General features: G+C 46.3%; 51 protein-coding genes, 1 pseudogene and 1 other annotated feature (2 of these 53 running past the window's edge). Of the genes and pseudogenes, 10 read left to right on the top strand and 42 right to left on the bottom strand.

From position 1 onward, the window contains the following. Both H509_RS0109715 and H509_RS24845 read right to left on the bottom strand, forming a co-directional pair. Positions 1–125, bottom strand: the 5' portion of a protein-coding gene (locus tag H509_RS0109715) for a hypothetical protein (RefSeq protein WP_157277604.1). It extends 103 nt beyond the left edge of the window; only the first 125 of its 228 coding nucleotides appear in the window; it begins with the start codon at positions 123–125; its stop codon lies off the left edge, out of view. Further along, positions 122–424 (bottom strand): hypothetical protein, encoded by a 303-nt coding sequence (locus H509_RS24845; protein ID WP_036696883.1) that lies wholly within the window; start codon positions 422–424, stop codon positions 122–124. The genes H509_RS0109715 and H509_RS24845 overlap by 4 nt, the downstream gene beginning before the upstream one ends. A gap of 239 nt (positions 425–663) precedes the next feature. On the opposite strand from H509_RS24845, the gene H509_RS0109705 reads away from it, so the two are divergent. The 4 genes from H509_RS0109705 (at position 664) to H509_RS0109690 (ending at position 6,668) form a co-directional block, all read left to right on the top strand. Further along, positions 664–2,178, top strand: coding sequence for a glycine betaine uptake BCCT transporter (locus H509_RS0109705; RefSeq protein WP_028544911.1), 1,515 nt, complete (start codon positions 664–666; stop codon positions 2,176–2,178). Between the two features lie 437 nt (positions 2,179–2,615). Next, the gene (locus tag H509_RS0109700) at positions 2,616–4,175 is read left to right on the top strand and encodes a M4 family metallopeptidase (RefSeq protein WP_028544910.1); all 1,560 of its coding nucleotides are present in this window, start codon (positions 2,616–2,618) and stop codon (positions 4,173–4,175) included. 281 nt (positions 4,176–4,456) lie between these two features. Continuing rightward, complete coding sequence (locus H509_RS0109695; protein ID WP_028544909.1) at positions 4,457–5,362, top strand: polysaccharide deacetylase family protein; 906 nt, start codon at positions 4,457–4,459, stop codon at positions 5,360–5,362. Between the two features lie 40 nt (positions 5,363–5,402). Further along, positions 5,403–6,668, top strand: a complete 1,266-nt coding sequence (locus H509_RS0109690; RefSeq protein WP_245596019.1) for an MFS transporter — start codon at positions 5,403–5,405, stop codon at positions 6,666–6,668. A gap of 123 nt (positions 6,669–6,791) precedes the next feature. On the opposite strand, the gene dnaJ is transcribed toward H509_RS0109690, so the two are convergent. The 13 genes from dnaJ to gpr form a co-directional block, all read right to left on the bottom strand. After that, positions 6,792–7,916, bottom strand: a complete 1,125-nt coding sequence (dnaJ, locus tag H509_RS0109685; RefSeq protein ID WP_028544907.1) for a molecular chaperone DnaJ — start codon at positions 7,914–7,916, stop codon at positions 6,792–6,794. Positions 7,917–8,042: 126 nt separating this feature from the next. Next, positions 8,043–9,869 carry a molecular chaperone DnaK gene (dnaK, locus tag H509_RS0109680; protein WP_028544906.1) on the bottom strand — a complete coding sequence of 609 codons (1,827 nt, stop codon included), beginning with the start codon at positions 9,867–9,869 and terminating at the stop codon, positions 8,043–8,045. 115 nt (positions 9,870–9,984) lie between these two features. After that, positions 9,985–10,524, bottom strand: a complete 540-nt coding sequence (grpE, locus tag H509_RS0109675; protein ID WP_036697146.1) for a nucleotide exchange factor GrpE — start codon at positions 10,522–10,524, stop codon at positions 9,985–9,987. A 215-nt stretch (positions 10,525–10,739) separates the two neighbouring features. Next, positions 10,740–12,299, bottom strand: a complete 1,560-nt coding sequence (locus H509_RS0109670) for a TCP-1/cpn60 chaperonin family protein (RefSeq protein ID WP_028544904.1) — start codon at positions 12,297–12,299, stop codon at positions 10,740–10,742. 62 nt (positions 12,300–12,361) lie between these two features. Beyond that, the gene (gene hrcA / locus H509_RS0109665) at positions 12,362–13,390 is read right to left on the bottom strand and encodes a heat-inducible transcriptional repressor HrcA (RefSeq protein ID WP_028544903.1); all 1,029 of its coding nucleotides are present in this window, start codon (positions 13,388–13,390) and stop codon (positions 12,362–12,364) included. 633 nt (positions 13,391–14,023) lie between these two features. Beyond that, on the bottom strand, positions 14,024–14,497 hold the full coding sequence (locus H509_RS0109660) for an N-acetyltransferase (RefSeq protein WP_245596018.1): 474 nt from the start codon (positions 14,495–14,497) through the stop codon (positions 14,024–14,026). 151 nt (positions 14,498–14,648) lie between these two features. After that, a complete protein-coding gene (gene hemW / locus H509_RS0109655; RefSeq protein ID WP_028544901.1) occupies positions 14,649–15,827 on the bottom strand; it encodes a radical SAM family heme chaperone HemW in 1,179 nt (392 codons plus the stop codon). 186 nt (positions 15,828–16,013) lie between these two features. Beyond that, positions 16,014–17,834 (bottom strand): translation elongation factor 4, encoded by a 1,821-nt coding sequence (gene lepA / locus H509_RS0109650; RefSeq protein WP_028544900.1) that lies wholly within the window; start codon positions 17,832–17,834, stop codon positions 16,014–16,016. Positions 17,835–17,947: 113 nt separating this feature from the next. Then, positions 17,948–18,397 (bottom strand): hypothetical protein, encoded by a 450-nt coding sequence (locus tag H509_RS0109645; RefSeq protein ID WP_028544899.1) that lies wholly within the window; start codon positions 18,395–18,397, stop codon positions 17,948–17,950. A gap of 35 nt (positions 18,398–18,432) precedes the next feature. Continuing rightward, positions 18,433–19,776, bottom strand: coding sequence for a stage II sporulation protein P (locus H509_RS24840; protein ID WP_084159143.1), 1,344 nt, complete (start codon positions 19,774–19,776; stop codon positions 18,433–18,435). Positions 19,777–19,929: 153 nt separating this feature from the next. Then, a complete protein-coding gene (locus H509_RS0109635; protein WP_028544898.1) occupies positions 19,930–21,660 on the bottom strand; it encodes a HAMP domain-containing sensor histidine kinase in 1,731 nt (576 codons plus the stop codon). Then, a complete protein-coding gene (locus H509_RS0109630) occupies positions 21,657–22,460 on the bottom strand; it encodes a response regulator transcription factor (RefSeq protein ID WP_028544897.1) in 804 nt (267 codons plus the stop codon). The genes H509_RS0109635 and H509_RS0109630 overlap by 4 nt, the downstream gene beginning before the upstream one ends. 488 nt (positions 22,461–22,948) lie before the next feature. Next, the gene (gpr, locus tag H509_RS0109625) at positions 22,949–23,950 is read right to left on the bottom strand and encodes a GPR endopeptidase (protein WP_028544896.1); all 1,002 of its coding nucleotides are present in this window, start codon (positions 23,948–23,950) and stop codon (positions 22,949–22,951) included. Positions 23,951–24,205: 255 nt separating this feature from the next. Between gpr and rpsT the strand changes: the two genes are divergently transcribed. Continuing rightward, positions 24,206–24,478, top strand: a complete 273-nt coding sequence (gene rpsT, locus H509_RS0109620) for a 30S ribosomal protein S20 (protein WP_028544895.1) — start codon at positions 24,206–24,208, stop codon at positions 24,476–24,478. 57 nt (positions 24,479–24,535) lie between these two features. Here rpsT and holA read toward each other — a convergent pair whose 3' ends face one another. The 7 genes from holA to H509_RS28175 form a co-directional block, all read right to left on the bottom strand. Further along, the gene (gene holA / locus H509_RS0109615) at positions 24,536–25,579 is read right to left on the bottom strand and encodes a DNA polymerase III subunit delta (protein ID WP_028544894.1); all 1,044 of its coding nucleotides are present in this window, start codon (positions 25,577–25,579) and stop codon (positions 24,536–24,538) included. Between the two features lie 296 nt (positions 25,580–25,875). Beyond that, positions 25,876–27,189: an anti-sigma factor family protein gene (locus H509_RS26735; protein ID WP_051286929.1), complete on the bottom strand. Its 1,314-nt coding sequence runs from the start codon at positions 27,187–27,189 to the stop codon at positions 25,876–25,878. After that, positions 27,186–27,734 carry an RNA polymerase sigma factor gene (locus H509_RS0109605; protein ID WP_028544893.1) on the bottom strand — a complete coding sequence of 183 codons (549 nt, stop codon included), beginning with the start codon at positions 27,732–27,734 and terminating at the stop codon, positions 27,186–27,188. The genes H509_RS26735 and H509_RS0109605 overlap by 4 nt, the downstream gene beginning before the upstream one ends. A gap of 251 nt (positions 27,735–27,985) precedes the next feature. Beyond that, positions 27,986–30,574 carry a ComEC/Rec2 family competence protein gene (locus H509_RS0109600; protein ID WP_028544892.1) on the bottom strand — a complete coding sequence of 863 codons (2,589 nt, stop codon included), beginning with the start codon at positions 30,572–30,574 and terminating at the stop codon, positions 27,986–27,988. Between the two features lie 106 nt (positions 30,575–30,680). Beyond that, positions 30,681–31,202, bottom strand: coding sequence for a deoxycytidylate deaminase (locus H509_RS0109595; RefSeq protein ID WP_028544891.1), 522 nt, complete (start codon positions 31,200–31,202; stop codon positions 30,681–30,683). A 151-nt stretch (positions 31,203–31,353) separates the two neighbouring features. Continuing rightward, positions 31,354–32,082, bottom strand: coding sequence for a ComEA family DNA-binding protein (locus tag H509_RS28335; protein WP_245596017.1), 729 nt, complete (start codon positions 32,080–32,082; stop codon positions 31,354–31,356). Between the two features lie 2 nt (positions 32,083–32,084). Continuing rightward, positions 32,085–32,252, bottom strand: a complete 168-nt coding sequence (locus tag H509_RS28175; protein ID WP_211234322.1) for a hypothetical protein — start codon at positions 32,250–32,252, stop codon at positions 32,085–32,087. A 78-nt stretch (positions 32,253–32,330) separates the two neighbouring features. Between H509_RS28175 and comER the strand changes: the two genes are divergently transcribed. Further along, entirely contained in the window at positions 32,331–33,182 is an 852-nt protein-coding gene (comER, locus tag H509_RS0109585; RefSeq protein ID WP_028544890.1) for a late competence protein ComER, read from the top strand. Here the strand turns inward: comER and leuS are convergent. From leuS to H509_RS0109485, 20 genes and pseudogenes are all read right to left on the bottom strand, one after another. After that, positions 33,163–35,604 (bottom strand): leucine--tRNA ligase, encoded by a 2,442-nt coding sequence (gene leuS / locus H509_RS0109580; protein WP_028544889.1) that lies wholly within the window; start codon positions 35,602–35,604, stop codon positions 33,163–33,165. The two genes, comER and leuS, sit on opposite strands and share 20 nt — an antisense overlap. 135 nt (positions 35,605–35,739) lie before the next feature. Further along, positions 35,740–35,970, bottom strand: a binding site (T-box leader). A gap of 129 nt (positions 35,971–36,099) precedes the next feature. Further along, positions 36,100–36,858, bottom strand: a complete 759-nt coding sequence (locus H509_RS0109575; protein ID WP_028544888.1) for a class I SAM-dependent DNA methyltransferase — start codon at positions 36,856–36,858, stop codon at positions 36,100–36,102. Between the two features lie 292 nt (positions 36,859–37,150). Then, positions 37,151–38,023, bottom strand: a pseudogene (locus H509_RS24825) (CvfB family protein); the annotation flags it as partial. Continuing rightward, positions 38,020–38,367: a ribosome silencing factor gene (rsfS, locus tag H509_RS0109565; RefSeq protein ID WP_028544887.1), complete on the bottom strand. Its 348-nt coding sequence runs from the start codon at positions 38,365–38,367 to the stop codon at positions 38,020–38,022. The pseudogene H509_RS24825 and the gene rsfS, both read right to left, overlap by 4 nt. 130 nt (positions 38,368–38,497) lie before the next feature. Further along, positions 38,498–39,079: a bis(5'-nucleosyl)-tetraphosphatase (symmetrical) YqeK gene (yqeK, locus tag H509_RS0109560; protein WP_084159141.1), complete on the bottom strand. Its 582-nt coding sequence runs from the start codon at positions 39,077–39,079 to the stop codon at positions 38,498–38,500. After that, the gene (locus H509_RS0109555; protein WP_028544885.1) at positions 39,063–39,671 is read right to left on the bottom strand and encodes a nicotinate-nucleotide adenylyltransferase; all 609 of its coding nucleotides are present in this window, start codon (positions 39,669–39,671) and stop codon (positions 39,063–39,065) included. The genes yqeK and H509_RS0109555 overlap by 17 nt, the downstream gene beginning before the upstream one ends. Positions 39,672–39,770: 99 nt before the next feature. Then, positions 39,771–40,067 (bottom strand): ribosome assembly RNA-binding protein YhbY, encoded by a 297-nt coding sequence (yhbY, locus tag H509_RS0109550; protein WP_028544884.1) that lies wholly within the window; start codon positions 40,065–40,067, stop codon positions 39,771–39,773. A 192-nt stretch (positions 40,068–40,259) separates the two neighbouring features. After that, on the bottom strand, positions 40,260–41,144 hold the full coding sequence (gene aroE, locus H509_RS0109545) for a shikimate dehydrogenase (protein WP_028544883.1): 885 nt from the start codon (positions 41,142–41,144) through the stop codon (positions 40,260–40,262). A 71-nt stretch (positions 41,145–41,215) separates the two neighbouring features. Then, positions 41,216–42,331, bottom strand: coding sequence for a ribosome biogenesis GTPase YqeH (yqeH, locus tag H509_RS0109540; RefSeq protein ID WP_157277601.1), 1,116 nt, complete (start codon positions 42,329–42,331; stop codon positions 41,216–41,218). Next, the gene (locus H509_RS0109535; protein WP_028544881.1) at positions 42,331–42,855 is read right to left on the bottom strand and encodes a YqeG family HAD IIIA-type phosphatase; all 525 of its coding nucleotides are present in this window, start codon (positions 42,853–42,855) and stop codon (positions 42,331–42,333) included. The genes yqeH and H509_RS0109535 overlap by 1 nt, the downstream gene beginning before the upstream one ends. A 125-nt stretch (positions 42,856–42,980) precedes the next feature. Continuing rightward, a complete protein-coding gene (locus H509_RS24820) occupies positions 42,981–45,209 on the bottom strand; it encodes a DUF4129 domain-containing transglutaminase family protein (protein WP_051286927.1) in 2,229 nt (742 codons plus the stop codon). Beyond that, the gene (locus H509_RS24815; RefSeq protein WP_051286925.1) at positions 45,206–46,465 is read right to left on the bottom strand and encodes a DUF58 domain-containing protein; all 1,260 of its coding nucleotides are present in this window, start codon (positions 46,463–46,465) and stop codon (positions 45,206–45,208) included. Before H509_RS24815 ends, H509_RS24820 begins: the two co-directional genes overlap by 4 nt. Positions 46,466–46,467: 2 nt before the next feature. Further along, complete coding sequence (locus H509_RS0109520; RefSeq protein WP_028544880.1) at positions 46,468–47,424, bottom strand: AAA family ATPase; 957 nt, start codon at positions 47,422–47,424, stop codon at positions 46,468–46,470. 571 nt (positions 47,425–47,995) lie between these two features. Then, entirely contained in the window at positions 47,996–48,346 is a 351-nt protein-coding gene (gene spoVAE / locus H509_RS0109515; RefSeq protein WP_028544879.1) for a stage V sporulation protein AE, read from the bottom strand. Further along, the gene (gene spoVAD / locus H509_RS0109510; RefSeq protein ID WP_028544878.1) at positions 48,343–49,359 is read right to left on the bottom strand and encodes a stage V sporulation protein AD; all 1,017 of its coding nucleotides are present in this window, start codon (positions 49,357–49,359) and stop codon (positions 48,343–48,345) included. The genes spoVAE and spoVAD overlap by 4 nt, the downstream gene beginning before the upstream one ends. A 38-nt stretch (positions 49,360–49,397) precedes the next feature. Then, on the bottom strand, positions 49,398–49,904 hold the full coding sequence (gene spoVAC, locus H509_RS0109505) for a stage V sporulation protein AC (RefSeq protein WP_028544877.1): 507 nt from the start codon (positions 49,902–49,904) through the stop codon (positions 49,398–49,400). 520 nt (positions 49,905–50,424) lie between these two features. Then, on the bottom strand, positions 50,425–51,180 hold the full coding sequence (locus H509_RS0109500) for a carbohydrate-binding family 9-like protein (RefSeq protein WP_245596016.1): 756 nt from the start codon (positions 51,178–51,180) through the stop codon (positions 50,425–50,427). 199 nt (positions 51,181–51,379) lie between these two features. Continuing rightward, complete coding sequence (locus H509_RS0109495; protein ID WP_028544875.1) at positions 51,380–52,660, bottom strand: MFS transporter; 1,281 nt, start codon at positions 52,658–52,660, stop codon at positions 51,380–51,382. 245 nt (positions 52,661–52,905) lie between these two features. Beyond that, entirely contained in the window at positions 52,906–53,841 is a 936-nt protein-coding gene (cysK, locus tag H509_RS0109490) for a cysteine synthase A (RefSeq protein ID WP_028544874.1), read from the bottom strand. A 170-nt stretch (positions 53,842–54,011) separates the two neighbouring features. After that, a complete protein-coding gene (locus tag H509_RS0109485; RefSeq protein WP_051286923.1) occupies positions 54,012–55,052 on the bottom strand; it encodes a glycosyl hydrolase family 18 protein in 1,041 nt (346 codons plus the stop codon). Positions 55,053–55,245: 193 nt separating this feature from the next. On the opposite strand from H509_RS0109485, the gene H509_RS0109480 reads away from it, so the two are divergent. The 4 genes from H509_RS0109480 to H509_RS0109470 form a co-directional block, all read left to right on the top strand. After that, positions 55,246–56,613 (top strand): helix-turn-helix domain-containing protein, encoded by a 1,368-nt coding sequence (locus H509_RS0109480; protein WP_084159139.1) that lies wholly within the window; start codon positions 55,246–55,248, stop codon positions 56,611–56,613. Then, entirely contained in the window at positions 56,613–56,747 is a 135-nt protein-coding gene (locus H509_RS28560) for a hypothetical protein (RefSeq protein ID WP_281169724.1), read from the top strand. Before H509_RS0109480 ends, H509_RS28560 begins: the two co-directional genes overlap by 1 nt. A gap of 189 nt (positions 56,748–56,936) precedes the next feature. Continuing rightward, positions 56,937–57,095 carry an aspartyl-phosphate phosphatase Spo0E family protein gene (locus tag H509_RS28750; protein ID WP_084159138.1) on the top strand — a complete coding sequence of 53 codons (159 nt, stop codon included), beginning with the start codon at positions 56,937–56,939 and terminating at the stop codon, positions 57,093–57,095. Positions 57,096–57,134: 39 nt separating this feature from the next. After that, positions 57,135–57,671, top strand: partial view of a glycosyltransferase domain-containing protein gene (locus H509_RS0109470; protein ID WP_028544871.1) — the 5' portion only. It continues 123 nt past the right edge of the window; only the first 537 of its 660 coding nucleotides appear in the window; it begins with the start codon at positions 57,135–57,137; its stop codon lies off the right edge, out of view.

Below are 57,671 nucleotides of genomic sequence, written 5' to 3'. Positions count from 1 at the left end.
CCAGCGTCACGCGCAGACTGAACTTCTTCTATCATCCGAACGGAAGGCAGTCGCAGTGACTGTAGCTTCAGCTCACACATGTGGGCTTTATCCACATGATCGAAGTGCGCTTCTACATAACTCATTGTTGGTCAGCGCGTGAATTGGCTTGTCTTGCACGTTTCGCAGCAGCAAGATCTGCTGCATCTGCTTGATCTGCCGCAAACTCAACATCTGTTGCACGACCCGCAGCCGCTCCTGCAACTCCTGCTGCACCAGCAGCACCTGCTCCATTAGCTACCTCAGCGCCAAATTCCGTGTCATGAGCAATATCTGCAGCAAATTCAGTATCATTTGCTTGGGATGCGCCGACCTTCTTGTTTACAGCCCCGGCACCAAGCAATCCTGAGCCAGCTACAGATGAGTTTTCATTTTTGAATGTCATTTACGAACACCCTCCTCGTTGTAAGTGTAATGGGTTAACTCATGTCAATTCCCTGTACAGTATTTCCGAGCATGAGGTTGCATTATGCATATTTTCACCTCCGTATTTAATTCCTTTAATATCCAATTATGAGTTTACACTTACATTTCTGTTATAAAAATGAGAAGATGGTGACTTATCTGTTTCGTGACGGGAAATAATAGTTCCTGTTCTACATTACATAAGCAAGGAGTGAGTCGATGGTATTTTTAATATCTATTGTTATTATTTTATCTTTTGTACTTTGGGGACTATTTGCTCCTCAACACCTTTCGGAGACGACGGATGTGGCGCTTTCATTTGCAACGAACCGTTTTGGTTGGTTCTATTTGATTGCTGCTCTCATTATTCTTGTATACTCGCTTTACTTGGCATTCAGTAAATTCGGACACATCCGGCTTGGTGACGATGACGACGAGCCTGAATATTCCAATTTGTCATGGTTTGCAATGCTGTTTAGTGCAGGGATGGGTATTGGACTCGTATTCTGGGGTGTTGCTGAGCCCATTAGCCACTTTATGACACCACCCTCTGGCGAACCGTTGACCGCCGATGCAGCAAGAACGGCACTCCGCTACTCCTTTTTCCATTGGGGTCTGCATCCGTGGGGCATTTATACACTCGTTTCGTTAGGTCTCGCCTACTTTACATTCCGTAAAGGATTTAAAGGGCTAATAAGCTGGACGTTTTATCCTTTGTTAGGGAATCGTGTAAATGGACCAATCGGCAAAGTGATCGATATTTTAGCCATTATCGCCACTGCATTCGGGGTAGCGACCTCACTTGGGCTAGGCGCGATGCAAATCAATGGAGGCCTACACCACGTCTTTGGCTTGCCAAGTACAATCACGATGCAGCTCATAATAATTGGAATTGTTACGGTGTTGTTTCTGCTCTCCTCCATTTCAGGATTAGACAAAGGAATCCGTCTGCTCTCGAATACAAATCTGCTAATGGCGATCGGATTGTTGATCATCACGTTTCTAATTGGGCCTACATGGTTTATTTTGGACACCTTTACAACGACGCTTGGCTCTTATTTGCAAAATATTATTCAGATGAGTCTCCGACTGACTCCATTTTCCGAAAATTCATGGATCGCCAACTGGACCCTGTTCTATTGGGCATGGTGGATCGCGTGGGCGCCTTTTGTAGGCTCGTTTATTGCCAGAGTGTCAAAAGGACGCACCATTAAAGAATTTGTGCTCGGTACGATGCTGCTGCCAAGTGGATTCAGCTTTATTTGGTTTGCGACTTTCGGCTCGACTGCGCTTCATTTGGAAATATTTCAAGGCAAGCCTATCGCTGCTGCTGTTAAGGCGGACTTAACTTCTGCGTTATTTATCACTTTGGAAAGCTTGCCTGGAGGCACGTTTCTAGCTGTGCTGGCAACAGCATTAATTGTGACCTTCTTTATTACTTCGGCTGATTCTGCCACGTTTGTTCTTGGTATGATGTCTTCTGATGGCAATCCGAATCCAACAACAGGCATAAAGCTTACTTGGGGCATATTTACCTCTCTAATCGCTTCTGTGCTGCTAATGAGCGGGGGCTTAAATGCACTCCAGACCGCGTCAATTATGACGGCGTTGCCGTTTACCATCGTGCTGCTGTGTATGATAGTGTCAATATCAAGAGCTCTTCATGACGAAGAGCGTGAGTACCGCAAAAAAGAGAAGCAGCGGCGCAAAAAGTTGGATGAACTCCTTCTATAAAATAACAGTAAGCATATATTCATTTTACGGCCTCTTTCGTGTAACTAGCGGATAGATGGCCGTTTTTTGATGTCTCGACTACAATCGTTAACCACTTGTTAATAAAATATTAAAATATGATTGACAATATTGTGAACTTAATTTATAATTTTAATTAACACAAGTAATCTTATTGGAATTTAATGATTTTATTTTTTCCCGCTGTTTACCTTTATTACACCATTGACCGCTTCGTTTTCTCCCACATTCATTTCCATTCACGATTAACACCTCCATGTTATACACATAGTTACAACCTAAGATCCCACATGTCATTTTGTTATTGAGGGGAGTGATGTCTATAGAAGGAAGACCAAGATAGAGATTATCTGTGGCATCGCATCTAGGTACAGTCATCATTTTTACGTGTATAAAATTGATGAATGGAGATGAGAAGCATGAACAAAAAACTTGCGATCTTATTTTTGGGAGCAACGTTATTAGTAGGGGCAGCTCCGGTCGGCGCACAAGGAAATCAGCCTGACAAGTCACAAGCAGATTTTAGCCAGAAAATTTTGGTTGAAGAATGGAAAGCTCCTGCTAGCGGTTCCACAGAAGAGAAAATTTGGAGTTACTTAAATGCACAGGGTGAAAGCCTCAACATTGCTGGCGAAGCGCAGGATCAACTTCGGATTACGAAGAAACTGGTCGATCCAAAGACAGGCACCCAACATTATCGACTCCAGCAATACATTAAAGGCATACCAGTATATGGCGCTGAACAAACCGTCCACTTGGACGCTAAAGGCGACATCTCCTCATACTTAGGCAGTATCGTAACGAATAACACCGAAAGCCTTGAATCACTTCCGAAGCTCAGTTCAGCCGATGCGATCTCGATTGCTAACGCCGATGCCGAGAAGAAAATTGGAAAATTAGGTGAACCTCAAAAAACACCTACTGCAACCCTCTACTACTATCCTCTTGATGGCGTAACGCACCTTGTTTACTTCACAGAAGTCAACGTACTTGAACCAAAGCCGCTGCGTACACATTATTTTATTGATGCAACGAGTGGTGACGTCGTACAAAAGTACGATCTGCTCGAAGAAGTAGCAGCTACTGGAACTGGCGTGCTTGGTGATTCCAAAACATTTGAAGCCACCTTTGCCAGTGGAGCGTATACTTTAAAGGATGCAACACGCGGAAACGGCATCCACACGTTTAGCGCCAACAACTCCAGCTCGTTGCCAGGCACGGTTGTGAAGAGCACAACGACCAACTTTACAGATCGTGCCGCTGTTGATGCACATGCCTACGCAAGTAAAGTATACGACTACTACTTTAACAAGTTTGGTCGCAACAGCTTGGATGGCAACGGCTTCCTCATCAAATCTACAGTTCACTACGGCTACAACTACAGCAATGCCTTCTGGAACGGTGTTCAAATCGTTTACGGTGATGGCAACTCCACTACTTACTATCCTTTCTCTGCTGATTTGGATGTTGTAGGTCATGAATTGACCCACGGTCTTACTGAATTTACAGCAAACCTTAATTACTATGGTGAATCAGGCGCTATCAATGAATCCATTTCCGATATTTTTGGGAATAATATTCAAAAGAAAAATTGGCTGCTCGGTGACGACCTCCACCGTCAAGGCAAGGCGATTCGCTCCTTGCAGAACCCAACACTTTACAATCAGCCCGACCATTACAGCAACCGTTATACCGGTTCATCTGACAATGGCGGTGTTCACATCAACAGCGGGATTAACAACAAAGTATTCTACCTCCTCTCTGAAGGCGGAACACACTACAACGTAAATGTAAATGCTATCGGACGCGAAGCTGCTGCTGCAATCTTCTATCATGCGCTTGTTTACTACTTAACACCAACTTCCAACTTCTCTGCCCTTCGCGCTGCCGCTATTCAATCCGCGAAAGATTTGTATGGCGCCAACTCGTTCCAAGTTGCCTCTGTTACATCTGCTTATCAAGCAGTAGGCGTTAACTAATCCCGTTATCTCCATTTAATCGGTTAATTGGGCGACAGCCCCCTTCCTCATTGTCAACCATTTAACTACCAGATAAGGCCGCGTCATCTATCCGGTGCGCGGTCTTATTCTTTGTGGTCGCAGCTCTACTTAAAGACAACTATAATTAATTCCTCGCTTGTTCATAAACAAAAATTAGTACGGGCTTGTCTGCTTTTGGGATCGGATTTGGTTGGTGCGAATATAATAGCAACTAAGTAAGCGCTTACTAAAATGTAGATCCTATCGAAGGGAGGTGGATGATGTCACATACAAACGAACGATTAGGCTTCGATCACACGAAACGCCTTCTAATCGTAAATGCAGATGACTTCGGGATGTGTCGTTCAACTAACGAAGCGATCAAGCAACTGCTGCAAGAAGAAGTGATTTCATCTGCAACGATTATGATGCCATGTGCGTGGTCTGAGGATGCTGCCCGCTGGAGTGCTGCTAACCGGCAGTTCGATGTTGGAGTACACATGACGTTAACAAGTGAATGGGATGGGTACAAATGGGGGCCCGTCTGCCGACGCATGAATACTTCTTCCTTAACGACAGCACACGGACACTTTCCCGCAAGCTGCCAAGTAGTTGAGCAGCAGGCAGAGGTGGAACAAATTAGACAAGAGTTCATCGCTCAAATTGAAGCGGCCTTGCACCAAGGAATTGATGTGTCACACCTGGATAATCATATGGGAAGTGTATATGGCCTTGCTACGGGCAGAGATTTCTTACAGGTCGTATTTGATTTATGTTCTACTTACGATCTGCCGTTCCGACTGCCAAAAACAGGTATGAATATCCCCCCTGAATTAACAGTACTTGCGAAACAGCGAGCTACGCAGGCGGAGGAACAAGGAATTGTAATCCTAGACGATCTTCTGGGGCTGCGGTATGCGCTTGAGACTGGAGAAACGTATGAGGTAGCTAAAGCATCGATGTGTGCGCTGCTTCGTGGATTGCAGCCGGGGTTATCTGAGCTTATTATACACCCTGCACATGTTTCTGACGAGCTAAAATCAATTACACCGCATTGGCAAAAACGAGGCTTTGAATTTGATTTATTTCGTGACCCCGACATCCGAGAACTGCTGCTAGAAGAGGACATTCAGCTTGTCAGATGGCTTGATGTCCGCCATGCTCAACGTAATAGGCCAATAAAGTAGTAATAAGGGATGGTGTTGTATGGCTCACTCACCACCGCACATGACAATAGCACATAAAGCAGCCTTCACTTCTGGCAATTTTGCTGCCAATCTTATGGCCCAAATGTTCTCTGCCTATATCGTGTATTATTACGTCGATATTTTAGGAGTCCGGCCAGCACATGTTGGAATTGTCATGGTTCTACATGGACTAGTCGGCGCAGTGTTGAATCCATTGTTCGGCTATACGAGCGACCGTATTCGTACACGCTGGGGAAGACGCGTTCCATATATTACTTTTGGCATGCTGCCGTTGGCTGCTGTATTTACACTGCTCTGGATTCCGTTGACGTCTGGACCCGAACTTATCTGGTATTTTTTAGTCATCGTTCTGATCTACGATGTGCTGTACGTTCTCGTTATTCTAAACTACTCCGCCCTTTTTCCCGAGATGTTTGTCTCTGTAAAAGAAAGGGCCTCTGCATCCTCATGGAAACAGATGTTTGGCATACTTGGCATGATTGCTGGCGTTGCCGTTCCGCCTCTAATCTACGTCACATACGGATGGCAGTCGATGGGCCTACTATTCGGCTTCATTTCTGCCGTATCGTTATCCTTGATCGTATGGGGCGCTCATGAAAATAAACTAGCGGCTGTGCCTGCAATGGGCTTCTGGAACGCCATCCGTTACACATGGAGTAATCGCGCCTTTTTTATCTACGTTTTAGGCGGTTTCTTAGTTCAGCTTACGTTTGCGCTGCTTCCTGCAGCCATCCCCTTTTTTACGAAGTACGTGCTTCGTGAATCGGAGCTTGCGAATACCGTTATGCTAGGAACCGTATTTATGACAGCCATTCCATTTGTATACTTTTGGGGGCGGCTGACGAATCGTTATGGCCCGCGCAAGGTTATGTTAGCGACTATTATATGTTACGCTGCATCTTTAAGTCCGCTGCTTTGGGTCACTTCTTCAGTTGCTGCTTATATCACTTCAGCAGGTATAGGAATCGGCTTAGCTGGTATTATCGTATTGTTAGAAGTGTTGTTAGCGGAAGTGATCGACGATGATGAACAGCGCACCGGGGCACGTCGGGAAGGAATGTTTTTTGGCATGAACGGTTTTATTATACGCTTTGGCATCTCTCTGCAAGCCATCATTATGAGTGTTATTCTGGAAAATAGCGGATATCAGGCACAAGCTGCAACTCAACCGGGTTCAGCTCTTGTCGGAATACGGCTAATGCTGGCTGGCATTCCCATTGCGGCATTGCTGCTAGCATTTATATGTTTCTATTTGTATCCCTTACGGACAGGGCGAACCCGTTAAGCAGTTTGTGCGAAAGCAGAATAGGATATGGTTGCATTATTCGTTTAAAGTTCAAAGTAAAAAGCCTCCCTCGACAGGTCATTGACCTGAGGTAGAGAGGCTTCATAAATATAATAGAAGATATTAATCTCCGCGGAATGCCCGCTTCATACGATCAAAAAAAGATTCCTCATGTGTGCCGCTCGGCGCTTCACCACTTACGTTAGCGAACTCACGGAGCGCTTCCTTTTGCTCGTCGTTAAGCTTCGTCGGTGTCACGATTACCACTTTTACATGTTGATCGCCATTACCATTGCCGCGCAGATGTGGGACACCTTTGCCGCGCAAACGGAATTGTGTGCCTGTCTGTGTGCCGGCAGGAATCTTCAGCTTCACTTTATCGTGCAGCGTCGGAATCTCGATCTCGTCTCCAAGTGCTGCTTGTGCAAACGTAAGCGGCACTTCACAGTAGATGTCGTCTTCTTCCCGTTGGAAAAATTCATGCTGCTTCACACGAATGATGATGTACAAATCACCACTTGGACCGCCGCGTTGACCACTTTCACCCTCACCTGACATCCGCAACTGAGCACCATCGAATGCCCCTGCTGGAATGCGTACATGTATTTTGCGCTGCTTCTTCATTGAACCTGCGCCGTGACATGTTCCACACTTCTCACGGATAATCTTGCCGCGCCCTTGACAACTCGAACAAGCTCGGCGGTTCACCATACGTCCAAATGGCGTATTTTGCACCACCTCTTCTTGCCCGCTGCCATGACATTTTGAGCATGCATCTGGCTTCGTCCCTGGCTTGGCTCCCGTACCAAAGCATGTATCACATTGCTCTGTGCGAGGAATAGTAATATCCGTCTCCTTGCCAAAAGCCGCTTCCTTAAACTCAATTGTCATTGTATATTGCAGGTCGCTGCCACGCTGAGGTGCGTTCGGGTCACGCCGATTGCCGCCCCCGCCTCCACCAAAGAACATATCAAATATATCACCAAAGCCACCGAAGTCGCCCGAGAAGCCGCCTCCGCCCTGATTCGGGTCGACGTGTCCATACTGATCATACATGGCACGTTTCTGGCCGTCGCTTAATACGTCATAAGCTTCCTTTACTTCTTTGAACTTATCTTCCGCGTCCGCGGCTTTGTTGACATCCGGGTGATATTGACGGGCGAGCTTCCGATACGCCTTCTTAATATCTTCTTCTCCTGCACCCTTGCTAACGCCAAGCACCTCGTAATAATCACGCTTATCTGCCATTATACCACCCCCACTTGCAATACTAGCCCTATTTACCATGTTATAAGCTTATACTGATGATAACAGCCTAACAAAAGGAAAGTCAAAGCCGAGACTTATCCCGGCTTTGACTCTGTATGGAGACGCTTATTTCTTGTCTTCGTCTACGACTTCATAGTCCGCGTCAACAACATTATCCTGCTTCGCCGCTCCGCCTTCTGGCGCACCTTGCTCTGCTTGTGCCGCTTGCTCGTACAACTTCACAGACAATTGCTGCACAATCTCCATCAACTCGTCTGTAGCTGCTTTGATCGTATCAGCATCGTTACCTTCAAGCGCTTGCTTCACTTTATCTTTAGCTGCGTTCGCTTTGTCGATATCCGCTTGATCTGCTTTATCGCCCAAATCTTTTAGTGTCTTCTCCGTAGTATACACTAATTGGTCAGCGCTGTTGCGGATCTCAACCATTTCTTTACGTTTGTTATCTTCTTCGGCGTGCAGTTCTGCCTCTTTCATCATACGCTCAACTTCTTCATCCGACAAACCGCTCGAAGAGGTGATCGTAATGTTTTGGCTCTTGCCTGTGCCTTTATCCAACGCAGACACTTTTACGATACCGTTCGCATCAATGTCAAATGATACTTCGATTTGAGGCACACCACGTGGAGCTGGTGGAATGTCCGTCAGCATAAAGCGTCCCAACGTTTTGTTGTCGCCTGCCATAGAGCGTTCACCTTGCAAAACATGAATCTCTACACTAGTTTGGCTGTCTGCATAAGTGGAGAACACTTGTGATTTGTTTGTAGGGATCGTTGTGTTACGCTCGATCATTTTCGTAAACACGCCACCAGCTGTCTCGATACCAAGAGACAATGGGGTAACGTCGAGAAGAACGACGTCTTTTACGTCACCTGTCAATACGCCTGCTTGAACAGCAGCTCCAAGTGCTACTACTTCGTCTGGATTTACGCCTTTGTAAGGTTCTTTGCCTGTCAATTTTTTGATCGCTTCTTGCACTGCAGGAATACGAGTCGAACCACCAACGAGTACGATTCTCTCGATATCAGCAGGAGTTAAACCAGCGTCTTGCATAGCTTGACGAGTTGGTCCAAGCGTACGCTCTACCAAATCATGGGACAGCTCTTCGAACTTCGCACGAGTCAAGTTCACTTCCAAATGCTGAGGCACGCCGTCTACAACTGTAATAAACGGAAGGCTGATTGTTGTTGTCAGCACGCCGGACAATTCTTTTTTAGCTTTCTCGGCTGCATCTTTCAGACGTTGCACAGCAGCTTTGTCTTTGCTCAAGTCAATGCCGTTGTCTTTTTTGAATTCAGCTACAAGGTAATCAATAATAACTTGGTCAAAGTCATCTCCACCAAGGTTGTTGTCGCCGCTAGTTGCTTTAACTTCAAAGAAACCATCGCCAAGCTCAAGAATAGATACGTCAAAAGTACCGCCGCCCAAGTCATAAACAAGGATCGTATGGTCGCCCGTTTTGTCAGCACCATATGCCAATGCTGCCGCTGTTGGCTCATTGACGATACGAAGCACGTCAAGACCTGCAATTTTGCCGGCATCTTTAGTTGCTTGACGTTGGGAGTCATTAAAATAAGCTGGAACGGTAATAACAGCTTGTGTTACTGGTTGGCCCAAGTATGCTTCTGCATCGGATTTCAGCTTTTGCAGCACCATTGCAGAAATTTCTTGAGGTGTAAAGTTTTTGTCGTCAATTGTTGTGGAATGATTTGTTCCCATGTGACGTTTAATGGAGCTGATTGTACGATCAGGGTTCGTGATCGCTTGGCGTTTTGCGGTTTCACCAACAATACGCTCGCCATCTTTTTTAAAACCAACTACAGAAGGTGTTGTACGTGCGCCCTCTGGGTTAGGAATAACTACTGCTTCTCCGCCCTCCATTACCGCTACGCAGGAGTTCGTTGTACCTAAGTCAATACCAATTACTTTACTCATGTGAAAATAACCTCCCTTTAAAATGGTTCATGTTTGTCATGTTAATTTCGGTTGTCTCTATTGTAATTAATAGCTCACGCTTGACAAAGCGGACGTTATGACTAAACGTCTGCAATTAGCCGCTTACTTTGACCATTGCTGGACGCAGTACACGATCTTTCAGCATGTAGCCTTTTTGTACTTCTTCAACGACGATACCTTCTTCATACTCCTCAGATTCCACTTGCATAATCGCTTGATGGAATTCAGGATTAAACGCTTCGCCTACTGTATGCATGGCAGTAAGCCCTTCCTGCTCCAATACTTGCTGTAGCTGGCGGAATATCATATCGACGCCCTTCGAGAACGATTCTGTATCGCCACTGTTTGGGTTGGTCGCGATTGCGCGTTCAAAGTTATCCAATATAGGCACCAGTTCGGTCACAAGCTTCAAGGAAGCATATTTCGCCAAATCTTCCTTCTCCTTCAAAGTACGACGGCGGAAGTTGTCGAAATCTGCTTGCGCGCGAAGGTAACGTTGGTGATTCTCCTCTGCTTGCGCCTTGGCTTGTTCCAGCTCGTTGTCTTGAGCAGCTTCTGCTTGCTCTTCCAACTGCTCTTCAACCGTTTCTTCAATCTCCTCTACCTGAGGGGATTGCTCCATATCGGCATTCATTTGATCTTGTTCTGGTTTCAACCCTTTCACCTCCCCTATGTAGTTCACTGAAATAACTGTATATGTTGCGGAATATGATGTCGAATACGCATCTTCATCCGATAAATACCTTTAAGAAAAAATTCAGGACTGCCACTTGCCGTACTGCAATTAACTTGATCTGCCTCTACAGTATGACACCTGAGCCGTCAATCCAAATAGCTGCTGTTCTATGCTTAGCCAGCATCTACACGCATCTTGATGACCGTGTGGATCCGCAGCACAGCGGCTGCAACCTCGCTTGCAGCTTTCAAGGCGTGCAGCTTAACGGCTGCTGGGTCGACGACACCGGCATCGAATACATCCAGTACAGCCCCTGTGTCGCAATCAATGCCAATCGTATCAGTTGCCTCATGTGCCTGTGCAGCTCTTGCTTCTTCCAGCTTCTCCAGTGGATTAAAGCCCGCATTAAGCACAATTTGTGCCATTGGCTTACGCAGCGCTTCTGCGACAGCGGCAATGCCAAATGCCTCCATACCGCGTACCGTCTCGCGGTAACGCTCCAAGGCGTAGGCTACGGCCAATTCGGCGGCTCCGCCGCCTGGCAGTACGCCGCCTTGTATGGCGGCCTGCAAAGCGGCAGCAGCGTCGGCGGCGATGCGCGCCCGCTCTCCGACGACTTCGCGTGTGCTTGCGCCGACTACTAGCGTCACCTGCTTATCACGTACAGCTGGTGACGCCGCTTCGGCATGCGGGGCGTACAAGCGTACACGCTCAAGCCGCTCGTCGTAGCAAGCGCGCGCCGTACATCCAAGCATGCCATCGAGTGATGAGGCATCCTTCCCAAGCGCGGCACGCTTTAGCGGCTTTGCTCCAGTGAGGCGTGCGACACGCTGCACATCGTCGCGGCTTACGCGTTGCAGAACCATCATATCGTGGTCTAGGCAGAACTGCTCAGCTTCAGGGTGAATGCCTCGTTCCAGTACGATAAAGCCAACATCAAGCTCGTGCAGACGCTCCAGCTGCTCCATAAAGTTGGCCCGTAAATGCATGTACTGCTGGAACCCTGCTTCTGTTGTGAGCAGTTGTTCATCCAATGCCTCCGGCTCCAAACTGTCACGCAGAACTAGCACACGACAATTCTCTCTTTCCATCAGCCATTCCCGCTGCAACGGCTTCTGCTTGAGCAGCATGCCATTAAACCATTCATTGCTTGCCTTTTCATGGGCAACAACCGTCTCCGCCAAGCGGAATCGTGGATCACGCAATCGTTCCCAGCCAACAGACTTGCCGGCTTGCAGCACAAGACTGACAATATCCGTCTGTTCCCGTCCTGCGATGTGAACAGCCCGCTGCAACAACGGGTCCTCCCATCCATCCAATTGTACCGCTCGCTTGCGCAGCTCTTCGCTTGCAAACAAAGCTCCCAACTGGATTCCAGCAACAACTTTTGCGGCTGGTACGCCTCTTGTCACTTGATCAACGCCGGCCTGCACTAGCGCACCAGCCAATACAGTTGCCGTAGTTGTTCCGTCGCCAACTTCATGCTGCTGTGCCCGTGCTACTTGAATAACAAGCTTGGCAATGGGATGACTCACATCCATCATTTCCAAGATAGTTACGCCATCATTCGTTATAATAACCTCACCTTGCTGTCCAACTAACATAACATCCAGCCCTTTAGGACCTAACGTACCTTCCACAGCTGAACATAAGGCGCGCACTGCCTGTGCATTGTTGAGGAGCGTAGCGTATTTATCATCATTTTCTTGCCATACACTTTGACCTTGAGACATGTACGACGCTCCTCCTATCTATTCTTCATCATTTCATGATGATCGAATCTTATTATGGTTCATCAGCGACTCCAACGCTTCATAAACAATGCCATCTGGCCCGAAACTTGATTCATCAAATTCATGACCTTTGCGTATTCCATACGAGTAGGGCCCAATAGCCCGATCGTACCTAATGTCTGCCCGTCATACGTATATGTCGCCGTAATTAAGCTGCAATTAGCGATGGCCTCGTGCGAATTCTCCTGACCAATTCTCACTTGTATACCTGTGGGAGATTCCCCGACCACCTTGATGAGGGTCGGTGTTTCCTCAAGCAAATCCCAAATGGTCTTGATTCGGTCAACATCTTTAAATTCCGGCTGCGTAAGCATATTGGTTGTGCCGCTCAAATACACCTCGCGATGTACTTCCTCACCACTCATCACATTTTCAATCATCGCAATCATTTCTTGTGCATGGGAGACATACTTCTTGAGCTCTTGCCCAACCTCTGTATACAATTGCGCTCTAAGCTGGATCAAAGGAATACCCGTCAATTTGGCATTTAAAATGTTTACGACCTTTTCCAACTCAGCAGCAGATACACCCGGTGGAATCGGTACTGTCTTGTTCTCCACATGTCCTGTGCTAGTCACGATAATAGCTACAGCTGTATCTTCTGATAACGGCAACAGTTGAAAATGTCGCAGCGACGTATTAAACATTTCTGGCCCTAATGCAATTGACGTATAATTGGTCAATTGAGCCAGCACTGTTGAAGTATGCTGAACCACCTGTTCCATCGCTGTTATTTTTTCCGCAAACATCGTTTTCAACCGCTTGACTTCTTCTGGCGACAAATCGTCCAACCGAACCAGATGGTCGACATAGTAACGGTAGCCTTTCTGGGAAGGAATGCGTCCTGCCGACGTATGCGGCTGTTCCAAGTAACCAAGCTCCTCAAGATCCGCCATCTCGTTACGTATCGTCGCGGGACTAAATGCTACATCACCGCGTTTTGAGATGCTACGTGAGCCTACAGGTTCAGCTGAGCTGATATAATCATCTACAATAGCTGTCAGAATAAGTCGTTGGCGCTCAGTCAGCATGACACATTCCCCCTTCTGTCTTCCTAGTCTAGTCGTCATCCCCATCAAGCTGGCTTGAAGTCATCCAGATACACAGACAGCACCCTATGAATGCCTGTTTGGCATATCGCTAGGTGCTCTACTTTACTGGTCGTTAGCACTCATCCTCAACGAGTGCTAACTGTTAATACAAAAATACCAAACGGACAAGTCTATTGTCAAGTCAGTTCAGTATGTTAAATGCGTCTATTTTGCATTTTTACGCTGTTTTCTTTGGTTAAAGATCGTTATAGACCTCCCTTCTCCCTTTAGAGATCCTAAAAAGTAACGAATTGAACAAAACAATCGAGATGAAAGGTAACCATTTGTTGATGAATTTATTTGTATTTCCCTCGTTTAAAGATGTCGCTGCTTTGGTACTATGCCACTCATATTGTACGATTTTACAATTTAAAAACGATTTATTTCCAGTATTAATCAATTAGACCTGTACAAGAATGATCTTGCTCGATTATGATGAATAAACAGTGTACTATACTGTGTTAGGTTTCTCCCAATAACAATACGTGGCATGTCTGCCAGAACCTCATAAAAAAGCCACTCCCATTAGCCTGAATACACCAATAAGCAGCAGCTTCATTTATCTATATTAGGTCAATTTAATATTCTCAACACGGCAATCTCATCGCAAGCATGGCGTTTGCTGCAATTAATGCAGTCTTTCCATACTTTTTCAGGGAAAATATCTTTCTCCACCACATGAAAACCATTTTTAATAAAAAAGCGTTCCTCATACGTTAAAGCCATCACTCTTGTCAAACGGCGTTCGCGCGCCATATCCAGCAGTTCATCCACCAACATCGTTCCAATTCCTTTACCTTTGTGGGTAGGCGAAATGCCTAATGAACGAATCTCAACCAACTCTGTGCCCAACTGCGTCAATGAACCACATCCGATTAATTGTCCATCTGCCTCGGCAACGATAAAGTGCTCTAACTGATCCAGCAGCATTTCTCTCGTGCGGGGCAGCATGATCCCTTGTAGCGCATAGCCCTGAATTAATTCGTATAATGCATCTACATCTGCGACTACCGCGCGTCTGCATACTGCCATCGTCATCGCTCTCATCGTTATCCCCCTTGCTCCCAACTGACTTATCTCATTAATGTGTATGAATATACATCATAATGAATATTTTTTCAATAGTTTTCTGAAAAAAAAGATGTCTGATTCACCCTTATGAGGGAACCAGACATCCTCTTTCATTTATGACTTCATTTTAATTGCCAGCTGCCGCTTCTTCTCGCGTCAAAACACCGACAAAAGATCCAAACACGTCGTTTCCAAACAGAACTCCACGTTCAGACAAACGGTAGCCATCTTCGATCACTTCTAATAAATCCGCTTGTATAAGCTTATTCAACTGCACAGCAAAAACATCATCAAAGCTCTTGCCACCGAATTGCTGTGCAAACCGTTGACGGCTAATCCCGCTGTACATACGAAGGCCCACCATCATAAAGTCTTCCATCGCCTCTGCCTCATCAACGGTAAAGGAATCAAGCCGCGGCAGCCCATCCTTGCTCGCCTCCACGTAAGGATTCACGCCTTTAATGTTGATATGCCGCTGCCTGCCTACATAACCGTGAGCGCCAGCACCCAATCCATAATAGTCCTCATTGCGCCAATACGTCGTATTATGACGACTCTCAAACCCTGGCTTCGCAAAATTGCTAATTTCATACTGGTGATACCCAGCGGCCTTCATCCGTTCCATAATAAGCAAATACATATCCAGCTCATCATCTTCATTCGGCAGTGGAAGCTCGTTACGATGATACATCGCGTGGAAGAGCGTATTCTCCTCCACCTTTAGACAGTAGATGGATACGTGCGGAAGATCCAGCTCCAGCGCTTTATCCAAGCTGTGCTCTAACATTTCGACCGTCTGATTTGGCAAACCAAACATCAAATCGATCGACATGTTGTCAAAACCTACGCTGCGTGCCGTAGCAATACTGCGATATACATCGTCTGTATTATGAATGCGGCCTATGCCGTGCAAAAGGTCATTATTAAACGACTGTACGCCAAAGCTAAGTCGATTCACGCCTCCCGCTCGCATCACTTCCAACTTATCCGCATCGGTAGTACCAGGATTAGCCTCCATACTGAACTCAATATGTTCACTCCACTGTGGGAAATGTGTACGTACAGATTGCAAAAAGTATGCCATTTCATCCGGCTTTAATACGGTCGGAGTGCCGCCACCCACAAAAATCGTATCGATAACACCTGGCGGGTTAAGCGCCACCGTGTGTGCCATTTCACGGTCAAGTGCACGCAAGTAGTCCATAACGGGCTGACCCTTAAGCACGTAAGAGTTAAAATCACAATAATGGCATTTGTTCGTACAAAAAGGTATGTGTATATATACCGCACGAGGTGCAGTTGTCATCGAAGTCCCTCCTGCTTACTCAATTATCAGGCGTAACTGTCTCTTATGAGGATAACAGTTCACTGCTGATACGTACCTATTTGTTCAAACGGTACTGTTTTCATTTAACTCTAATTTAACCGATCAAGCAACTGTACAATCCTTATAACAACAAAGATGGGAGCTTGCGCCCCCATCTCACGATTATTATTTAGACTCGTCGATCTTCAGAACAGCCATAAACGCCTCCTGCGGAACCTCAACGCTTCCGACCTGCTTCATGCGTTTTTTACCTTCCTTCTGCTTCTCGAGGAGCTTACGCTTACGGGAAATATCACCGCCGTAACACTTAGCCAATACGTTTTTGCGCATAGCTTTAACCGTCTCACGGGCGATAACTTTTGTTCCGATTGAGGCCTGGATCGGCACTTCAAACATCTGGCGCGGAATCAACTCACGCAGCTTCTCGCAAATCGCCTTGCCCCGGTAATAAGCTCTTTCCTTATGCACAATCACAGACAATGCATCAACCTGCTCGGCGTTCAGCATAATGTCCATCTTCACCAAGTTCGAGCGGCGGTAGCCAGACAATTCATAGTCAAAGGAAGCGTACCCCTTCGTGCTGGACTTCAATTGGTCAAAGAAGTCATACACAATCTCTGATAATGGAATCTGGTACGTAATAGTGACACGTGTCGTATCCAAATATTGCATGTCTACAAATTCGCCCCGTTTACCTTGGCAAAGTTCCATAATGGCACCAACAAAGTCGTTAGGCACGATGATAGCAGCCTTAACAAACGGCTCTTCCACGTACTCAATCTTGCCTTGCTCCGGATAGTTGGACGGATTGTCAATTTGCAACACTTCGTTATTAGTCAAGGTCACACGATAAATAACGCTTGGTGCTGTTGTAATCAGCGGAATGTTAAATTCACGCTCAATACGCTCTTGGATGATCTCCATATGAAGCAGCCCCAGGAATCCACAGCGGAAACCAAATCCGAGCGCTGTCGATGTCTCCGGTTCAAACGTCAGCGACGCATCATTTAACTGAAGTTTCTCCAGTGCTTCACGCAGATCGTTGTAGTCCGATGTCTCAATAGGATACAGTCCACAGAACACCATCGGATTAATCTTGCGGTAACCTGGCAGCGGCTCTGCTGTTGGCAGCTTGGCATCGGTAACGGTGTCACCAACCCGAGTGTCGCCTACGTTCTTGATCCCTGCCACGATAAAGCCTACGTCACCAACGTTAAGCTCATCCACAATCGACATCCGCGGCTTAAATGCACCGACCTCGATCACTTCAAACGTCTTATTTGTTGCCATCATTTTAATTTTGCTGCCTGTACGGATCGAGCCGTTCACAACACGAACATATACAATAACCCCTTTGTACGGGTCATAGTGCGAGTCAAAAATAAGTGCCTTAAGCGGCTCTTCAGGGTCTCCTGTTGGAGCTGGTACTTTCTGTACGACCTGTTCCAAAATCTCACGAATACCAATACCTGCCTTAGCAGACGCAAGAACAGCATCCGAGGTGTCCAGACCAATTACGTCTTCAATCTCTTGCTTCACACGCTCAGGCTCCGCGCTAGGAAGATCGATCTTGTTAATAACCGGAATAATTTCCAGATTGCTATCCAGCGCTAAATACACGTTGGCGAGCGTTTGAGCTTCAATCCCTTGCGCTGCATCAACTACAAGCAATGCGCCTTCACAGGCAGCTAAGCTTCTGGATACTTCATACGTAAAGTCTACGTGTCCCGGCGTATCGATCAAGTTCAAAATGTACTCTTCCCCGTCATCCGCCTTGTAAGTCAGGCGAACGGCCTGAAGCTTAATCGTAATGCCACGTTCCCGCTCCAAATCCATCTGATCCAATACCTGGGCTTGCATTTCACGAGAAGATAAAGCTCCCGTATATTCCAAGATTCGATCGGCAAGTGTTGACTTACCGTGATCAATATGTGCGATAATACAAAAATTGCGAATCTTCTTCTGACGCGTCAGCAGTTCCGTCATTCGTATTCTATACCCCCACCACTGGCCATATATTCAATTTATTTATTATACCGGAAGTGAAGGCCCTCAGCAATGGCAACCGAAAAATCAAACTTTCCCTTTAGAAAGCTCATTTAAAACAGCCCGCTAAACAATCCCACTATCGCTTGAATTCCCGCCTCGGATAATTGCTGGAGGACACCTGCTGTCTTGTCTGCCAACTTATTAACAGGTGCATCCTCTGCTGGTGGCTGAGAAATAGACTTGTGCTTCACGTCTGATTCCTGAGCTCCAACAAAAGTTCCTCTGATTTCCACCTGCTCCTCATCAGTCCATACTTCCTCATCTGTACGTTGAGTCTTTGTACCGCTTTCCTCCTGAACAACGTTACCATCAGCAGTCAACGCAGTATCTGGTGTCTGTGCAGGTTGAAGTTCTTGGGTACGCTGAACAGTCTGTTGAGATGTAGTGGACATCGGTCCATATACACGTTCAATTCCGGACTGTGCCAACTCCATCCCCATCCATATCCCCAATGCCAGTAAGCCTAACAAGCCAAATAATCTGGGCCCAAACCATCTCATGCTTATCCCCCCTAAGACATGTGCTGTCTATACAATTACGCATGATTTCCACTCGTAGTTGAATGTTCACTTACGGTTGTAGCCGGCTTATGTACTGGCTTGGAGATTGGTTTAGAGATTGGTTTAGTTACAGGTTTGGTTACTGGCTTCGTTACAGGTTTAGCTCCATTTTGTTCCTTTATGACTTCTGCAATCAACTCAGCCAACACATCTGCCGTACGATTGCTTTCTGCCAATGTGTTTTCAATGCCGCCGACCTCGATAATGACACTATTTGGCGATAAAGACTGATTGTATTCCCCGTTTGTTCCCTTGGAGGCCGCTTTTCCCCAAATTCCCCGGGAAATACCTGGATACCTAGCTTCCAGTTTTTCATGAATGCTAGCGGCAAATTGTTCATTTTCTTTCCAGTTCGGATTTCGATGTCCGATTACAAAATACACTTGTGCATACGTTTTCCCCTTAATCGTAACCGTCGTATCTTTGCGCCGTGCAGAATCACGATGTATATCAAAGAAAAATTTTAATTTTTTATTGCTGCTCATCGCCTTTTTTACAGTTTGGTTCGAATATTTATAAGAAAAGTTCCAATTGTAACCTTGTACTGTAGATACATAATCTTTACTGGAGTGCAACGCGCCAATCCCTTGCTTCTTCAACTGTTCCTGCAACCGTTTTCCCACGAGGGTAATATTTTTTTTGTCATCATTCGGGTTGTCCGTTTCCTTCTCCAGTTCTGGCTTCCATGACTCCCGATTGTGAGAATGATAAATAAATACGACTTCATCCTCCAAATCACTTGATTGTGTCGATTCATCCACTGGCTCAGAATTAGACTGCTCCGTCTCTGTCTGACCCTCGTCATCCTTTTTCTCCTCATTATGAGTATTCTCTGGGGCTCCGCCATGCTCAGCACCGTTCTCTTCACCAGGTGCAGGTACAAATTCCTCCGGACCTTTTGCATCTTGATTACCAATCGCAAGCCGTAACGGTACGGACGTATCTCGACTCACTCCAGGCATTTCACCCGCGAGCAAAGTTTTCGGATCAAGCGGATTCACATTAGTTACAAGCCTCACAAGCATATGGGCCACATCTTGGCGTGATAGTGCCGCCTTTTCAGGTGACGATTCCATCCTTGGCATTTCCATAGCTAGCATACTGGCAAACCACTGGGTTGAAATTTGCGCTGCTGCACCCTTCATCGAAGACAGTGGAGAGGTCTGAAGACGCTGCTCCAAAATACCTCCGACTCCGATTACCACTATAAACACGGCCGATGCGAGCGCCATTAGCACAAATGTGCGGCCCATCGTCAACAATTCCATCCCTTTACGCTTCAAACGTGCAATATCAATCCATTTTACCGTTGGCTTCATTTAAATGGTCCTCCTTCACAAACAATCTAGCAACTCTAGCAATCTTGGATCATGATTCCCCTTCTAACCTACTTCATCACATGAAATAGCTTTAAAAGAGTTTAAAAGATTGCTGTTACTAGAATCTATGAGGACAACCGATCTGCTAGAACCTTATTTTCGAAAATGAAATTGAATAAGAGTACCCCTTCCAATTTGACTGGATACTAGAATGGAACCTCCATGTGCTTCAACCAATTGCTTCGTAATGGCCATGCCTAACCCGCTCCCCTTGTCCGTATCATCAGTCGTCCGCCCGCGATAATAACGGGTGAACAAATGGCTCTGCAATTCATCATCCATCCCCTTGCCATCATCCTGAAACGAAATCATTACGCTCGCACCAGACTGTTCAAGCTTCACTTTGACGGTTGTTCCATTCGGGTTATGAATCCAACCATTCATACATACATTTTCAACTGCTCTGGTTAAATATCTTACGTCTACGCTCCAATAAACGGGGTGAGGTGCGGGATCAAACTCCAGCTTGGCAGTAGGGTAGCCGGCAATCGGCAGCATACCTGTTAACGTTTCTTTTAACCAACTGTTAAGATCAATAGTTTCAAGCTGCAAGGGAAGTGACTGGCTTTGCAATTGATAGGTCAAATTTAAGTCTAAAATGAGATCGTCCATCCGTTCAGCCTTTTGTTGAATATACTTTGTAAATTCCGTACGCTCCTCTTCCGTCCAATTGTATTGTTCCGCATTTAATAGATGTGCGTATCCGATAATCGAGGCAAGCGGAGTTTTTAAATCGTGGGACAAGCCACTGAGCCATTGATCTCGCTGTACCTCATGCCGCTTTCGCTCGTTCTCGCTTGCTTCTAATCGTTCAGACAACTGTTCCATTGCCTGACGTACATCACTGTAAAGTAAATAGTTCGATTTCATTTTTCCACTGCGTCTAAATGCAGGTGATCTCCCACTGCTCAACACGGGCTCCGTATATTTCCCTTGTGCCATTTGTGCCGCCCAACGCATAAAATGTGACAATGGCCTTGCATTTCGTGTGCTTTGCCAAGACGCCATTAAAACAAATAACAATAACATAATGACCAGAAATACAAGGACTCCTATGGCAATAAGATCGGACTCTCTGTCGATTCGTAAACCCACCACGTCAACGGCAGCCTTCGTAGGGTCATAAGGTATTCTAAGGACCCAAGTATTTCCTGTTTGTTTGTCATATTGATACGCGAACCGCTCTCGGTACCTTTCCTCATACGTCGAACGAAGTGCAAGATCACTGGCACTCATCTGTTTTTCCCCACTTGCACTGGCAGGCTTATTCCAGCTTTCTATTACATTTCCGTTTTTATCTAAAAGTTGTGTCCATGCTTGAACTTTCCGCATCTCAGGTAGCATCATTTCTTTTTCTACCCGCCATCTGTCGAGCAGTTCTGCTGCTTGCGGCTTGCTGCCATAAACAATCGTATACATGTCCTCACCTATTAGCCTAATGTTCACGACAAGCTCGTATGGAAAAGGCACTGTACGCTGCATATAAGCAGCAAGCGCACCTGCATCATATTGCTTTGGTACATCATCCGGTGTAAAAAAGCCGTGTAATTCTCGTCCGTTCGGGTCTAACAGTTGCAGCCAGCCATGACTTGCTTTGACTTGATCAACCATGTCCTGGCTCCATCTTAAAGAACCATAACTATCCTTATAGAAAGACTCCGTTATGAATTGCACTCCATTTCGAGAAAAAGACCGATTCATATCCAAAGATGACATCCGTTCAGCAATCCAAAATAACAATCCTCCAGCACAAAAAACTAGCACAAGCGCCACAAATGTCCACTGCCGTACATAATGCCAGGCTAATCTACGTGTCGTACTCATGTCGTCCCCAATGTGCTGCCGCTTCCAGACTTTGCACCAATTAACTTGTATCCCATCCCTCGTACCGTTAGCAAGTATTGCGGCTCACTCGGATTAGGTTCAATTCGCTCCCGTATACGATGAATATGAACCATAACGGTATTGTCGTCCTTCAAGGCGTCCAAGCCCCATACCTTTTCATACAATTCACCTTTTGAAAAGATTCGATTAGGATGTTTGCACAGAAATAGTAACAGTTGGAATACCATTGCTGGACAGTCAACAGCGCGATGATTCACAATTAATTCGCCCGCTTCCTCCCGAATGAGGAAGTGTCCATAATCATATTCGTTGAATGGCTTAGACTTATAAGCAGGATGAGACATCTCCCCCAAATGCGGCTGTTGCTGTGTCGACATCGCTGTGATCATCCGCTGCTTTAGTGCGAGATGGCGCTTTAAATGCGCCTTCACCCGTGCCGCCAATTCCAAAGGGTTAAACGGCTTTGTAACGTAATCGTCACCACCTAAGGCGAAGCCTGTAAGCTTATCGAGATCGGTCGTTCTAGCCGTTACAAATACGATCGGCGCATCGGTATGAGCCCGAATATGAGGCGCCACATCAAAGCCGCTCCTTCCAGGCAGCGTTACGTCCAAAATAATACAATCCAAAGAGTGCTGCTGACACAGTTCTAATGCTTGTTCTGCGTTAGACGAAGTATGTATATGAAGGAACCCTTCCTTGCGAAGTACAGTCACAACTAAGTTCAGCAGGGCTGCTTCATCCTCAACAACTAACACGTTTGCTTCCCGCCAATCTATCACATCTATCCTCTCCCTTGTCCTTGCACTTCCTCAAGCCCATCCACGTCTCCAATTGTACATCAACCGTTACGATAAATGACGGGATCTTTTTTAGACTACATGACGAAGCTTACCTGCTGCCAAACGTAACCTTAACAGAACCTTAACGGATATATATTTTAGGCATTCACCATTCAGGCGGCATAGCTTTCCCCTGATCCTTGTAGCTAGACTGCACTTTTTGAAGAAAAAGAAAGCCGCCATCACCTTGTGCATGTACTTATTAGATTAGTTATGCTCCTGCTCGTTTGTTTTATTGACGCAGCAGTAAGTGATAACACAGAAGAAAAAAGAAAAACCTGGTTATACTGGATTATCAGACTTACCGTCGGCTAGCGGCTTCGAGGATATATGTAACCGGTCTTATCCAATCGGTTACACGATAGTATGCAATATAAAAGGCAGGTAGGGGACACTTGTTGCCCCACACCTGCCTCATTTCTTGCTTAATGCGTATAAGCTGCAACATTGTCAGCATCAACGGCTTCATGTAACGCGGCATTTAGCCCGCTCGCAATAATGTTTGCCATATCCTCCATAAACTCATCCACTTCTTTTGGGGTAACGATCAGATCGTGGCCAAGCGGCTCCAGCACTTCCTTAACGAGTGACAGTCTGTCCTGCTCTCCAATATCGTCCAACATACCTAAAATATGACGGGTCTGTTCGGTTTGATCCTTAAAATGGTCCTTCATCATTTCAATTGCGTTATTTACAATTGTTGATGCATAGCATACGGTAGGAACCCCGATTGCAACACACGGCACACCTAAAATTTCTTTGGTCAAACCTTTACGTTTGTTGCCGATGCCTGAGCCAGGGTGAATACCGATATCCGCCACTTGTATTGTCGTATTGACGCGTTCAAGCGCTTTTGAAGCTAATGCATCAATTGCAATAATTAGATCTGGTTTTGTCTTATCTACAATGCTTTGCACTATTTCACTTGACTCAATTCCGGTAATGCCTAGAACACCTGGTGCTACTGCGCTCACTTCCCGATAGCCCGGACTAACCTGCTCTGGCATCAGTTCAAAAAAATGTCGTGTCACCAACACATTTTCAACCACCATAGGGCCAAGCGCATCCGGTGTTACATTCCAGTTGCCCAAGCCAACAATTAACGCTTTGTCTGTCGGCTTAATACCGATGTCCTTTAAGAAACCGGCGAACAATTGGGCAAACTTCGTAGCAACACGATCCTGCAAATCTGAATCTTTACGCCGCAAGCCAGGCACTTCCATCGTTACATAACGCCCTGGCACTCTACCAATCGCACGTGAACCCTCTTCATTTTGCACATGAATACTTGTCACCTTAATTCCTGCCTTATGCTCCACGCTCTCCTGAACGCCTGGAATCGGAATATGTACATCCGGCTGGACCAGTTCTCTAGCTTCAAGCGCCAAGTCCGTTCGGACCGAATAATCTTTCAGATCGGCTGTCATCCTGTTTCCTCCCGTAATACCAATATCGTTATGGACGTATTGTGCGTTAGCACACACAAAGTTATACGGGCCGCCTCATTCCGAAAACGTTCGCATCTGATCTTTCCTCACTAGCAAGCATAGGGCATTACTGCTCAGCATGTATTGCTTTTTACTATACAACGTGATAGAATACTTTAAGTTGTGAATCCATTTTATCATGTATTGGTGAAATAGATTCTATTGTCGCACTACGATGCAACGGAGGTGAAAGCAATGCCAAACATTAAATCCGCTGTTAAACGCGTAAAAACAAATGACAAACGTCGTCTGTTGAACGCTTCTCAAAAATCCGCACTTCGTACAGCTGTTAAAGCTGCAGACGTAGCTTTGGCTAACAACGAAGTGGAAACTGCTACAACAGCAGTTGCTTTGGCGTCCAAGAAATTGGATAAAGCTGTGACTAAAGGCTTGGTACACAAGAACGCAGCTGCTCGCAAGAAGTCTCGCTTGGCACAAAAATTGAACGCTCTGCAAGCACAAGCTTAAGAGCCTTTCATACTTAGAGCTTAAAGCGTAGAAGCCCGAAGGTAAATGCATTAGCGTTTACCTTCGGGCTTCTTTTGTGCGTGGCATATTTGCCGCAATCCTAAGAATAAGTAATTCTAAGCCGAGCGTCTTATCCACGCGCCCTGACTTCATCTCATAATCAAGCTCCGCAGCTTCTGCGAGCCATATCGCTAGCGAGGCTGTGTCATGGCTTCTAGCTTGCTCAGCAGCTACCTTTACTGCATAAGGATGCAAACCAAGCTGAGAGGCCGCTTGCTGCTGGCTGAAGCTCTGGCTCGTTAACTCCTTCACCTGCAACATGATGCGCAGTTGTCGAATAATGAGAGCCAGTATTTTGATCGGCTCCTCTTTCTGCTTTAGCAGTTCGCGAAACATCTGCATCGCTTGTTCTGGGCGACGCTTAATTACATCTTCCACAAGCTGAAATACGTTCTGCTCTGTCGTCTTCGTAATGAGCTGCTCAATCGTATCTGCCTGTATAAGCCCTCCAGGCCCAACATATAAGCTTAGCTTCTCAATCTCCGCCGATAATGTCTGCAACTGGGTGCCTGCGTTGTTCAGCAAAGCTTCAATCCCCTGTGCATCAATCTGGCTGCCGACAGTTTCCACTTGTTTAGCAACCCACTGCATCAGCTCATCCGCACTAAAAGGCTGGAAGGGCAGCACCACACCTGCTGTCTTAGCTAACTTGACCGTTTTCTTGCGTTCATCCAGCTTGTCCGCTTGTATAAGAAACACAACAATGCTGCTTTCAAGCGGATTCGCCATATAGGTAAGTAGACGATCCGTACGATGCTCCAGCTTATCCTTGCCGGACGCAAAGATCGAATGGTCCTTTACTAAAATCAGCTTACGCTCAACGAGAAATGGCATCGTCTCTGCTTCCTCGACTACCGCTTCAATCGCGTGCTCCGAAGTATCCATCTTCGTGATCGCAAAGTCGCGATGCTCTTCTGGAATAAGCTTATCTACTAATAATTGTACAAACTCTTGCATACGGTATTTCTCTGTTCCATAGAGCACATATAAGGAACGCGACTCTCCTCGCTTGATCTCCTTAACGGCTGTCTTTACATCCACGCTTAATTCCCCCTAACCTATCGTTCTTGATCATAGCAGACTTCGCCGCAAAAACAAAGGGACTGCGCGGCAGCTGCCACACAATCCCTTTGTCCCATACCATCTATGATAAACGTCAGCGCTTTGAAAGGCCTAGGTCCTTAACGCTAACGGTCATACGACGTACGGGAACGCCTTTACTTCGTACTGTATAAGACACTATACGTGCACGATAACCAAAGTGTGCATGCAAATCGGTATCCTCATGAAAAAACACATTTAGCCTGCTAACTTATGAACTCGGGTGCGGCTCGCCTCTACCCACCAGTAGGAGAAGAACTTGTTCCTTCTCCAGCTTCAACAGGCGGCTGCTTGGCCGTATCATCCTGAGTGTCACTTGGATGAGAATCTGAATGGCTCTGTTTGTTGGTTAAGGTACTAGGCGTGAATAGAACAGGGTCCATACTGACCATCCCTTGCTCAGAAATGGCATATGCAAGTAACTTTTGCTGCTCTTGACCATCATTTAGAGTAATCAGAATCTGTTTACTGTCGTCAGACCACTGAATGGAGACAGGTTTCATTTCTAGTGTAATAGTCTGAATTTCCTTACTCTTCTCTTCGACGCCACTAAACAATGACAGCTTGTTAGCTTGCCACTTCACTACAAAAAGTTGATCTGGAGAAGCAGCTTCGATTACATCGTTGATCTTAAGAAAGCTCATTGCGCCTGATGATTGATCCTTATCTTTGTCAACCGTCCCTTTGCCCTTATCCTTGTCTCCAGGCAAAAGCCCACGTTCCTGCTCGGACGACTTCTCTTTATCGTCATGAACTGGTGGCTTACTCGTCTCAGGCGCAGGCGTAGTAACTTTATGCTTCGGATTGTTAGCAGTTGGCACTGTCTCCTTGTTCGCCTTGCTAGGTAACTGACGGTTATCCTGCCGAGAAGAATCCGAATCAACAGGTACAGAGCTACCATCAGGTGATGTTGATGTGGAGGGCAACTGTGGTGTTCCCTCAGACTGATCGCCTTGTGCCGAAGCACGCTTATCTTGACTCAGCGCATCTTTCTCCTCATCAAGTTGATAGGCATGTTCAGATTGCTGTGTCCCTTTCTGACCTGATGATTGCGTATATTGGTCTAACTTCGCCTGTTGTTGCAAGGCATTAAAATCAGCAGATTCGCTTGAATTAGTATGCTGATAATTGACCATAAACAGTCCAAACACAACCCCTGCTGCAACGACAGCACTTGCCGCACGCCAATTAAAACGTCTCTTCCATAACCCTGGAGCTGGCTGCTTAGTAGGTGTGGATGGCTGCACATTATCGGATTGTTCTTGCTTGTATATTACTTCTGAATCTAATGGAGCCAATGCCGCAGCTTGCTGGTCTGAATTTCTTCGATCAATTTCATCTAGTTGAGGCAGAATGGCATCAACTAGACTGTATCTGGGTGTCACCTTAGGCAGCATCTCCAAATCATCATGTAGCATCGTAAGCCGTTCAAACATCTCGGCACAGGCGGGGCACTGACTTGTATGTTCTGTCAGCAGGCTATGCTCCAACTCGTCTAAGTCATGATCAAGCTGACGTTGCATAAGTGTCATCACCTCTGTACAGTTCATCCTCGCACACCACCTTTCTCATAATCTTGCAGCATCGTTTGCAGTTGTTGTCGCGCGCGGAATAAATATGACTTAACCGTATTAAGCGGCAGATTAAGGCTTTCCGCAATTTCATTGTAAGAGAAATCCTGAAGGTACCGCAGAACGACTACAGCTCGATGATGTTCGGGAAGGCGGTCTATCGCGGCACGAATATCTTGTGCGGCGTAGGCGGACAGCACTTCTTTCTCTACATTGTGTTCCCCGTTAAACACTAAACTATGTTCGTCAATCGAGACAGTCGGCTTCGTACGGCGAAACTTGTCAATCGCGATATTAGTCACAATACGTTGTACCCATGTCTTAAACTGCGCTTTCTCTTCATAGGAATTAATCTTCGTATAAATCCGAATTAATGCTTCCTGGGACGCGTCCATAGCATCTTGTTCGTTGTGCAGCAAATAATAGGCTGTACGGTAAACATATGGTTCTATTTCTCGCAAAAGGGTTATAAGAGCTTCGCGATCTCCTGCTTGAGCAGATCGGATAAGTCCAGGCTCTACCACTAGGATCCCCCTCTCTTGCATATCCATTGACGCATCAAACGCGAAAATGGTTGCAGATCATATGATTTTTTTTAGTTTCATGAATTGTTTGTGTAGAGAGCACCGCTAATAAGCCTAAAGAATATGCCTTTAAGCTATCAGCATAGCAAACAATGTAAATATTGTCAGTGACGATTATTAAGAATAATTATGTATACTTACACAACGTAAAACTTAAAGGAACGGATCAAATATATACGATTGACAGCGCTCTACTGTGCCATCCTATCACGTTTCACGCGAACCTTCAAACCTTGATCCGTCATAATCGCTTGCACTTCACCCTGAATATCAGTGCGATAAATGCTGCTGCCGGCCTCTTGCAAAGTACGCAGCACCTGTTCATGGGGATGACCGTATCGGTTGTTTCGGCCTGCGGAAATAACACTTGCTTTAGGTCGCCAATACCGTATCCATGCCTCGGAAGTAGAAGTCTTGCTCCCATGATGAGCCACCTTAAGCATATCCAACCTACTACTTGCAAATGCCGACTCCTTTTGAGCCGTTCTCCATTCATCCAGCATATCGAGTTCTCCTTGTGAACCGATATCTCCTGTTAACAGCAAAGTAGCTTTATGTCCGCTGTTCATCATCGATAACAGCATAACAAGTGATGCATCATTTTGCTCATCCAACAAAGCTATTTCTTTGTTCGAGTTATGAATCGGGTATAATACATCAAGCCGCGTCTCATTGTCCAATAACCACTGATCACCTGCCCTCCAAGAGACAACCGAAATGCGACGTTGAAGCGCTAGCTGATATAGCTTTTCCATTGTAGATGAACGCTTCCACGTTCCGTTCATAATTAAACGATCTACGGGCATATGCTCCAACACCGCATGTAATCCACCTGCATGGTCGGTATCCCCATGCGTCAATATAACGGCATCCAGATGTCGTATACCCCGCTGCTTCAGTAAAGGAACAAGCCTGCTTTTGCCCACTTCATAGGGCTTGCGGCGCTGCTTCCATTGCTCACCAGGTTTGGCAAAGGAGATCGTTCCACCACCATCCACCAGCACGTTGCGCCCCCCTGCTGTACGAATGAGAATGCTGTCCCCTTGTCCTACATCAATAAAAGAGATCGTCGTGCTTTCTGGCCGCCCCATATGATATCCTTGAATCCATAATAAGACAAAAGCAAATAACATCACATTAAACCTTATCCATATCGGACGGTCCGTGTTGCTAGGAATCGTATGAAACCCATCCAGTGGTACAGTATCATCGAGTGCACGGCGAAATGCCCGTTCTGCATCATTTGCCGCAAGCTGATACATAGCCTTAACCATATATAACAAACATGTGTAATAGACGGCGATCCACCATACCGGCGGCCGCGGCCATATCATAATCGCCCCTTCGATGTCAGCTACAATTTTGACCATACCAAAGGTCCATTCATTAAACTGGCTTAACACCCAGGCGAACGGCTGAGCAATTGTATCCGAAATAGCAGCCATAACAAGGGTCAACGTTCCGAGTGGCAGCACAAGTAAGCTAATAAAAGGGACAAATAAAAAGTTAGCAAAAAGCGACAATAACGACACTTGATTAAAATAGTATACCGTTAACGGAAAGGACATAAATTGCGCTACTACTGTAACTGTTAATGAGGAGCGCAGCCACATCGGCCATGTGCCTGGCAGCACCTTCACTACAGGCGGGACTCCAATTATTAGTCCAGCCGTGACGGCATAGGAGAGTTGAAAGCTAACGTTAAGTGCATAATACGGCTCCCACCAGAGCATAAGGAGTAACGATATGCATAGCAAATGCAAGCCATCCTTCATCCAGCCTTGCCTGAGCCCGATTAAAGCCAGCATTGACATTAGTCCTGCACGAATAACAGACGGGGAAGCCCCTGTAAATAGTACATATGCGGGAATAAGCATAATCACAACCAACAATGAGCGCTCTTTCGTTAATCGCATACGTTTTAGCAGCAGCATACACGTCCCTACAAATACAGCTACATGCAACCCAGAGATGGCCAAAATATGAGTCAGCCCCAATTGGGCAAAAGATTGCTCAATACCCACATCAAGATCACTTCTAAGTCCTAACACCAATCCCTGCATATACGTGCTTTGATCAAGAGGGAGCATCCGAGCATACAAAGAAGCCCCATATTTTCTCAACTCCTCTACCTTTGCCTTGACTGCATCTATGCTCCATACTTGAACACCTCGAATAACCTCAACACTTGATGTCCCTTTTACCTGAAAAATCCAGTACACATGCTCATTTTTTAAGTATTGTCGATAATTAAACGCTCCAAAGTTGTCCGCTTCAGCGGGTCTTAGCAGTTGTCCTGTTATTTTAATGCGTTCTGCTTGCCTCCATTGCAGTGCCTGTTGGATCTCCTGTTCTTGCTTTAAAAAAAGGGTTACGAGTATCCACTCTGAATTTAGCTTGGCTGCTGGTTTTTGATCTGGCAGCCATGTGTCTGCTCTAAGTCGAAATTGAATTTTGTCGCCATCACGTTCAACTGGGGAACCAATAACTCCATATAAAACACCTGCAATGTGATCCCCTAGCAGGGGCTCTTGTTCAATAGGAATGGATGTAATCTGCTGTGTATCATACCAGACAAAACTGACCTGCGACGCTATTAATGCCCCCGCGTAAGCAACTGCATATGCAAGACGAAGCCAACGCAGCTTCATCATCAGGGGCATGCACAGAACAAGTCCCCCTGTAGCTATTGCTGCTTGCTCATTTGACAGCGAAACTGCAAAGTAGATTCCTAACACCCAGCAGCAAGCAAACATAACTATAGGTCTTTGCATCCACATACACGTTCACTCCTTCCAACACAAAAAAACCTTCACACAAATGAACATGAACATATTTGCTCATATCATTGGCGTGAAGGTTCTTCCTTCTCGTAATATTACAATATTAATTAATCGTATCCATAATGGTCTCTTGTGGGGGCTGATAATGCTCCAACTGTCGGAATACGATCCCCTTCTGCTGCATCATAAGTGAGACTTTGTCGGTATCCTTCGGGTATAGGCGATGATAGACTACTTCTATTACTCCACTGTTCGCAAGCATATTGGCGCAGGTCCAGCAGGGTTGATCCGTAACATACACCGTCGAACCCTCTCGATCCGCCCGATCCGTAAACAACAACAAGTTCTGCTCGGCATGAATCGTGCGAATGCAGCGCTGCTTTTTCACCATCTCTTCTTTCCCATCAGGATGTACCACAACTTCCAACTGTTCAGCAATCATGCAGCCAGCTTCACTGCAATCAGGTACTCCCATTGGCGCACCGTTGTAAGCTGTACCAAGCAGCTTTTTCCCTTGGACAAGTACAGCGCCCACATGCCTTCGCGGACATTGGGAGCGGGTTGATACCATATAAGCAATATCCATAAAATAGGTGTCCCAGTCTTTTCTGATCGTTGATGTCATGTTTGCGAAACCCCTGTCTTATTAATCGTTATCATCTATTATACATAGCCATTCCTCACCTTGTCCGCAAAAAAAATGGACATTAAGCAGGTTCATATGTCTATTGTAAGCAGACCACCCTAACTGCGCAACTACATAGATCACGTTTCGTTTAAGGTTCTATCGAGACGTGATCTTTAATCTTGGCGTACAACTTAGGTCCAATACCTTTAACCTTTAGCAAATCCTTCACTGTCTTAAACAAGCCGTTTTTCTCGCGGTAGACTATAATCGCCTTTGCCTTGGAGGGACCAATCCCAGGCAAACCTGTGAGCTCCTGTTCACTGGCGCGGTTAATATAAATTAGGCCAGCATCGGCACGAGCAATCTCTTTAGGCTTTGGCATAATAGCTGAAGCCTTACCCGCCGCCGCAACGCCAGCACGAGTCTCTGCCTGAGGTACATCACGGTCCGACGTTGGTAGGTCGGCCGAAGCTGCGGGAGGAAGCGGCACAGCCTCAGTTGTTGGTGCTATGGGGGCAGCACCAATTGCCTCTTTATGTGGCACAGCCTGCAATGAACCAGGTGAATCCTCAGCTGGCTGCGGCCCTTCTGGCAACTTCATGTTTCCTTCGCCAAGGCTAGAATTGCCGTTGTTCGAGAGCGAATTAGACTGCTTATGTGAACCATTTGTACCGCTGCCTTCACTGCCGTTGTCCTCATGTAATAGCTGTTGTACTTGATGGTCCACATACCGCCAAGTGCTATCATCCTGACCAGACTGCGCTGGCAGCCACATTAGCGCAAATAACACTATCCCCACTGCTGCGCATATAAAGACTAGCGTCCATGATGCTAGCCATCTCCTTGAACCTGCTTGATTATACTCTTTTCTTTTCATCCTTAGCGCCCCTTGTCACATAATCGTGAATCGATACCTTGTCCAAATATGCGGCCCATATTAGGACACAATTGACTAAACCCTGCAAGCTCGCAAGCAGTAATAAGGTCAAGCCGTGTCAACATATAGTAGGTTAACATGGAGAAGGTACCAGGAACGCTCCCTATCATATCTCCGAAAATGCAAATCAAATGACAGCAACACAAAGAAACAATCAGCTTGCCATCCATTGTAAGGAGGGAATAGCCGTGAACGTCGGATTTATAGGTACGGGAAGCATGGGCACAATCCTCATTGAATCGCTAATCCAATCTGGGGCACTTGAGCCTGATCAGGTTGTAGCTACCAACCGTACATTCAACAAAGTACAACGGCTTGCCTCGCAATACCCTGGTCTTCATGCAGTTACGTCCATTGAAGAAACGGTAAAAGCGAGCAGCATCGTCTTTTTGTGCGTTAAACCTCTGGAGTACAAAAAAGTTGTCGAGGAAATATCGGCGCACGATCGCGCTGATCTTATTCTCGTATCAATAACAAGCCCTGTCCTCATCCATCACCTGGAGCATCAATTAACGTGCAAAATAGCTAAAATAATACCTAGTATTACTAATTATGTATGGAGTGGTGCATCTATATGTATTTATGGAAGTCGGATTCAAACCGAGGATCGACTGCTGCTTGAACAGCTTATGATGTCGATTAGCAGGCCAATTCAGATAGAGGAGCAATATACACGGATTACTAGCGATATTTCAAGCTGTGGTCCAGCATTTATTGCTTTCTTTGTGCAAAAATGGGTTGATGAAGCGGTACTGGAAACAGGAATAAACCGTGATGAAGCCGCGAGACTAGCCTCTGAAATGTTAATCGGCACTGGGAAGCTGTTAACTGAGGGCGGACTATCGCTTGAACAACTTCAGCAGCGCGTAGCCGTCCCCGGCGGCATTACCGCCGAGGCGCTGCGCTTGCTAAATGAGAAGCTGGATGGTGTATTCCAGCAGTTAATTCATGTTACTCACGCCAAATATGAAGAAGATCTGGATAAAGTATCCACACTATTTGGCAACATTGAAGTAAATCTTAACCGACGACAATATTAACGAGTCGTCCTTTGACAGCGATGACTTTGCGAACCGTCTTGCCTGCCATCGCAGCTTGAACGTTAGCTGAGCTCATCGCTGTATCTTGCATCGCTGCTTCGTCTGCATCAGCAGCCATGTTCAGTCGCTCTACGATCTTACCATTAACTTGCACTACTATTTGCACTTCGGCGTCAACGGTTAAGCTTTCGTCATATGTCGGCCAAGCCACATAAGTAATGGAGCCTGTGAAGCCAAGACGCTCCCACAGCTCTTCGGCAATATGAGGAGCAAGCGGTGACAGCAATTGTACAAAGCTTTCCATTGCCTTGCGTGGCAACTTATCTTGCTTGTATGCGTCGTTGATAAAGATCATCATCTGACTGATCGCTGTGTTAAAACGAAGCGCCTCGTAGTCCTCTGTTACTTTCTTCACGGTTTTGTGCCACGTACGAACAAAAGCATTGTCCTCCACCTCGTCAGTCATCTTCGGATTTAATTGATCCTCATCGGTGACAAACAAGCGCCATACACGGCCAAGGAAACGATTCATTCCTTCAACGCCATTCGTATTCCACGGCTTCGTTGCTTCAAGAGGTCCCATAAACATCTCGTACATACGGAGTGTATCTGCCCCATATTCATACACGATCTCGTCCGGATTAATAACATTACCTCTCGATTTTGACATCTTCTCATTGTTAGTACCCAGAATCATCCCTTGGTTCACTAGCTTGTGGAATGGCTCCTTCGTCTGAACAACACCAAGATCGTACAACACTTTATGCCAGAAACGAGCATACAACAAGTGAAGTACAGCATGCTCCACACCGCCGATATAAAGATCGACAGGAAGCCATTTCGCTTGCAGCTCTTTGGAACAAATCTCATCATTGTTCTTCGGATCTATATAACGCAAGTAATACCAGCTGCTGCCTGCCCATTGCGGCATCGTATTCGTCTCTCGGCGCGCCTTCATCCCTGTCTCCGGATCAATCGTGTTTACCCACTCTGTCACATTTGCAAGCGGGGATTCTCCCGTACCGGATGGTCGAATTTGATCTACCTCTGGCAGTACGAGTGGAAGCTCTGCCTCAGGAATCGTCTTCATTGTGCCATCTTCAAGATGAATAATTGGGATTGGCTCGCCCCAGTAACGCTGGCGGCTGAACAGCCAGTCACGCAGACGATAAGTTACTTTGCCGCTGCCGATACCTTTTTTCTCCAGCCATTCAATCATTGTTGCAATAGCTGGTGCATTTTCTAAGCCATTCAGGAAGTCAGAATTAACGTGAGCGCCATCACCGGAGTAAGCTGCTTCCAGCACATTACCGCCTGACACAACTTCAACAATTGGCAGATCAAACTGCTTTGCAAACTCCCAATCCCGCTCATCATGTGCTGGAACCGCCATAATAGCGCCAGTTCCATAGCCAGCAAGTACGTAATCAGCAATCCAGATTGGCATCTTTGCACCGTTTACTGGATTAAGGGCATAAGCGCCAGTAAATACGCCCGTTTTCTCTTTGGCTAGGTCGGTACGCTCCAGATCACTCTTACGAGCAGCTTGCTCACGATAAGCTTCAATTGCAGCCTGCTGTGCAGCAGTTGTGATCTGACTAACCAATTCATGCTCAGGTGCCAGCACACAATATGTAGCACCAAACAACGTATCAGGACGAGTCGTAAATACGTCAAGATTAGCATTATGCCCCTCGATCGTAAAACGGACCTCTGCCCCTTTAGATTTGCCTACCCAGTGGCGTTGCATATCTTTGATGCTCTCCGGCCAATCCAGCTCATCCAGATCCTCAAGCAAACGTTCCGCATATGCCGTAATCTTTAATACCCACTGGCGCATTGGCTTACGAATGACAGGATGGTTGCCACGCTCGGACTTGCCATCAATCACTTCTTCGTTTGCAAGTACAGTGCCTAAAGCAGGGCACCAGTTCACTGGCACTTCATCGACATAAGCAAGACCTTTCTTGTATAGCTGTATGAAAATCCACTGTGTCCACTTGTAGTATTCAGGATCAGTCGTACTAATCTCACGATCCCAATCATAAGAAAATCCAAGAGACTTTATCTGACGGCGGAAATTGTCTATGTTCTTTACTGTAAATTCACGCGGATGCGCTCCTGTATCAATCGCATATTGTTCAGCAGGAAGACCAAACGCATCCCACCCCATCGGGTGAAGAACATTGTATCCTCGCATCCGTTTAAAACGAGATACGATATCTGTTGCTGTGTAGCCTTCCGGGTGGCCAACATGCAAACCTGCTCCAGATGGATACGGGAACATATCCAAAGCGTAGAACTTCGGCTTGCTGTCATCTTCCAATGTCGCAAATGTCTTGTGCTCATCCCAATACTTCTGCCATTTCGGCTCAATAGCAAGTGGCTGATAGCCTGCTGGTTGTTTCATTTCTGTGCTCATTATAAAAGCCCCCTCTATCCAAGTTGAAACCTGATCATTTCTGTGTCGATCTTTTATTTCTTTGCTGCTGATTGTTGCTGCAGCGCACTGTATCACGTATAACCACAAAAAAAGCCCCTCATCCTTAGCGAATTCGCTAGGGACGAGAGACTTGGATTCCCGCGGTACCACCCTAGTTAGCGCACGGCATGCTCTGCCTGGCGCTCACTTGAAGCTCTTAACGCGAGCTTATACGTCACAACCTTGCCTCTAACGTGCAGTTGTGCGACTCCTAGGTGAGTTCGCTCCCTCTATCCATCGGCTCGCACCAACCGCCGACTCTCTGAATGACTTCGGAGAACTACTATTCCTAATCCACGTCTTCCTATGGTTACAGTTCTACTGTTTTTACACAATAATTACATACATCATATGCAAAAAAACAAGTCTTGTCAACGGAGCGCGCACTGCGCATCCATGTGGATACAAGTTGATGTATGCTGATAAAGAATAGTGCTATTTTTTTAAGGCAATCAAGAACAATCTGGCCGTCTCAGGACCTGGTTCTTCCCATCCAAAGTCGCTATACACGTCAACATGCGAAAAGCCTGCTGCAAGCAACTCACCTATGATCCAATCCGTTTCATACGCGCGTTGAATGTGTGTCTCGTCAATTCGATTATATTTACCGCTCAACGGATCTTCACAAAATATAGCCAGTTGATGTTCAATTTCATGCCGTGACTCATCATATTCACTATGCCATATGTAAGCTACATCCCCTTCGTCCAACGTGAAGGGTTGTTGTTGTGCATAATATTCAAATTGACGAACATGATGCATATCAAGCATAAACATGCCACCTGGTCGCAGCTGTTTAGCCGTCTGTTGAAATACTGATCGAACATCTTCTAGTTCGGTTACATAATTGATGCAGTCGCAAAATGAAATAACAGCATCAACCTGCTCTGGCACTTCCCAATGTCTCATATCCTGACACACCCATTGCACAGAGCCAGTCATACGCCCCGCATCCTGCTCCTTTTCACGAGCAATTGTGAGCATCGCATCCGCTAAGTCAATCCCCGTCACTTGCATGCCCTGCTTCGCTAATGGGATCGCGATCGTACCAGTACCACAGCCCAAATCAACAATTGATTGCGGCGTAACACCATATCTTTCCCATGCTGCGTTGGCAAATTGAAGCCACTTCTCATACGGCATATCCGCCATAAGCCGATCATACACCAGCGCAAATTGGCCGTACGAATCCATACTAGCGATCATCCTTTCGGAAGTTAGAACGGTCATTTCCTTGACCGGAAGAAAACGGCTTGCGTCCTGCGGATGAAGAACTGCGACGCTCCGTTTGTGCATGCTTAGACGCAGCCTCGTTTGGACGCGAAGGCTTGCGGCGCGCATCTGGACCAGTGCGATCGCCCTTCCACTTATAATCGCTTGAGGAGCGCTCAGCAGGCGCAGGGCGCTTCATATCAGGCCGACGTTGTTCTGCCTGAATTTGAGCCAGCTTTTGCTCCGCTTCAGCTTGATCAGTTGCAGCGCCAAGCTCCGTCAGCTTGGACCAGCTGCCTTCTTGTGTCACAAAGCCCGCTTTCATCAGCCGTCCCATCGCACGTTTGAAGGCGGATTTACTGATTTGAAATCGCTGTGTAATCAGATCAGAAGGGGTCTCATCCGAGTAAGGCATAGCACCGTTAGGGCGCTCCTTCAAAATTTGAAGCAGTCGGTTTGCATCGAGATCCATACCTACTTCTTTGCGCTCAGCCAGTGTTACGTTAACACGCCCATCTTCACGTACATGGGCAATTCGTACACGTACGCGGTCGCCGACACGAAGCGGTTGTGGACGCTGTGATTCGTGCAGCAGCCCGAGTGCGCCAAAGCCGAGAGGACCGCCTTCTACGACAAAAAACGTCCCCATACGCAGCGCCCGATATACGATAGCATCATGCCAAGTATTCAGCCAGCTGCTTGGTGCGTGAAATACGAGTGGAGCCAATTCCTCTTCGCCCGCCAACTCCGCCACCAATCGACCTACCCGATCATGAGCCAGCTTCACGTATACTTTATCTCCAATCATGGGACGCAGCGTCTTCAACTCTGGAAGCTCACTAGCCGGCAGCATTAACTGCCGACCAATTCCCATTTCCAAAAAATAACCAAAGCGAGAATGAATATCAGCCACTTCCAACGCTGCCACTTCACCTAGCGTTAAATAAGGCTTTTTCATTGTGGAAGCAAGACGATCTTCTGTATCGTAGAACAAAAATACGTCAAGCTCTTCATCAATCATAATATCGCGTGTTAGCTCCGTGTAATGGAGGATAACGTCATGTTCCTCATCAGTCAAAAAATAGCCATACGGAGATACTTCGCGATCTACACGCAAACGTTGTATCGTTCCTGCTGTGAGGGTCATGCCATCTCCACTACTTTCGCGTCAGACCACAGCTTTTCAATGTTATAATACTCACGCTCTTCGCGGTGGAACACATGGACCACAACGTCTCCAAGGTCAATCAGAACCCAACGGCCCGAATCCATACCTTCTGTTCCGCGAACAATAGAGCCCGCCTGATGTGCCGATTGGCGAATCTCGTTAGCGATAGCCTGTACTTGAGTGTCAGAGTTACCGTGACAAATAACAAAGTAATCCGCAATCAATGAGATGCCTTGCAAGTCCAGAACTACAATATCCATCGCTTTTTTGTCTTCTGCTGCATCCACAGCTAGGTGGAGCAGTTGTTTAGGTGTTAACGCCATAAGTTAGCCTCCGGTTCTAATCTGTAAATGTAAATTAGATGTGTAAGGCTGCCGCAAGCTGACAAAGCTAACACAACAGCCCAAACGAACCTATTACATTTACAGTTTCATAAAATGAATATATTATTTCTTATTGTTGACGATTGTCCAACTCTTCAATCAAGCTATTACGTGCTTGGAGCGTGGTCGGAAATATACGGGCCCGTTTGGAGAGCAAAAAGCTGATCGTCGAATCAAAGCCGGCAATCAAGGCTTCTTCGAGGCTGCGCTTGGCTAACTCTCTAATGCGGTCTACCCCTGGAAAGTCCCGACCTGGCTCGATGTAGTCAGCCAGACATACAACTTTGTCAAGCTTCGTCATCCGCTCGCGTCCAGAGGTGTGGTAGCGTATTGCATCAAGCACTTCCTCATCCGAGACGCCATATTCATGCTCCGCAACATAGGCGCCAACAGGAGCATGCCAAAGCGCCTTGTCATGCTGAAGCAGCAAGCTTGGAAGACCTTGGTCGCGTATAATCCGCTCCATTTTGTCTGTCGGCCAGTATTTTACGACATCATGCAGCAGCGCCGCCAAATCCGCTTTGACAGGATCAACCCCATACTGTAAGGCAAGCTCCACAGCAGACTGCATCACACCTGCGGTATGGTTCCACCGTTTCACAGGCATTTGGGAGCGCACAGCTTCTAACAATTGATCACGACTCATTTTCATATAAACCCCACCTTTGCGCATACTGTTCAACCGCTTCAGGCACGAGGTACCGAATGGATCGGCCTTGAGCCATCCGTCTTCTAATCTCTGTTGAAGAAATATCCATTAAGGGCATGTGGGCTTCCACCACACGGGCTTGCCATTGGACGGGAAGGAGCGAAACATCCCATTTCGCACCTGGCCGCTGCAAGCCTATGAATTTAATTTTGGTCATCAGTTCATCGATCCCGTGCCACTTCGGTAAATAAGCAACCATATCCCCACCGATAATCCAGTACCACTCCACTTGTGGATATTGAGCCTGCAACGCATTAACTGTATCTAAAGTATATGAGACACCGCCGCGTTCCATTTCCCAAGCGCTAACCTGAAAAGGCTCATAATCGGAAATTGCAAGCTGCGTCATATGCAGCCGCTGCTCCGGAGAAGCGATCGGCTGATGAGGTTTATGAGGCGGCACGTTAGCTGGCATAAACCACACCTCGTCCAGCGCTGCGGCCTCTCGTGCAGACTCGGCAGCGACAAGATGTCCGAGATGGATCGGGTCAAACGTACCTCCCATAATGCCGATATGCTTGACGGAGTGAGTCATAGGTACAGCCTCCTGCAAAATTTAAATCCTATGGGGCAGCCGCAGTTGTCCTGCTTGCTAAAAGCTGCTCAAATGCCGATGCCTTGCTGTTTAGAAAGTTTAGGCTCTAGGAAGCACGATTTCTTTGTGATCCTTCGATTCCTTGTATAACACAATTGTTTTACCGATTACTTGGACCAGCTCACAACCAGAACGCTCAGCAATTTCAGCTGCAATCACGTTACGATCTTCATCACAATTTTGCAAAACTGAAATTTTAATTAGCTCACGTGTCTCAATCGCCTCATCGATGTGACGGATCAATTGATCATTAACCCCACCTTTTCCAATCTGAAAAATAGGCTGCACATGATGTGCGAGAGAGCGTAAGTGTCTTTTTTGTTTACCTGTTAACATATTGTCATTCCTTCCTTATTTACAAACAAATACGTACATCGTTTACGAGCAAATACGTACATCGTACAATCTGTTGATCATAGCGACTTCCATACGATACCAGTTAACTACCAGTGATCAGATAGTGATCACAATGTGGAGAAGATTCCGCTTCTGGCAGACAATTGAGGCGTCTCATCTACAAGGTCTGCACTAGCTCGAAACAGCTCCAAGCACCGCATCTCGCATCACTTCAATCGGTGCTTGCTCACCCGTCCATAGCTCAAAAGCAATCGCACCCTGATACACAAACATTCCCAAGCCGCCATGAGTTCTAGCCCCCGCAGCCTTAGCCGCGTGGATGAGCTTCGTCTCAAGTGGATTGTATATAATATCACTTACGATCATATGAGATTTCAACCACTGCTCTGCGATCGGGCTCTCTTCTGTATGCGGATGCATCCCCACAGAGGTCGTATTAATTACAACATCAACTTGTGCAGGCTCAACTGCCGGAATGCCATCGTGTATGCCAATGCACTCAATCGTACCTAACGATGACATTTCCTGCGCTATTTTCTCCGCTCGATCAAGCGTCCGGTTAGCAATCAACAGTTTGCCACAACCTTCTCTTAGCAGCGCATAGGCAAGACCGCGCGCTGCACCGCCTGCACCTACAAGCAGTACATTACACGCGGATAAATCGACTGCCGTTTCTTCCCTTAAAGAGCGAGCATATCCCAAGCCGTCCGTATTATAACCGATCAGTTTGTTGTTATCGTTCACAATCGTATTGACCGCACCGATCATGCGTGCACTTTCATGTACTTCGTCTAAATAGACCATTACACGTTCCTTGTGCGGTATCGTAACGTTTATCCCACGAATGCCTAAAGCACGAATCCCGTGGATAGCTTCAGCCAGCCGATCCGGAGCCACATGGAAGGCTGTATAAATGCCGTCCCATCCTCGAGCCTGGAGGGCGGCGTTGTGCATAATTGGCGACTTGGAGTGACGTATCGGATCTCCAATGACGGCCAGCACTGTGGTCACACTAGTTACGGCCTGTACTGCCGCAGCACTATCCTGTTGAACCATATTATGATCCGCCTCCCTGCTCTAACACGTATAGTCTAAACCGACAGCTAATCGGTATATTTCATCCGAACTTAAATCAATGCATGTCGAAGGAGCACTTTAACGCCTTTTGGCGCATGTATTTCAACCAATGCACCCGAGGTGCTGTTACACGTAATCCAGCCCAAGCCGGACACAAACACGTCCATCTCTTGGCCGCGTGGAACACGGAGCTGATGCTTCGTCCAAACAGGAATGTCTGCCAGGCGATCCTTTGTCGGTGGCGCCAGCATCTCTCCAGCATGATCAGCATACAATTCGTCTGCACGCTCCAGCTTCGTACGATGAATCTTTATCCCGTTAGACAAGTAGCAAGTGAACGATTGACGCTCTCCTTCAACAAAGTCAAAGCGGGCTAATGCACCAAAGAACAGCGTTTGGCCAGCATTCAGTTGATATACTGCCGGCTTTAATGGTTTGTCTGGCAGCAGGGCACCCAGATCCTCACGACTAACGAGCTCTGTCAACCTGCTCTTGTATACGATACCAGGCGTATCCACAATATGTTTGCCATCGTCAAGTGGAATATTAACCATATCCAATGTAGTGCCTGGATATCTTGACGTGGTTAGTTCACGCTCCATGTCGCTATAATCATGGATCAGACGGTTAACTAGCGTCGATTTCCCGACATTGGTCGCACCTACCACGTATACATCCCGTTTGCCGCGACGCTGTCCAACTTCATCTACCAACCTCTCAAACCCGAGGTTGCGCTTCGCACTAACCAATACTACTTCAACGATCTGGATGCCGTGCTCTTTGGCCTGACGCTGCACCCAATTTTTGATCCTGTTCCAATTGATGGCCTTAGGCAGCAAATCAATCTTGTTTACGACCAGCAGCACCGGATTTGTACCGACAAAACGCTGAAGACCGGAAATAATGCTGCCATCAAAGTCAAACAAATCGACGATATGAATAACCAATGCATCTTCCTGCCCGATTCGGCCAAGCAAACGCAGAAACTCGTCATGATCAAGTGCCACTGACATGGCTTCGTTATAATTTTTAATGCGAAAACAGCGCTGGCAAATAATTGGCGTCCGCTCCAGCGCCTTCTCTGGCACATAACCGGATTGATCCGGTCGCTCCGTCTGAAGCGTTACGCCGCAGCCGCTACAGTGCCTTACTGTTTCTAATTCCATTATTGTTGTTCCTCCTCGTGCCATAAACCCTTTTTCCGTAAACTTGCTGTTGCAATGCGTTCAATACGTCGGTTAATGCGGGTCGTCCAGCCTTCATCCCGAATAGCAATGGGATCAACCAGTATCGTAAACATTTGCATACGATTGCCTCCCAATACATCCGTAAGCAGTTGATCACCCACTACAGCCGTCTCCTTCGGTGACAGTTCCATCAGCTTCATCGCTTTACGGAATGGCCGTTGTGATGGCTTACGTGCTGCATGCACAAACTGAATGTTGAGCGGCGTTGCAAAGTTGGAAACCCGTGTTAGATCGTTATTGGACACAATAACCAATTTGAAGCCTTGTCGCTTTACTTCTTCCAGCCATGCGGCCAGTTGTGGTGTTGCCAATGGGTCCTTGGCTCCGACCAATGTATTGTCCAGATCCGTTATAATCCCCTTTAACCCTTTGGACTTTAATAAAGTCAAGTCAATATCATAAACCGTACGCACCCGAAGTCTTGGAATAAGCCCTTCAAACAAGTTGGTCACCTCGTTTTCATACGACAAACTATACCATATTCTTTGATTTACGTGCAAAAAAATGCCGTATTCGTCGCATTGTTACGTCTCGAATACGGCATTTGATGTTAATACTATCATAAATGCTACGATCCTGTACGCTTAAATTCTCGAATTACCGCTTTCAATTGTTGCCAATCCTCCATTAATACCTCATCGTGTCCATATTTAGCCTGTTCAAATAAACAAACGATCTGCTCCGCAGCCGGCTTCTTGGCCGCCTGCTCGCGGCTCCAACGCTCGGCAGCCTCACGAACAGTTTCATGCTTCCCTTTGCGCATCCCGTGCATATGACAATAACTTAGCCATAGCTCCGTGTCTGCAATAATATGTTCGCGCGGAGTTAAGCGTCGTCCGATAAAACGAACCCATCTCATCGTATATCCAATTGAACGCCAGCGCAGCACGAGCATCACGATCGCAAATGCAGCTGCCAACATTAATACAATCTGAGCCACTGTCCCTATCCATGCAGGTAGTGAAATCTCATCAGACTTGGCTGTCTGCTGCTCAGGTTCTACTTGATTCAGTTCCGCTCCCTGCTCCTGCTCATCCTCCCCAGCAGATGCTTGTAGTCTCGGCATTGTAAAACCAGGAGTCGGTTCAAAAGCAACCCAGCCATATTCCCCTAAATACACTTCTACCCACGAATGCGCATCCGCATTTGTTACACGAAACGTGCCACCTTCATTCGGATCCGACATCCGTTCTAGCATAGCTTCCGGCATTCGGTTATCAATCATCAAATCTCTTGTACCAGGAGCATACCCTTTAACCCATCGTGTCGGAACGCCCACTGCGCGCAGCATGACAGCCATTGTGGATGAGAAGTAATCACAGTAGCCTTCCTGTATTTCAAACAAAAATGATTCTACAAAGTCCTCACTAACTTTTTTACTTATATCAGGCTTATTTGTGTACTTAAATTCAGTCCGCAAGTAGGACTCAATAAACTTGGCCCGATCGTAATCATTAGTAGCTCCTTTCGTAATCTGCTCGGCCAGACTTTTGACGCGGACAGAATACTCCGTTGGCAGCTTCAAGTACTGATACATTAACGCCCCTTTGATCCCCTCTGTCGGGTAATCGCGAGATACAGTACCTTTTCTCATCTCCTCTGGTGTAGCAACAGACACTTCCGATACAATCGTATAGGACTCAGGATACGCTTTATCAGCTCCTGGTTTATACATAAGTTCGCCATCATAACCGTTCCATCTCATGCTGCCGCTATGCTTGCCTTTCACTTGATCATAGGAAGAAATAGTAGCCATACCAAACAAAATCGGATACGTCTTGCTGTCTAGCATCGTAAAGGTCTGCTTTACTGTTCTTGTAGCAACATGCTGGCCTAACTGGTTTTGGGCACGCAGTTCCGTTCCTGGCGTTGCCTGCTTCAAATCCTCAGACTCCAAATCTGCCCATCCATTTCCAATGTATACGGCTTTGCTTTCTCCTCGCCAGTACCCTCTATAGTCCGCATTAACGGACATAACGGATTTAAAGTCCATTTCAAAACCGCCGCCAAGATCATAGTCATGTGTACTGTAGCCTGACGATACACCGCTGCCGTTTCCCCCGCCTGGTCCATTGCCTTCTCCCGCTACCGGAAAACGTTCAGCGTTGATCCAGGCTGTATAAGGATCGGTGACGATTGGCGCAAGCCCGGGCATGCTGAGACCCGAGCAAATAATTGCCGAAACAAGCACAATCGCGCTCACTGTCATCTGGAAAGCATATCGCTTGGTATGACTGCTTTGGGCAGGAAATTTGTGTTTCATCGTTCTAAAATGCAGCGCAATTAGCCAGACTAAGGAGGCAGACATAACCCAGGCCACCTGATCCCACAATATTTCGGGTGTAAATGAATCCAATGCACCGAGCACGATAAATTGGAGCACAAGCAACATAACGATATGCCAGCTCGTCTTTACCTTGCTCATAAACAACTCGTATGTCAGCCAGATCAGTCCGACTAGCCAGAGATACGGGTGGTACTGAAGCAAGCTTTCCCCTATCCTTGTGCTTGAATCAGCAGGCACCCACAATTGAAACTGCTGTAATTCCTCATAAATGGACCATAGGACAACACTTAGTCCGATTGGGATACGTACTATTGGTAATCGTGGAAAAAGCAGACCTGCAAACACGACTGTATTCAGCATCAGCTTTGTCATCGCAATCGTCTCGTCATACCAATAAGGAACAAGTGCAATCGCCCATTGATACAGCATGATGTAGAGGCAAAGCCAAATTAGGCGATCTTCCCAAAATAAGCCGAGGATGCGCTGGGTATATTTATTGTCACGCTTCATGCCGAGCTTTCCCCCAATCGCACCGGAAGCTGCTGTAATTCAGAAACCGGAATATACGCATATTGATGCCGCATAAGCATCGTTTGTAATTCATAATCTTCATCATGCGGTTTGGTATGGACATGAAAATAATCGCCTTGCCACCCCCGCTTAGCCAGTGCAGCAATGTTGGCAAACTGAGAACGATGTCTGCCGCCTGATATCCAAGCCACAATGCCGCCGTTGCGCAGTTCTGGATGTGTTGTCCATTTGTTCACCCACGATGACTCCATTCGTTCACGTGCAGATACCCGCAAAGGATGAACAGAGGCGAACCATTGCCGCAGTGCAAGCGTTTCATAGCGAACCGTTTCGGCATCCCATAGGTTCATATCGCTGTGAATCCCTACGATCACGACACGTCGCTGCTGTTGGCGCGCATATGCCGCAAGTGACGCCAAAATGGAAACCGCAAGTTCAAACTTATCATGATCCTCGTAGGCATCTATCGACAGATCCAATACGAGCACTAGCTGCGGCAGCCCCTCCGGTTCAAATTGCTTTGACTTTAACGCTCCCGTTTTCGCTGTAGCATTCCAATGAATACGGGATAACTTGTCACCTTGCACATAATCACGAATCCCGTTCAGTGTTGTTGACTCCAGACGCTGTCTGGACATCGACTGTTCAACCTGAAACGATCCTCGCCAAGATTTCAGCTGCTTCCAGCCTTGAACCGGCACAGTCTGCGGCATGACATACAACGATTGCCCCGCGTGAAATGTTCCTTCGTAAGCAAACAAGCCAAACAAATCTTTAGTCCAACACACCGTACGTGAAAATTGATAACAGCCTCGTGTCAAGGATGGTGTCTGATAAGTAACTAAAGCGGACCGCTGATGATCTAACGTGACAATCGATTCGTGCACATGGACACGCTCGCCGAAGCGATGCAATTCATCCTGTACAACCAAATAGGGCATAGGGACCCATCCGGGAATTTGAATTTGTAGTTTGACAGGTATATGACTGTGCGACATATAGTGCTTCCGTCCTTCGCCCCCTACTTCACGAATGCCGCTTGCCCTGCGTATGCCACCAAAGGCGCAGCTCAGCCAATAACAGCCTAGCAGTGTAGCCATCGTAAGCAACATAAATGAAGTTTTTCCGCCCTGAAATAAGAAATAACAAATTAGTCCGATATAAATGAGCACTGCATAATACAAATAGGGCATCCGCATTCGCTGGTTCGTTTGCGCTGTATGTGGGTCTTTCATCCTTACATCTCCAGTCTTACTGGCACAGCGACCTGCTGTAACACATTACGAATCACATCATCTGGCGTAATTCCCTCAATTCTTGCGTCAACACCAAGCACAATTCGATGACCCAGGACGTAAGGAGTTAGCTTCTTAATGTCATCTGGCGTAATATATCCTCTGCCCTGCAGCCAAGCATAGGCCTTGGATGCCTGCATGAGAGCGATGGATGCGCGCGGACTCGCACCGAGCAGCACATGAGGATGACTGCGGGTACGCCGTACAATATCGATCATATATGAACCGACGGCGTCATCCATATGAATTTGCTGGATAAGGCGCTGCACTTCCTCAATCGTCTCAATATCCGTTACAGCTTCTATCCGTTCCGAAGGCAATCCATCCATATGACGAGTTAACAGTTCTCTTTCTGTCTGTTCATCCGGATATCCAATACGAAGCCTCATCATAAATCGATCAAGCTGTGCTTCTGGCAGCGCATAAGTTCCTTCAAATTCAATCGGGTTTTGGGTAGCAAATAAAATAAACGGCTTCGGCAGGTCAAACGTCTCACCGTCAATCGTGACGTGGCGCTCTTCCATCGCTTCTAGCAGTGCGGACTGCGTCTTCGTTGTAGCCCGATTAATCTCATCAACGAGCAGAAAATTCGTCATCATCGGGCCTGGACGAAACACAAATTGCTGCTCCTTGGGATGGAAAATAAACATCCCTGTAATATCAGTGGGCAGCAGGTCCGGATTGCACTGGACACGCCTGAACTGACCATTCATCGTACGCGCCAGCGACTTGATTAACTGCGTCTTCCCTGTACCAGGGACGTCCTCGATTAAAACGTGGCCCCCGGCCAACATAGCTGTTAGCAGCAGCTCAATCTCCGCTTGTTTGCCTAATATACAACGTTCCAATGAAGAACGTAATTGCTGAATGACTGCATGCAGCGATACAGGTACCGACATAAACATAACCTCCTGGATATACGAATGGGTGCATGTGTAACATCATAATGACAGATGGATAGCAGTAAAATAATGCGCTTACAATTTCTCATTTTACACCATTGCAGGAAGATCGTACATGTGGCATAGTGACGAAATATGTTGGCGATTCAAACTTGCAGTTTACCTGCTTGAACACTATTCCGACATCAACAAGTGAAGTCATTATATTACTTACGAAATGAAATTAAAATAGAAGAAATCAATTGTTTTTTATACATATCAATGCACTTTAAGAGGGAAGCTCACCTGCAATACAAACAGGCTTTGAACTGGACTGGCTCCGACTCAAAACCTAACCATATTTTATGGCTTAATTATTTAACGATTGGACAACAATCTCAATTTGCGAGATAAGAAAAACCTTGATACCTACTCGATATTTATCTAGCTCCATAACAAAAAGCGACATTATCGTGTACATGTCTCTCATTAGAGCATGTCACCCGAATGCCGCATTAACAGTAATAGTTTAGGAATGTGAAGTGGAATGTTATTACTGGTAACCCTTTTATAAATAATCGAAAGTTGCTTATCCTTTTGGCCGTATAAATAAAGCAGCTAAAAAGGAGAACACAATCGCCGCGGATATACCCGCACTCGTTGTTTTAAATATGCCTGTGACAGAGCCGATCCAGCCTGTACTTTGCAAATCGGTTATAGCGCCATGTACCAGTGAATTACCGAAACTAGTAATGGGAACCGTCACGCCAGCGCCAGCAAAATTAATGAGCGGCTCATACCAACCAAGGCCGTCCACGATCGCACCTGCAACTACAAGGATAGCCATCGTATGCGCCGGAGTCAACTTCGCCACATCAAACATAAGCTGTCCGATGACACAAATCAATCCACCCACAACAAATGCCCAAAAATAGATCATGTCCCATCCCCCATTTCCAATGTTACCGCGTGAGCGATACATGGGATACTTTCTCCTTGCTGGTAGGACAGCGGCGAGAGCAGTGCTCCTGTAGCTACAATCATCACTCGCTTCAACTCCCCTTTGCGCATACGTCGCAAAATATGCCCATAAGTCACTACAGCAGAACATCCACATCCGCTGCCGCCCGCTTGTACTGCTTGCTGCTGCAAATCATAGACCATTAATCCACAGTCGTTAAATACCGTTCCCTCCATCGATAAGCCATTTTCTTTAAATAAATCTTTGGCAATGGCATGGCCGATAGAAGCGAGATCTCCCGTAACGATAAGATCGTAGTCCTGGGGGGTTCGGTTTAAGTCAGTCAAGTGCGTCTGAATCGTATCCACGGCCGCCGGCGCCATTGCAGCTCCCATATTAAACGGGTCCTTAAGTCCCATATCTAAAACTTTGCCAATCGTCGCCGCAATCACTTTCGGACCGTCACCTGTAGGAGCAACGACAGCAGCACCTGCTCCTGTAACCGTGTATTGAGCAGTCGGCGGCTTCTGGGACCCGTATTCCGTCGGGTATCGGAACTGCTTCTCCGCGGTACAATTATGGCTGCATGTTCCTGCCAATACATACTTAGCGTTGCCGCTGTCCACTAGCAGTGAGGCTATTGCCAACGTTTCCATCGATGTAGAGCACGCGCCAAATACGCCGATGTATGGGACTCCCAAATTTCGTGCCGCAAAGGTGTTGCTAATAATTTGATTCATCAAGTCTCCGCCCAGAAAATAATGGATGTCTTCATCCTTTAGCTTAGCATGCAGCACGGCTAGCTCTGTCGCTTGCTCAAGCAGCTTACGTTCGGCCTTTTCCCAACTCTTCTCCTTCATATCCAAATCTTCGTGGATGAAGTCAAACTCCTTAGCAAGCGGGCCTTCCCCCTCGTCAGGACCAACAACGGTGGCCGTGCTAATAATGACCGGCTTATTCTTGAACAGCCAAGTCTGGCGCCCTATGTGCATATGAATGCCTCCATTCGTGGTTCAGCTTGCACTTGTTGCTAATGATGCTGAATATTGATGCCGAATATTAAGTACACCATCGCCACAACAAATGCGGCCACCGTGCCAAACACAATCACGGACCCCGCAAGTTTAAACATGTTGCCTCCGACACCAAGCACAAGCCCTTCGCTGCGATGCTCAAGCGCCGCCGAACACATCGAATTGGCGAATCCAGTAACGGGTACAGCGGAGCCTGCCCCTGCCCACTGAGCAATTTTGTCATATACACCAAGACAAGTAAGAACGACGGACACAAAAATGAGCAGTACGACCGTTGGTCCCGCAGCTTGCTTCTCACTCATATGAAGCCAATTCATAAACAACGACTGGATAGCTTGTCCAATTAAGCAGATCGTGCCTCCGACTAGAAAGGCCCGAATGCAGTTTTTGAAGACAGAGCGAGCGGGTTCACGCTTCTTTGCGATCTGCTTGTATTGCTGCTCCGATATCGTCCACTTGCCCGATTTCCAAGCCGGGGTTTTGGACTTCGCAGAAGTCGCCATAGGCATACCTCCTATATTATTACGTTTTACATCATCTAGTTTGAAGATGTCTGAATACAGTATTTGTCGTTTGAAGCGGGATTATGTTACATTGATATCCCCTCATCTAATGTCACATTTTGTATATAAAGCATAGACATACAATAACAAGCAGGACAAACAAAATGAGTGTCAATGCATCCAACCATAGCTTGTGTAGTTTTGGTAAGGGCGAACTGCTGCTCTCAGTTTGATTTGGGCGTTGGCCACCTCGCGGATAGACGTTAGGTACTGCATGTGCTAATTTTCGAGACCGCTTTTGCATGGTCAACAACATCCTTTCTCGATGTCACCACTGGGGACATACTGCACAATATGCGGCGAAAGCCCGTCTAGCAACTATCCCCGCTTTATTTTCTTGCTTCATCCTCCCGTTTTCCCTGTATTTTAAATTTTGTGCAAGCATTAGTCCGGTACGTTCGCATACAAAAACACGCCTCTGCTGAAGCAGAAGCGTGCTTGACATGATACTTGTTCGCTATTACATAAATCGAAGCCGCCCGAAGCAGTCCGGTACGTGGAAATTAACCGCCCCTGTAGGTGACCATGCCCAAAATGAACGCTCACCTGCTTTGGTCTGGTCAATGCGGAACCAATTTACACGCCATTCTTCTCCAGCCGCTGGTACTTGTGCTTGCAAGGAATTAAATGGTATTCGCAATTCATAAGTCAGCCTGACCATGCCGCCATCAAGTGGCTGTACAGCAACAGACGTATGCAGTTCGGCCGCATCCCACTCTGGATGCAGCTCGGAAGGCTCGTGCCCGTTGTTTTGGATCATCGCATCAAACACAACGTTATGCGGACTTACGTTAAATTCATAATAACGTTCCCCTGTACCTTGGAGATCAATAAACATTTCTACAACATCTGCTTCGTATAAAGGGTCATCGTGATCTTTATAGGGGCTCCATATATAATCATCATCCGCATAAATACGAACATGCACAGCATCTGTTGTCCAACAAGCTGCAATAGCCGTCGTTAAACGCGGCAGTTCGGATGTTGTCACATCCAGCAGCGACGTCCGCGACATCTGATCCCAGTCGTTGTCAGATGGCAGCTGCGCCATATATCTACATTCATAAATCGGCAGCAGTGGATGTAGTAAGGCTACTTTACGATCTTCTCCCTGAGCTGAATCCAAGGGCGGTGATTGGCTATTCCCTTCATCCATTCGACTTGTCGTGCTGTCGAGATGGCTCATTCGTGCTGTATCGGGTGGTGTGTGGTTCATAGAAGTTTATCCTCTCCGTCTTCAAGCTGTTTAGCAGCAAACGACCCGATTGCGGGGAGGTTCGCTATTCATTCTATTTTAGGATACAAGCCACCAGCCCGAAATGTATTTATTAAAGAAATATCGCCACATCCCCCCTCTATTTGAACCACCTTGAAAAAGGCAATTAGAAACTGTAATTCAGCAATGTGAACGACATTTAAGAAGTTACCTGCTGTGACAGCATATTTTTATCCCAATTGTGAAGAGAAGGCATTCGTCTTGTCATAGGATCAATCAGCCATAGAATAGACACCAAACTTACAAGCAAGCCGCACAGCAGCATCATGGATGAACTTCCCCAATAAGTTCCTAACGCTCCACCTAATAAAAATCCAAGTGGCATTGCAAGTCCACTAAAGCTGGATATCGCCGCCATTACTCGACCCATATAAGCTTCTGGAACAACTGTCTGTACAAAGACAGCTGCCGCTACATTTGTCACCCCACCTGGCAGCCATCCTATGCCAAACAAAATAACCGCCAGCCAAGGGGAAGTAGCTTGAGAACACAGTATCCACAACAGACCACATACCAAAAAAGCTACAATAAATAACAATCCCAGCTTTTTATGCTCAATACGCAGCGCAGGTGCTAGCACCGTACCCAGTATTCCCCCAACAGCCATCGACGTCATTAGGAGACCATACTGTTCAGGGCTGCTTCCGAATGCAGGCAATATGGCCATCAAGGCTCCACCGGCAAAATTGATGACCAATATACCTGCCAGTAATCGCATAATAGAAGGCTGCATCAACATTTTTATACCATCTGTCAATTCACGGCCATACTGTTTCATTACTTGCTTTAGTTGTAATTGATTCTGTTTTGGATTCGTTTTGGATTCGTTTGTCGTTGAGGCTGTTGCTACAGTTAACATGGAAAAGACAAATGCCGTTATAAAGAACAAACCCGAATTGATCAAGAAGAGACTGCTCACACCGATCGCTCCAATAAGTACGCCTCCTAATGCGTTAAAGGCTGCATCACTGCCCTGATTTGCAGCGGTAAACAACATATTTCCCATCGTTAGCTGCTCGCGTGGGAGCACCTTAGGTAAGGCGGCCATTTCCGCCGGATACATAAATTGATTTAGCATGGATATAATTGGCATCAATATCAGTATGAAGGTGATGGACAGAAAACCATATGCATATCCGAAGGGTACGATGAGCAGCAATACGGCTTGGGTGAGCTGAGTTGACACTAGCATATGCCGAAGTGGCCATCTATCAATGAATGGGCCGTACAGAAATTGTATTATGCGTGGCATGGAGGTCAGAAAACCTGCAAGTCCTGTATAAAAGGTAGAGCCTCCCAAGTTGTACACCATCCACATCGCACCAATCATGTAAAAGCTGTCACCCGCATTCGCAAATAAACGGCCAATAAACAACTTAGTAAAGTTTTCATTTCGAAAAATACGATGCATCCTTTTCATGCGTTCATCCCCTAGACACATTTTTTACCAATGTATCATAATCAGAACGCCGACCCATCGGGCCGGAACTGTAAGTATCCCTTATACTTAGGATGTAGGAGCAGCTCGGGCTATAGAAGGATCTGTGGGTTTAGAGCGTCCGCGCATTCAAGCCACTTTGATCAAAAAACACGAAAACCCGCAGGACAGACTCACTTCTTAAAAAGTGTCTGTTCCACGGGTTCATGTGGTTTACATGGCGCTTATTATTGCTCAGGGAACAATGCTGTAGACAAATAGCGCTCCCCTGTATCCGGCAGCAGTACTACAATCGTCTTGCCCTTGTTCTCTGGCCGTTTCGCTATTTCAGTAGCCGCAAACACAGCGGCGCCAGACGATATACCTACAAGCAGGCCTTCCGATGTAGCCAGCGTACGGGCTGTAGATAGTGCCTGCTCATTGCTTACTTGGTAAACCTCATCTACGACAGTTGCGTCATAGTTTCCTGGCACGAAGCCGGCACCGATGCCTTGTATCATATGCGGTCCTCTTGTACCACCGGACAGGACAGGCGATTCAGCCGGCTCTACGGCAATAATGGCAGCCGAGGGCTTCTTGGATTTCAGCGCTCCGCCTACTCCGGCAATTGTGCCGCCTGTGCCGACACCTGCAACAAAGATGTCCACTTCGCCATCTGTATCACGCCATATTTCTTCGGCTGTTGTCCGGCGATGCACGTCCGGATTAGCCGGATTGTTAAATTGCTGCGGAATAAACGCATGCGGAATTTCCTCCGCCAGCTCTTCCGCTCGTTTGATTGCGCCTGTCATGCCTTCTGCCGCTGGCGTCAGTACCAATTCAGCACCAAGCGCCTTCAGCAGCTTTCTGCGCTCCACGCTAAACGATTCCGGCAGCGTAATCATCAGCCGGTACCCAAGCGCAGCGGCAGCAAAAGCGAGCCCGATTCCGGTATTGCCACTCGTCGGCTCGATTATAATGGAATCTTTATGAAGCAAGCCTTTCGCTTCAGCATCCTTGATCATGGCGAAGCCAATGCGATCCTTTACACTGCCTGCGGGATTAAAGTATTCAAGCTTAGCGATAACTTTTGCTTCAAGCTGTAATTGATCACTGTAGTTGGTTAGTTCCAGCAAAGGTGTATTTCCAATCAGATCCGTTAAATTTTTTGCGATTTTTGACATAAGATGGTTCTCCTCCTGATGCATCTGATTTCCTATTGATTTAGTCGGTTAAGTTAACCTTAACATTTCGTGTCACGTTTCGCAATGTGGGGCGGTCACATAACCTCCCCTTTAACAATACAAAAAAGAGAGGGAACAACACTCCCTCTCTACCCTTTCTCACCTCGTATTTATTGAAGCCCTGCCGAGACAGCCTCCCAGAACTTGTAATCTTCCATCCCTAAGGCATAAATAGAAACCCCAGCCAGCCAATACTTGTGTATGTATTGCGTCTTTTGGAGAATGCTTGTCTCATCTTCATACCACACTACGTGGCTAGCTCCATCTGTATCTGTATAGTTAAAATACATGGAACCTGTCCATTCGTCTCTAATCGGTGTGGCACCTGTGTCAGCGATCAGATTCGGGATATCCTTCCACATGACTTGAGCGTTGCTTTTATTGGCTGGATCCGATAAGTTCCAATCGTTTCCGTAAGTAGGGATTCCCATCAACACTTTTTCAGAAGGCACATATGTAATCGCAAATTGGAGTGCAGACTCTATCCAAGGCTTGCTGGCAACGGAGCCAGCATTTCTCCATACCCCATGTTCATCGTAAGTCATGACTTGAATCATGTCTGCTGCTTTTCCCAATGCCTCGAAGTCAAACGCCCCCGTCCAATCATCCGTTGGATCGTCATCTGCTTTAGCGGGAACAGATACCATCGTGAGAAATCCTTTAGCTTTCATCTTGCCTGCCACTTCTTGAACAAATGAAGTTAATGCCTGACGATCTTCTGGCAGCACCGCCTCGAAATCAATATTAATACCTTTGTAATGGTTCGTTTCAGCAAGTGCAAGCATATTTTGAATCAGCTTTTTCTTGGCTGTTCTATTTGTAAGTACTTGGTGTGCAGCATGACTGTCCCAATCTCGGGCTCCATAATTGGATACGAGTGCATAAGGTAATACTTCCACCGCATTGGCATAAGCAACCGTTTCTTTTGGTACTTCTCCAACGAGGTTACCTTTATCGTCCGTGTTAAAAGTGTCGGTAGACATCTGATTCATATAGTTATGAAATTGAATAAATGAATCACCCGAATCGACCGTGTAATAACCAAGGATGATCGGGGACGGTGCAGCCTCCATCTTAGTAATGCTAACGTTAAGCAAAGTGGCAATAGTAGCAGTTATCGTTAACATTTTGATCGCTTTTTTTATATTCATGTTTGTGGTGCCTCCTAAGGATGCTAGATATGAAATGTAGATAAAGAATATATGAACATAAGTATTAACGTCAATTCACATTTTTGTAAATAAGCTTCATATACTACATCGTTCATAAAAATCAGTTCCAAAGCACTAATTCAATCGTATCGGCTAGACATCATACTAAAATGATTGGTATGCTCCAAAAAATATGGTAATATGTAGGTGGTGGATTGGCAAACCGTTTATGAATATAACAATAAGCGAGGTGTACCAGTTGACTGTTATCTCCAATCTAACGATGACACTAGGGGAGTTGATACGACATAAACGACAACAGAAACAAATGACGCTGGCACAAGTTGCAGAATTAACAGGCGTATCCAAAGGCACCATATCTAAAATCGAAAATAAAGAAATCAAATTACGAGATTACAAAGTCGCCCTAGACCTTGCAGCTGTGTTAGATATCCCCATTGAAGATGTAACCGAGCGATATATAGAGGTAGAAAGGAACCCTGACTACTTGCTAGACGCGCTCAAACTTGCCATCACCCAATCCGCATCAACAGAGTTAACGGCCAAGATCGCTGCCCAATACCTCACGACAAATCGAGAACCAACCGAAGACTCCTTACAAACCTTGTATGAATTCACCAGCTCCTTGCAGGACAACTCACAACAGCTGGCCTTGTATCAAGTCATTAGCAAGATTGCTGATGATCACAGTGTTCGGCCTCTACTAGCCATGTCATTACTCCAAACCTACCTCATCCAAAGGGACAACTTCAAGAAGTTACGAGAATCATACACAAAAGGAACAGACCTTTTACACCACGCACGATTCCTTCAAACGGAAGATCAAATTATCTATTATTATAAGCTTGGCGCCCACGCATACCACTTAGGAAAATACAGAGATTGCATCCGTTTTTTTAAAGAACTAGAAACACTGGACACGTCTGAAAATCCATCTAAAGCGCACGCAATCTGTTGTATGGCCTTTTGTTATTGTTTAATCGGACAGTACGAACTGACGGAAGAATACATTAAAGCAGCAAATAAGTTTAACTTTCCTTTTGTCCAAGAGCACGTAGCTTTTACGACAGCCAAATTAAACGGGAAAAAGGGCAATATTGATTTAGCTATTATTCAATTTGAACACTGTTTAGAGCGTTATCAGCCTAAGATAGCTGTTATGGATGATCTACTAGATTTATATTTGCAACAGAACTATTTAGCAGCAGCCGAAACATTATTTCAACACGAACAAGATTTTGAGGACATTACGTTAGTGGACAACCCCGCCCTCATCGCTAAATACGCAAACTATTATGCTACTAAAAGCAGATATTATAAATTAACAAGGGACCACAATCAAACGATACACTACCTCCTGAAAAGCATCATGATCTTTATTTCGGTTGATCGACGTTCCAATGTTTCTGAGGGTGCAGGGGTGCTACTAAACGATCTATGTAAAAGTCCCAAAACACTTGATAATCTTGAAATTATCGATAAAATTGAATTGATAGCATCGTATTTAAAAATTGTTGATTACGAAGAAGGAGATGTATGATGAGAAACAAATTTAATGCCGTAGTTATGGTCGTTGCTCTTACTCTTTCCATCGCTGCACCAGTCGTTTCAAATGGTTCCACAAGCTCTGCTGCCGAGCAAGTAATCATCTCCAATATTATTATTCCTTGGTAAACAACAAGACTAGACATAAATTTATAAAAACAGACACTAAAAAAGTGTCTGTTTTTGCTTTTGTCCCATTTTTTTTTGCATTCCATAAATATTTGAAACTCGTGATATACTTACCCCGAGGAAAGCTGTACTGACATATAGTTGGTGGGCGCAAGGGGGCTTGCCCATCTTCATAAGGGGTGAAATGTAGTGAATGAGAAGATTGAGGAATTACGTTCCCTAATGAACGGATCGTATAGAGAAGGCACTAGTTTGACCGATGGTAAAATGTTAAAACTAAGTAAACGTCTGGATAAAATTTTGACCAACTATCATCGCTCAACTCAGAAACGCATCCCTACCGGTTAGCAATCATTACAACGCTCTCCACAGGGAGGTGCGCACAACATGAAGAAGTGTGTTGTATACACTGCAATTTTTGGAAACCGAGACGTGCTGCGAGATCCGGAGCAAGTGCATGCAGATATGGATTACATTTGTTACACGGATAATCCCGCTGCTCTTTCAACTACCGTTTGGAACGTCATTCCGAGCGAAATGGTATTTGAGAATACCGTAAAGACTGCCCGTTGGTTTAAGCTCCATCCACACTTGCTGTTTCCTACCTATGATACGAGTGTGTGGATAGATGCCAATTTTACTCCCCAAGGAGACATAAGCAGTTCCATTCAGAACTATCTCGCACAACACCCTGTCGCCGTATTTACACACCCTATTCGGGATTGTATTTACGAGGAGGCTCAGGTTGTTATCAATTCTATGCCTGCTCTCGCTTCCATTATTGAGCCGCAAATGTACTTTTATCGTGAGACGGGTTATCCTGAGCATCAGGGGCTCGTCGCATCGGGTGTTCTGTTTCGCAGACATCATCAGCCGGAAGTCATCTATTTGATGGAGCAATGGTGGCATCACATTGTCGTATTC

This window comes from Paenibacillus taiwanensis DSM 18679 (assembly GCF_000425125.1).
Classification (GTDB): Bacteria; Bacillota; Bacilli; order Paenibacillales; family Paenibacillaceae; genus Paenibacillus_B; species Paenibacillus_B taiwanensis.
Note: the sequence above shows the minus strand (reverse complement) of the source record. Positions and strands in the feature narration are given on the sequence as shown.

What these genes read in the sequence shown, in the direction of transcription:
- H509_RS24845 (WP_036696883.1), bottom strand. Translation starts at nt 424, where the DNA reads ATGACATTCAAAAATGAAAACTCATCTGTAGCTGGCTCAGGATTGCTT.
- H509_RS0109705 (WP_028544911.1), top strand. Translation starts at nt 664, where the DNA reads ATGGTATTTTTAATATCTATTGTTATTATTTTATCTTTTGTACTTTGG.
- H509_RS0109700 (WP_028544910.1), top strand. Translation starts at nt 2,616, where the DNA reads ATGAACAAAAAACTTGCGATCTTATTTTTGGGAGCAACGTTATTAGTA.
- H509_RS0109695 (WP_028544909.1), top strand. Translation starts at nt 4,457, where the DNA reads ATGTCACATACAAACGAACGATTAGGCTTCGATCACACGAAACGCCTT.
- H509_RS0109690 (WP_245596019.1), top strand. Translation starts at nt 5,403, where the DNA reads ATGACAATAGCACATAAAGCAGCCTTCACTTCTGGCAATTTTGCTGCC.
- dnaJ (WP_028544907.1), bottom strand. Translation starts at nt 7,916, where the DNA reads ATGGCAGATAAGCGTGATTATTACGAGGTGCTTGGCGTTAGCAAGGGT.
- dnaK (WP_028544906.1), bottom strand. Translation starts at nt 9,869, where the DNA reads ATGAGTAAAGTAATTGGTATTGACTTAGGTACAACGAACTCCTGCGTA.
- grpE (WP_036697146.1), bottom strand. Translation starts at nt 10,524, where the DNA reads ATGAATGCCGATATGGAGCAATCCCCTCAGGTAGAGGAGATTGAAGAA.
- H509_RS0109670 (WP_028544904.1), bottom strand. Translation starts at nt 12,299, where the DNA reads ATGTCTCAAGGTCAAAGTGTATGGCAAGAAAATGATGATAAATACGCT.
- hrcA (WP_028544903.1), bottom strand. Translation starts at nt 13,390, where the DNA reads ATGCTGACTGAGCGCCAACGACTTATTCTGACAGCTATTGTAGATGAT.
- H509_RS0109660 (WP_245596018.1), bottom strand. Translation starts at nt 14,497, where the DNA reads ATGAGAGCGATGACGATGGCAGTATGCAGACGCGCGGTAGTCGCAGAT.
- hemW (WP_028544901.1), bottom strand. Translation starts at nt 15,827, where the DNA reads ATGACAACTGCACCTCGTGCGGTATATATACACATACCTTTTTGTACG.
- lepA (WP_028544900.1), bottom strand. Translation starts at nt 17,834, where the DNA reads ATGACGGAACTGCTGACGCGTCAGAAGAAGATTCGCAATTTTTGTATT.
- H509_RS0109645 (WP_028544899.1), bottom strand. Translation starts at nt 18,397, where the DNA reads ATGAGATGGTTTGGGCCCAGATTATTTGGCTTGTTAGGCTTACTGGCA.
- H509_RS24840 (WP_084159143.1), bottom strand. Translation starts at nt 19,776, where the DNA reads ATGAAGCCAACGGTAAAATGGATTGATATTGCACGTTTGAAGCGTAAA.
- H509_RS0109635 (WP_028544898.1), bottom strand. Translation starts at nt 21,660, where the DNA reads ATGAGTACGACACGTAGATTAGCCTGGCATTATGTACGGCAGTGGACA.
- gpr (WP_028544896.1), bottom strand. Translation starts at nt 23,950, where the DNA reads ATGACAGCCGATCTGAAAGATTATTCGGTCCGAACGGACTTGGCGCTT.
- rpsT (WP_028544895.1), top strand. Translation starts at nt 24,206, where the DNA reads ATGCCAAACATTAAATCCGCTGTTAAACGCGTAAAAACAAATGACAAA.
- H509_RS26735 (WP_051286929.1), bottom strand. Translation starts at nt 27,189, where the DNA reads ATGAACTGTACAGAGGTGATGACACTTATGCAACGTCAGCTTGATCAT.
- H509_RS0109600 (WP_028544892.1), bottom strand. Translation starts at nt 30,574, where the DNA reads ATGTGGATGCAAAGACCTATAGTTATGTTTGCTTGCTGCTGGGTGTTA.
- H509_RS0109595 (WP_028544891.1), bottom strand. Translation starts at nt 31,202, where the DNA reads ATGACATCAACGATCAGAAAAGACTGGGACACCTATTTTATGGATATT.
- H509_RS28335 (WP_245596017.1), bottom strand. Translation starts at nt 32,082, where the DNA reads ATGAAAAGAAAAGAGTATAATCAAGCAGGTTCAAGGAGATGGCTAGCA.
- H509_RS28175 (WP_211234322.1), bottom strand. Translation starts at nt 32,252, where the DNA reads ATGATAGGGAGCGTTCCTGGTACCTTCTCCATGTTAACCTACTATATG.
- leuS (WP_028544889.1), bottom strand. Translation starts at nt 35,604, where the DNA reads ATGAGCACAGAAATGAAACAACCAGCAGGCTATCAGCCACTTGCTATT.
- H509_RS0109575 (WP_028544888.1), bottom strand. Translation starts at nt 36,858, where the DNA reads ATGGATTCGTACGGCCAATTTGCGCTGGTGTATGATCGGCTTATGGCG.
- rsfS (WP_028544887.1), bottom strand. Translation starts at nt 38,367, where the DNA reads ATGGCGTTAACACCTAAACAACTGCTCCACCTAGCTGTGGATGCAGCA.
- yqeK (WP_084159141.1), bottom strand. Translation starts at nt 39,079, where the DNA reads ATGAAAATGAGTCGTGATCAATTGTTAGAAGCTGTGCGCTCCCAAATG.
- H509_RS0109555 (WP_028544885.1), bottom strand. Translation starts at nt 39,671, where the DNA reads ATGACTCACTCCGTCAAGCATATCGGCATTATGGGAGGTACGTTTGAC.
- yhbY (WP_028544884.1), bottom strand. Translation starts at nt 40,067, where the DNA reads ATGTTAACAGGTAAACAAAAAAGACACTTACGCTCTCTCGCACATCAT.
- aroE (WP_028544883.1), bottom strand. Translation starts at nt 41,144, where the DNA reads ATGGTTCAACAGGATAGTGCTGCGGCAGTACAGGCCGTAACTAGTGTG.
- yqeH (WP_157277601.1), bottom strand. Translation starts at nt 42,331, where the DNA reads ATGGAATTAGAAACAGTAAGGCACTGTAGCGGCTGCGGCGTAACGCTT.
- H509_RS24820 (WP_051286927.1), bottom strand. Translation starts at nt 45,209, where the DNA reads ATGAAGCGTGACAATAAATATACCCAGCGCATCCTCGGCTTATTTTGG.
- H509_RS24815 (WP_051286925.1), bottom strand. Translation starts at nt 46,465, where the DNA reads ATGAAAGACCCACATACAGCGCAAACGAACCAGCGAATGCGGATGCCC.
- H509_RS0109520 (WP_028544880.1), bottom strand. Translation starts at nt 47,424, where the DNA reads ATGTCGGTACCTGTATCGCTGCATGCAGTCATTCAGCAATTACGTTCT.
- spoVAE (WP_028544879.1), bottom strand. Translation starts at nt 48,346, where the DNA reads ATGATCTATTTTTGGGCATTTGTTGTGGGTGGATTGATTTGTGTCATC.
- spoVAD (WP_028544878.1), bottom strand. Translation starts at nt 49,359, where the DNA reads ATGCACATAGGGCGCCAGACTTGGCTGTTCAAGAATAAGCCGGTCATT.
- spoVAC (WP_028544877.1), bottom strand. Translation starts at nt 49,904, where the DNA reads ATGGCGACTTCTGCGAAGTCCAAAACCCCGGCTTGGAAATCGGGCAAG.
- H509_RS0109500 (WP_245596016.1), bottom strand. Translation starts at nt 51,180, where the DNA reads ATGAACCACACACCACCCGATACAGCACGAATGAGCCATCTCGACAGC.
- H509_RS0109495 (WP_028544875.1), bottom strand. Translation starts at nt 52,660, where the DNA reads ATGAAAAGGATGCATCGTATTTTTCGAAATGAAAACTTTACTAAGTTG.
- cysK (WP_028544874.1), bottom strand. Translation starts at nt 53,841, where the DNA reads ATGTCAAAAATCGCAAAAAATTTAACGGATCTGATTGGAAATACACCT.
- H509_RS0109485 (WP_051286923.1), bottom strand. Translation starts at nt 55,052, where the DNA reads ATGAATATAAAAAAAGCGATCAAAATGTTAACGATAACTGCTACTATT.
- H509_RS0109480 (WP_084159139.1), top strand. Translation starts at nt 55,246, where the DNA reads ATGGTAATATGTAGGTGGTGGATTGGCAAACCGTTTATGAATATAACA.
- H509_RS28560 (WP_281169724.1), top strand. Translation starts at nt 56,613, where the DNA reads ATGAGAAACAAATTTAATGCCGTAGTTATGGTCGTTGCTCTTACTCTT.